The following is a 54196-nucleotide window of genomic DNA, read 5'->3' as shown; positions in this document are numbered from 1 at the left end:
AGGCCGTCGCGGTCCGGGTCCTCGCCGACGGCGAGCAGCAGCTCGCGCACCGCGCGCTCGGCACGCTCGTGGTCGTACCGGACCGCCATCGAGACGCCGTCGGCCACGACGACGTCGTCCTCGAGTCCCGCGTCGGCGGGCAGCGGCAGGTCGTCAGCCGTGTGCGTCATGCGCGCGCTGCCGTCAGCCGTCGGCCCGCGGCGTCACGCCGCCGACCTGGCCGCCCGGGGGCACCTCGCCGACCGGGTCGGCCGGGTGCTCGGGCTTCGCCGCGGCGGCCTCGTCCTGCGGGATGACCGGGTGTCCGTTCGACGCCGCCTTCTCCCGCTCCGTCTGCACCGGGGGGATGCTCGAGACCGTGCGGTCCGGGCTCGAGAGCCACACCTCGCGCGGCTCGCGCTTCGTCACGGGCGCGAAGATCTCGGCGAGCTCGGCCTGGTTGAGCGTCTCGCGCTCGAGGAGCTCGACGACGAGGGTGTCGAGGACCTCGCGGTAGTGGTTGAGGATCTCGTAGGCCTCGTCGTGCGCGAAGTCCATGAACCGGCGGACCTCGACGTCGACGACCGACGCGACGTCCTCGGAGTAGTCCCGCCCGTGGCCGACGTCGCGCCCGAGGAAGACCTCGCCGCTGTCCTGGCCGAGCTTGACCGCGCCGACGCGCTCGCTCATGCCGTACTGCGTGACCATCTTGCGGGCGATCGCGGTGGCCTTCTCGATGTCGTTCGAGGCGCCGGTCGTCGGGTCGTGGAACACGACCTCCTCGGCCACGCGCCCGCCCATGGCGTAGGCGAGCTGGTCGAGCAGCTCGTTGCGCGTCGTCGAGTACTTGTCCTCGGCCGGCATGACCATCGTGTACCCGAGGGCACGGCCGCGCGGGAGGATCGTCACCTTGGTCACCGGGTCGGTGTACCGCAGCGCCGCCGCCACCAGGGCGTGGCCGCCCTCGTGGTACGCGGTGATCTTCTTCTCCTTGTCGTTCATCAGCCTGGTCCGCCGCTGCGGGCCGGCGATGACGCGGTCGATCGCCTCGTCGAGCTCGCGGTTGCCGAGCACCTGGAGCCCGCCGCGCGCCGTGAGCAGCGCGGCCTCGTTGAGCACGTTCGCCAGGTCGGCACCGGTGAAGCCGGGCGTGCGCTTCGCGACGGCGTGCAGGTCGACGTCGGGCGCCATGGGCTTGCCCTTGGCGTGCACCGTGAGGATGCGCTCGCGGCCGCGCAGGTCGGGCGCGTCGACCGCGACCTGGCGGTCGAAGCGGCCCGGACGCAGCAGCGCGGGGTCGAGGATGTCGGGCCGGTTGGTGGCCGCGATGAGGATGACGTTCGCGTTGACGTCGAAGCCGTCCATCTCGACGAGCATCTGGTTGAGCGTCTGCTCGCGCTCGTCGTGGCCGCCGCCCAGGCCGGCGCCGCGGTGACGGCCGACGGCGTCGATCTCGTCGATGAAGATGATGGCGGGCGCGTTCTGCTTGGCCTGGTCGAAGAGGTCGCGCACGCGGGACGCGCCGACGCCGACGAACATCTCGACGAAGTCCGAGCCCGAGATCGAGTAGAACGGCACGCCCGCCTCGCCCGCGACGGCGCGTGCGAGGAGCGTCTTGCCGGTACCGGGCTGGCCGTAGAGCAGCACGCCCTTGGGGATCTTGGCGCCGACGGCCTGGAACTTGGCCGGGTCCGCGAGGAACTCCTTGATCTCCTGGAGCTCCTCGACCGCCTCGTCCACGCCCGCGACGTCGGCGAACGTCACCTGCGGCGTCTCCTTCGAGACGAGCTTCGCCCGCGACTTGCCGAACTGCATGACCCGCGAGCCGCCGCCCTGCATGCGCGACATGAGGAACCAGAACAGGCCCAGGATGATGACGAACGGCAGGAGCAGGCCGAGCAGGCTCGCCCACCAGGACGTGCGCGGGACCTCGGAGTTGAAGCCCCCCTCGGGGTCCGCGTCGACGATTGCCTCCACCACGGCCTCGCCCTGCGGCTGCACGTAGTAGAACTGCACGTTCCGGCCCTTGTCCCCGAAGTCCTCGGAGAGCGTGAGGTCCACGCGCTGCTGGCCGTCGACGATCTTGGCCTGCTCGACCGTGTCGCCCCGGAGGAGCTCGAGGCCGTCGGACGTGTCGATCCGCTGGATGCCCGTGGACATGAAGGACGACGCCCCCAGCCACAGGATGAGGACGGCCAGGAGGATCCAGATGGCGGGGCCACGGGTGAGGCGCTTGACGTTCATGGGTGACGGGGCCGGAGCCCTATCCCTCCTGGTCGCGGGGCAGGTCTGACGTGCACGTTACCCGCTGGGCCCGCGGCGCCCCCGCCGTGTTCGCGCAGGGCGCGAGCGGGAACCGTGGAGGGTTCCCGCACGTTGGGTCCCGAGGTCGCCCCCGCGTGCGCGCGGGGCTCCGGGCTCAGTCGCCGTAGACGTGCGGCGCGAGCGTGCCGACGAACGGCAGGTTCCGGTACTTCTCGGCGTAGTCGAGCCCGTACCCGACGACGAAGTCCGTCGGGATGTCGAAGCCCACGTACCGCACGTCGACCTCGACCTTGGCGGCCTCGGGCTTGCGGAGCATGGTCGCGATCTCGACCGACGCCGGACCGCGGCTGCGCAGGTTCGCGAGCAGCCAGGAGAGCGTCAGCCCCGAGTCGATGATGTCCTCGACGATGAGCACGTGACGGCCCGTGAGGTCCGCGTCCAGGTCCTTGAGGATCCGCACGACGCCCGACGACGACGTGCCCGCCCCGTAGGACGAGACGGCCATCCAGTCCATCTGCACCGCCGTGTGCAGCCGGCGCGCGAGGTCGGCCATCACCATGACCGCGCCCTTGAGGACGCCGACGAGCAGCAGCTCGCGGCCCGCGTAGTCGGCGTCGATCTGCGCCGCCATCTCGTCGAGCCGGGCCTGGAGCTGCTCCTCCGTGAGGAGCACGCGCTCGAGGTCGTCACCCATGTCCGCCGGATCCACCGCTCGCCGCTCCCTGTGCCTCAGCCGTCGTGCCCTGTGTGCTGGTCGTGCTCGTCGTGCTCGTCGCGCGCCGCGCTCGTCGGTGGAGCGGGCCGGACGCACGTCAGCCTGCCACACCGCCGGTGCACCACGCCGCCACCCGGGACGGCCGCGCCACCCTGCCCGCGCCAGTCGGTGACCAGCCGGTCGACCGCCTCGACGTGCACGCGCCCGACGTCGCCCGCGGGCGCTCCCCACGCCACGAGGGCCGCGCGCAGGGCCCGCCGCCGGACGGCCGGCGCGAGCGCCGCGAGCGCCGCGACGTCGAGCGCGGGACCCGGCCCCGCCCCGTCCCCGGCGGCCGGTCCGGGCACGGTCACGCCGCCGTCGGGCGCCACCCACGCCGCGGCGAGGGCGTCCGCCGCGAGCGCGGCGAGGGCGTCGTCGTCCTCGCGCAGCAGGTCCGCGGTCCGGGCGAGGGACGGCACGACGGCGGGGCCGAGCACGTCCGCGAGCACGGGCAGCACCTCGCCGCGTACGCGGCTGCGCACCGGCGCCGCGCCCGACGTCGCGCCGGCCGGCGCCGGCGTGTTCGTCGGGTCGTGCCACGGGTCGAGGCCCAGCGCGGCGCACGCGCGCTCGGTCGTCGCGCGGCGCTCCCCGAGGAACGGCCGCCGCAGCAGCCCGCGCCGCCGCGGCATCCCGGCGAGCGACCGCGCGCCGGACCCGCGCGCGAGCCGCAGGAGCACCGTCTCGGCCTGGTCCTCGAGGGTGTGCCCGAGCAGCACCGCGACCGCCCCGCGCTGGGCGGCGACGTGCTCGAGCGCCGCGTACCGCGCGGACCGCGCGCCCGCCTCGGGTCCCCCGTCCGCCACGTCCACCGCGACCGGCACCACGTCGACCGGGTCGAGCCCGAGCGCGCGGCACGCGCCGGCCGCGCGCACAGCGACAGCGTCGCTGCCCGCCTGCAGCCCGTGGTCCACGACGACGGCGCCCGCGCGCAGGCCGAGCCGCGGCGCGACGAACGCGGTGGCCGCCGCGAGCGCGAGCGAGTCGGGCCCGCCCGAGCACGCGACGAGGACCAGCGGCGCCGGGCCGGCGCCGCCACCGGCGACGCCGTCCAGCTCACGCCGGACGGCCGCCCGCAGCGCGGCGACGGCGGGGTCGGGCCCGGTCACGACGACCTCAGCCGTGCACGCGCCGGACCCACGCGCGCGGGTCGGCGATCTCGCGCGCGGACGGCAGCGCGTGCGGCCCGGCCCAGACCGCGTCGAGCGCCGCCGAGCCGCCCGTCGTGCGCACCGCGCGCACGAACGCGGCGCCCCGCCGGTACTGGGCCATCTTCGCCTCGAGCCCGAGCAGCCGGCGCAGCACGCGGTCCGCCGGGGACGCGCGGCGTCGGCGCTGCGCGTCGAAGCGCGCCCGCAGGCGGCGCGCGCTCGGGATGCTGCGCGCGCCGACGGAGTCCATGGCGACCTCGGCATGCCCCTCGAGCAGGGACATCGTCGCCGTGACGGCGTCGAGCCGCTCGCGCTGCGCGGGGTCGAGGACCAGCCCGAGGACGCCCAGGTCGTCGTCGGCCGGTCCGTCGGCCACCCCCGCCGGGCGGGAGGACCCACGGCGCCGCGCCGCGCTCAGCGCACGCTCGACCGCCGAGGTCAGCTCGGGCCCGCGCGCGGACAGCTCGGCGACGAGGCCGCGGACCTCCGTGCGGAGGTGGTCGGCGAGCCACGGCGCCGCGGCGAACTGGAGCGCGTGGGTCTGCTCGTGCACGCACACCCACAGCGCGAAGTCGTGCAGGTCGGCGCTCAGCCGCGCGCGCATGTGCAGCACGTTGGGCGCGACGAGGACCAGCCGGCCGCCGGCCGGGGCGTCGGTCGCGAAGGGGTCGAACTGCCCAAGGACGCGCGCTGCCAGCAGCGACAGCAGCCCGGCCGCCTGCCCGGTCGCGGGTCCGGCCCGCAGGTGGTCCACGACGCCGTCGGGCGCGCGGTCGGGCACGGGCGCGAGGCCCTGGAAGGACCGCGCCGCGGCGAGCGCCCAGCCCGGCCGGTCGAGGACCGCGACGGCGGCGCGCTGGTCCTCGCGACCGGCCGCCTTGACGGCGGTCCCGAGCCGCGACGCGCGCAGCGCGAGCGGGTAGGCACGCTCGGCGGCGTCCCGGAGCGCCGCGACGGCCTCCGCGGCCTCGTCGCGGGTCACGGCCGGACCGGGCGGGGCGAGCCGGCCGGCCCAGCGCGCCGCCCGGTCCCAGTCGACGACGAGGAGGTCGCTGACGCGGCCTCCCCCGGGCGCGCCGGGGGCCGCGTCGGACCTCACCGCGCGGGCCGGCGTCACGCGAGCCCCACGACCTGCTGGACGAAGGCGTCGACCGCCGCGCGCGGCCCGGGCTGGCCGCCGGGCGGGGTCGCGTCGGCGAGCACCGCGAAGGCGAGCAGGCGGCCGCCGGAGGTCTGGATCGTCCCCGCGAGCGACGTCACGCCCGGGAGGCTGCCCGTCTTGGCGCGCACCAGCCCCTCGGCCGGGCCCTCCTCGAACCGGTCGGCGAGCGTGCCCTGCCAGCCCGCGACCGGCAGGTCGAGCAGCACGGGCAGCAGCTGCGGGTTGGCCGGGTCGGCCGCGGCGGCGACGAGGCCGACGAGCAGCGACGGCGGGAGGGCCGACAGGGCGGAGAGGCCGCTGCAGTCGCGCAGCACGGCGCCCTGCGTGTCGAGCCCCTGCCGACCGAGCTCGGCGAGCACGGCCGCCGTCGCGCCCTCGAAGCTCGCGGGCAGACCGTGCTCGACGGCGACGAGCCGCCCGAGCACCTCGGTGATCGCGTTGTCGGACACCTGGACCGCGTACCGGACGATCTCCCGCACGGGCGCGGACTCGACCCGACCCACCTCGAGCGCCCCCGCGGGCGCCTCCTGCCGCACGGGCGCGCCCGTCACCGCGATGCCCTGGGCCGCGAGCGCGGCGGCGAACGTCTCCGCCGCCTGGAGCGCCGGGTCCGGCCAGCGCGGCGGGTACTCGCCCTCGCGCATCTTCGCGACGTCGACCGCGAGCGCGGCGACCGGCGCGACGAACCCCTGGGCGACGTCGGACGGCTTCCACTCGGGGTGCAGCAGCGGTCCGCTGAAGAGCCGGTCGTCGAGGCCGAGCGTGACCTCCGCGACGCCCGCGAGCCGCAGCGCGCGCGCCGTCTGCGCGGCGAGGTCGACGAGCCCCGCGCGCCCGCTCACCGCGTCGGGGACCCCCGCACCCGCGCCGAGCATCATGTCGCCGCCGCCGACGAGCACGAGGCGGCCCGGCTCGGGCTGGACGACGGTGGTCGGGAGGGTCCGGTCCGGCCCGAGCGCCGTCATCGCGGCGAGCCCGGTGAGCAGCTTGGCGGTCGAGGCGGGCACGCGCGGCGCCGCGCCGCCGAGGTCCGCGAGGACCTCCCCGGTGAGCACGTCCTGCACGACGACGCCCGTCGACGCGCCCATCCGGGCGTCCGCCACGAGCGCCTGCGCGAGGGCCGTGACCTCCGGCGCCGGGGGCACCGGCGCCGACGGGTCGAGCGTCGCGACGACGGGCGTGACCTCGGGCGCGGGCACCGCGCCGGGGACGGCCGGGAACGGGGCCGGCGGGGCGGGCTCGGGCTCGAGCGTCACGAGCCCCGGCACGACGTCGTACGCGTCCGCGGCGGCGTAGCCGCCCGCCCCGAGGACGAGCGTCACGACGACCGCACCCGCGACCCGCGCTGCCGTCCCCATGCCACCTCCTGGTCCCGCGGGTGCCGTGCGCGCCGCGGCTGCAGCGCTCGCGCTGCCGGTGGGCCACACTAGTCACAGCACGCCGCCGGTCCGGGCGGCCACACCCGAGGGAGCGCCCGTGGAGTTCGACGTCACCATCGAGATCCCGAAGGGGCAGCGCAACAAGTACGAGGTCGACCACGAGACGGGTCGCATCCGGCTCGACCGGATGCTCTTCACCTCGACGCGCTACCCCGACGACTACGGGTTCATCGAGGGCACGCTCGGCGAGGACGGCGACCCCCTGGACGCCCTGGTCCTGCTCGAGGAGCCGACCTTCCCCGGCTGCCTCATCCGGTGCCGCGCGCTGGGCATGTTCCGCATGCGCGACGAGGCGGGCGGCGACGACAAGGTGCTGTGCGTGCCGATGGGTGACCAGCGTGCGTCGTGGCGCCAGGACATCGACGACGTGAGCGAGTTCCACCGCCTCGAGATCCAGCACTTCTTCGAGGTCTACAAGGACCTCGAGCCCGGCAAGTCCGTCGAGGGCGCGCACTGGGTCGACAAGGCCGCGGCCGAGGCGGAGATCCAGAACTCGATCCAGCGCGCGATCGACACGGGCTACTACGAGAAGCACGGCAAGCACTGACCCGACGGGGCGCCCCGAGCGCCCGCCGACGACGAGGGCGCCCGGACCGCGGGGCGGGGGGCCCCCGGCGGGGGCGGGGGGGGTGCGCGGTGCTGGGGCCGCCGCCCCGCGGGGCGCGGCCGCCCGCGGCCGGCGGCCCCCGGCGGGCTCAGCTCACTTGACGACGACCGCGAGGATGTCGCGCGCCGAGAGGATGAGGTACTCCTCGCCGGAGTACTTGACCTCGGTGCCGCCGTACTTGCTGTAGATGACCGTGTCGCCGACAGCGACGTCCAGCGGGACGCGCTGGCCGTTGTCGTCGACCCGGCCCGGGCCCACCGCGAGGACCTCGCCCTCCTGGGGCTTTTCCTTCGCGGTGTCCGGGATGACCAGACCGGAGGCCGTCGTCTGCTCCGCCTCGAGCGTGCGGACGACGACGCGGTCCTCGAGCGGCTTGATGGAGACCGACACAGCGGACCTCCCCTTCGCATTCGTGGGAACGGATCGTGTTCATGGCCGCGGGACCTGCGGGCTGCCCGTCGTCGCGGGTGCCGGCCAACCCCTCGGGTCCCGGTGCGGCTGGCACCCTCCGAGGAGGAGTGCCACCGTGAAATCTATGCGTGTCGTTAGCACTCGGTCAACACGAGTGCCAACGGCCCGGCGCCCCGGCGCACCCGGCACGCGCGTCGGGGGCCGCGCCCGCCGACCGCCGACCGGCCTCCGTGGAAGGATCGCCGTCGTGGACGAACGCGCGCTCTCCCTGCTGCTCAGCCCTGACGGGTGGGCGCTCCTCGGCGCGCTGCCGCCCTACGACGAGCGCCTCGCGATGGTCCTCTCGGACCGCCTGCGCAAGGAGGGCGTCGAGCCGGACCTCGTCGCGGCGGCGCTCACCCAGTCGCGCCTGCGGGCGAAGGGCCGCGAGAAGTTCGGCGACTTCGCGGACGGCATGCTCTTCACACCCGCGGGCCTGGAGCAGGCGACCCGCCTCACGGTCGGCGCGCGGCACGCGCACCGGTACACCGCGGCCGGCTGCACGCGCGTCGCGGACCTCACGTGCGGCATCGGCGGCGACGCCATGGCCCTCGCGGCCCTCGGGCTCTCGGTGGTCGCGGCCGAGGTCGACGAGCTCACCGCAGCCGTCGCGACCGTCAACCTCCGCCACTTCCCCGAGACCGTCGTCCGGCACGTCGACGGCCTGACGCTCGACGTCGCCCGCGACGGCACGGAGGGGATCGACGGCGTCTTCGCGGACCCCGCCCGCCGCACCGCCGCCGGGCGACGGCGCCACGACCCGGCCGCCTACACCCCGCCGCTCGACGACGTCCTCGAGGTGCGGCGCCGCAACCCGGCCCTGGGCGTCAAGGTCGGGCCCGCCATCCCCCACACCGCCGTGCCGGACGACGCCGAGGCCCAGTGGGTCTCCGTCGACGGCGACGTCGTCGAGGCGGGGCTGTGGTTCGGCCCGCTGGCGACCGACGGGCCGGGGCGCACGGCGCTCGTGCTGCGCGGCGAGACGGCGGCGACGCTGCGCACGCCCGACGACGGCGTGCCCACCGCCGACGCCGGGCCGCCCGGTGCCTACCTCTACGAGCCGGACGGCGCGGTGATCCGCGCGGGCCTCGTGTCGCTCGTGGCCGAGCGCGTGCACGGCCGGTTGCTCGACCCCACCATTGCCTACGTGACCTCCGACCACCTCGCGCCGGGCGCCGAGCGCCCCACCGGCACCTCGTCCGCCGACGACGTCGACGTGCGGGCCCTGAGCACCGCCTACCGCGTGCTCGACGTCATGCCCTTCGGCCTCAAGCGCCTGCGCACCGCGCTGCGCGAGCGCGGTGTCGGCCGCGTGACGATCAAGAAGCGCGGGACCGCCGTCGTGCCCGAGCAGCTGCGCAAGCAGCTCGACCTGCGCGGCGACGCGGAGGCGACCGTGGTGCTGACGCGCGTCGGCGGGACGCAGCAGGTGCTCCTGGTGGAGCCCGTCTGATGCGGATCCCGTTCGCGACCTCCGAGCGCTCGACGCTCGGCGTGGAGTGGGAGCTCGCGCTCGTCGACAGCGACTCGGGCGACCTGCGGCAGGTCGCCCAGACGGTGCTCGACGCGGTCGCGCCGCCGGGTGGCGGCGAGCACCCCACGATCCGCCAGGAGCTGCTGCTCAACACGGTCGAGATCGCGACGCGCGTGTGCCGCACGGTCGCCGAGGCGGGGCGCGACCTCCAGGCGAGCATCGACGAGATCCGCGCGGTCACCGACCCGCTGCGGGTCGAGCTCATGTGCGCGGGCACGCACCCGTTCGCGCGCTGGGCCCAGCAGAAGGTCACGGACAAGGAGCGGTACGCCACGCTCATCGACCGCACCCAGTGGTGGGGCCGGCAGATGCTCATCTACGGCGTCCACGTGCACGTCGGCATCGAGGACCGCGAGAAGGTCCTGCCGATCCTGCGTGCGGTGCTCACGTACTTCCCGCACCTGCAGTCGCTGTCGGCGTCGTCGCCGTTCTGGGGCGGCAAGGACACGGGCTACGCGTCCAACCGCGCGTTGATGTTCCAGCAGCTGCCCACCGCCGGGCTGCCGTTCCAGTTCGACCGCTGGGAGCAGCTCGAGGCGTACACCGCCGACATGATGCACACGGGCGTCATCGACCAGTTCGACGAGATCCGCTGGGACATCCGCCCGTCCCCGCGGTTCGGCACGCTCGAGGTGCGCATCTGCGACGGCGCCTCGAACCTCGAGGAGGTCCTCGCCTTCACGGCCGTGACGCACTGCCTCGTGGAGCACTTCTCGACGATGCTCGACGAGGGGCGCGAGCTGCCGTCGCTGCCGCCGTGGTTCGCGCAGGAGAACAAGTGGCGCTCGGCGCGCTACGGCATGGACGCGATCATCATCCTCGACCGGGCCGGCGAGGAGGAGCTCGTCACCGACGCGGTCTCGAAGCTGCTTGTCGACCTCGAGCCCGTGGCCGAGCGCCTGGGCTGCAGCGCCGAGCTCGACGGCGTCCGGACGATCCTGCGCCGGGGCGCGGGCTACCAGCGCCAGCGCGCGGTCGCGCGGCGCCACGGCGGCGAGCTCGACGCGGTCGTCGCGTCCCTGGTCCAGGAGATGCGCGCGGGCAAGCCCCTCTGACCCCCTCCGCCGGGCGCTGCCGGGCAGGGGCCCATGCTGGTGTCGGGCAGGTAGTTGGCATTGCCAGATAGTAGGTATAGCCTTAGCGCATGACCGACGTCGCGCGTGACCCGCAGCTCCTCAAGGGGGTGCTGCCGATGCTCGTGCTCCTGCTCCTCACCGAGCGCGAGTCCTACGGGTACGAGCTCGTCACGCGCCTGCAGGCCGACGGCCTCACCGACATCGCCACGGGGACCGTCTACCCCGTGCTCACGCGTCTCGAGCGCGAGGGCCTCGTGACCTCGCAGCTCGTGGCGTCCTCGTCCGGACCCGCGCGCAAGTACTACCGCCCGACGCCGGCCGGGGCGGCCCAGCTCGCCGACGCCGTCCGCGGCTGGTCGCACCTCACCGCGACGGTCCGGACCGTCCTCGACCGCACCACCGCCGACCCCACGACCGTCTCCCGAGAGCAGGAGCAGCCATGAGCGACCCGACCGCCCCCGCCACCCCGACGAGCCGCGCGACGACGCCGGACCGCCCCGTGCGGCCCACGGCCGTCGACGTCCTGCGGCGCGAGTGGTACCTCCTGCGCCTCTCGTGGCACATGCAGGACCACCCGGGCCGCGAGGAGAAGCGCATCCGGCGCGAGCTGCGGGCAGCGCTCACCCTCGCGGCGGCCGACGTCGGCATGGCGCAGGCCGTGCGCGACCTCGGCCACCCGATGGTGCTCGCCGAGAGCTACCGCGCGGACCTCGGCCGGCCGCTGCCCCGCTGGACGGCGGGCGCGGTGAGCGCCACCCTGGCCGCCGCCTTCCTGCTCTACCTCGCGGGCGCCTACGCCGTCGGGACCCTCGACACGCTCGAGGCCCTCGGCGGCGGGACGCTCACGCGGTACCCGCTGGGCGGCGAGACGACGTTCACCGTCGCCGACGACGCGTTCTCGGTGGAGTCGACGCTCGGCGCCCCGGGCGTGCTGCTCGTGCTCGCGGTGGGCCTCGTCGCGTTCGTCCTCGGCTCGCGCCTGTGGCGCGTCCTGCCCTGACGCCGGGCCGGGGCCGCGGGGACGTCAGTCGAGGCAGAACTCGTTGCCCTCGACGTCCTGCATGACGAGGCAGGACTCGTTCTCCTCGTCCGCGAGCATGAGCCGCACGCGGGAGCCGCCGAGCGCCTCGAGACGCGCGCACTCCGCCGCCAGGACGGCCAGGCGCTCCTCGCCCACGAGCCCCGGGCCGACGCGGACGTCGAGGTGCACGCGGTTCTTCACGACCTTGCCCTCGGGGACGCGCTGGAAGTAGAGCCGCGGCCCCGCGCCCGTCGGGTCCACGCACGCCGCCCAGCCGGGCGTCCGGCCGGTGGCGACCTCGGCCGCGAGGTCGTCCTCGCCGTACGGGACCTGGTCGTACCCGAGCACCGCGGCCCAGAACCGCGCCACGCGCGCCGGCTCGGCGCAGTCGAACGTCACCTGGACCTGCCGCACCGCAGCCGCCGTCGTCGCCATCCGGCCAGCGTAGGAGAGGACGACGTCAGACGGTGACGTCAGACGGTGACCTGGGTGAGCGGCATCGAGGAGTCGACCGGCAGGTCGAGCGACGACGGCGCGACACCCGCCCGGAGCACCGCGGCGCCGAGCGCGGCGATCATCGCGCCGTTGTCGGTGCAGTAGCGGATCGGCGGGATGCGCAGGGTGATGCCGGCCTCGGCGCAGCGCTCGGCAGCCAGCTCGCGGAGCTGCGAGTTCGCGGAGAAGCCGCCCCCGATGACGAGCGTGTCGACCCCGTGCCGGTGGCACGCGGCGATGGTCTTGGCGGTGAGGACGTCGGCGACGGCGGCCGCGAACGAGGCGGCGACGTCGTTCAGGGGGATCTCCTCGCCCGCGTCCTGGCGCGCCTCGACCCAGCGGGCGACGGCCGTCTTGAGGCCCGAGAACGAGAAGTCGTCGGCATGCCGCGCCTGGTCCTTGGCCGCCGTGAGCCCGCGCGGGAAGCGGATCGCCGTCGGGTCGCCCTCGCGCGCGAGGCGGTCGATGTGGGGGCCGCCCGGGTAGGGCAGCCCGAGCAGCCGGCCGACCTTGTCGAACGCCTCGCCCGCGGCGTCGTCGAGCGTGTGCCCGAGCTCGGTGACGTCGGTCGCGACGTCGTCGACCAGCAGCAGCGAGGAGTGGCCGCCCGACACGACGAGGGCCATGACGCGGTCGGGGAAGCGCCCGTGCACGAGCTCGTCGACCGCCGCGTGGCCGATGACGTGGTTGACGCCGTAGAGCGGCACGCCGAGACCGACCGCGAGCGCCTTGGCCGCGGCCGCGCCCACGGTGAGGGGGCCGACGAGCCCGGGCCCGGCGGTCACGGCGATCGCGTCGACCTGGCCGAGGTCGACGTCGGCGCGCTCGAGCGCGGTGCCGAGCGTCGGCACCATCGCCTCGAGGTGGGCCCGCGAGGCGATCTCCGGGATGATCCCGCCGAACCGCGCGTGCTCGTCCATCGAGCTCGCGACGACGTCGGTGAGCAGCTCGCTGCCCTCGTCGCCCACGCGGACCAGGGCGACGCCCGTCTCGTCGCACGAGGTCTCGATGCCGAGGACGAGCGCGTCAGCCATGGGGACCAGGGTAGGTGGCCGCGGGGGCCGTCGCCGACGGCGGGGCGGGCTCCGCCGGGCCGAGCGTGAGGCCCATCGTGAAGGCGTCGACGTCCTCCGGCTGGTAGTAGCGCCGCCGCCGGCCGAGGACCTCGAAGCCCGCGCCGCGGTAGAGCGCGATGGCCGGGTCGTTGTCGACGCGCACCTCGAGCAGGAGCGCGTCGGCGCCGAGGAGGCCCGCGCGGGCGACGAGCGCGTCGAGCAGGAGCGCGCCGAGACCGCGGCGCTGGGCCGCGCGGGCCACGCCGAGCGTCATGACCGTCGCGGTGTCGCCGTCGAACCACAGCCCGGCGTACGCGACGAGCGTCGTCGGCCCGGACCCGTCCGCGGGCGCGTCGTCGACCCCGACGTACCAGCGGGCGGGGCCCGCGAGCTCCTCGGCGAGCATCGGGGCGCTCCACGCACCGGCGCCGAAGAGCTCGCGCTCGAGCTCGACGAGGCGCGGGACGTCGTCCGTCGTCAGCGGCCGGACGGCGGCCGCGGCCCGCGCGGTCATCCGGTCGCGCGCTTGCGCGCGGACGCGGGCACGACGTCGGGCCGGCGCAGGTAGAGCGGCTCCGTCGGCAGGGTCTCGCCGCGCGCGAGGCGGGCGAGCGCGAGGCGCGCGAGCACCGCGGCGTCGACGCCCGCGACGTCGGCGGTGGCGGGCGCGCCGAGGCGGTCGGCGTGGACGGCGAGGCCGGGCCCCACGACGACGGCGTCGCCGAGGGTGCCCGCGAGGTCCTCGGGGTGGAGCACGGCGGGGCCGTCGACGGTCTCGACGTCGTCGGGCTCGCGCGACGACGCCCCGGCGCCCGCCGCGGGCACGGCGCGGTAGCGCGCGGTGTACACCTCGCGGCGCCGCGCGTCGGTCACGACGACGACCTCGGCGTCGGCCGGGACGCCGGCCGCGTAGGCCTGGACCGCGAGCGCGTCCAGCGAGCACACGCCGTGCGCCGGGACGCCCAGCGCGAACGCCAGCGAGCGCGCGGTGACGAGGCCCGCGCGCAGCCCGGTGAAGGGCGCCGGTCCGGTCCCGGCGACGACACCCGTGAGCTCGCGGCGGTCGACGCCCGCGTCCGCGAGCGCGGCCACCACGAGCGGGGCGAGCAGCTCGGCGTGGCGGCGCTGCTCGGCCGCGCGGTGCTCGGCGAGGGGCCGGCCGTCGTCGGCGACGACGGCGACCGCGATGTCGGCGGAGGTGTCCAGGGCGAGGAGGGGCACGGGCCCATCCTCCCAGGCGCGGGGGCGCGCGGTGACCCGTCAGCCGGGGAGCGCGACCCCGGCCCAGCGCGGGCCGACCGCACGCAGCGTGATGGTGCGCTCGCCCGCCTCCGGGTCGCCGTCCGCGGCGTCCGCGGCGTCCGCGGCATCCGTGCCGGCCGCGCCGGCCGTGCCGGACGCGCCGTCTCCGGCGCCCGCACCGTGCGGACGCTCGAGCACGATCTCGAGGCGGTCCTCCGACAGCACCTCGGCGAGACCCTCGCCCCACTCGACGACCGTGACGGACTCGTCCAGCCCGGCGTCGAGGTCGAGCGCGTCGAGCTCCTCGAGCGAGCCGAGCCGGTACGCGTCGACGTGCACGAGCGCCGGGCCGCCGACCAGCGACGGGTGGACGCGCGCGATGATGAACGTGGGCGAGGCGACCTGCCCGCGCACCCCGAGGCCGGCCCCGATCCCCTGCGTGAGCGTCGTCTTGCCCGCGCCCAGCGGGCCCGTGAGCACCACGAGGTCGCCCGCACGCAGCACGCGTGCGAGGTCCTGGCCGAACGCGCGCGTCGCCTCCGCGTCCGCGAGCCTGATCTGCGTCGTCGTCACCGCGCGCCCTCCTGCGTCGTCGTCGTCCCCGTGTGGATGCGCGGCACGCGCGCGCCCAGGCGCGTGACGATCTCGTAGGAGATCGTGCCCGCCGCGACGGCCCAGTCCTCCGCGGTCGGCTCGCCGTCGGCGCCCGGGCCGAAGAGGACGACCGTGTCCCCCGCGACCTCGGTGGCGTCCGGCCCGAGGTCGAGCACGAACTGGTCCATGCACACCCGGCCCGCGATCCCCAGCCGGCGCGCGCCGACCTGCACCGGCCCGCCCCACCGGTCCGCGGATCCGGACGCGTGGCGCGGCACGCCGTCGGCGTAGCCGAGCGGCACGACGCCGAGCACCGTCTCCGTGGGCGTGACGTAGGCGTGCGCGTAGGAGACGCCGTGGCCCGCCGGGACGAGCTTGGCGAGCACGAGCTCGGCCTCGACCCGCATCGCGGGCGTGAGGCCGTAGTCGGCCGGGCCACCCAGGTGCGGCACGGGCGAGAGCCCGAACACGGCGAGCCCGGGCCGCACGAGGTCGTAGTGCATCGCCGGGTTGGTGAGCGTCGCCGCGGAGTTGGCCAGGTGGCGCACCTCGAGCCGCGCGCCGCGGCGCTCGGCGAGGGCGACCGCGTCGTCGAACACCGCGGCCTGCGCGAGGACGGTCGGGTGGTCCGGCGCGTCGGCCCACGCGAGGTGCGACCACAGCCCCACGACGTCGACCAGCCCCTCCGCCTGCGCCGCGAGCGCGGCGTCGAGCAGGGACTCGAGCTCGCGCGGCATGACGCCGCCGCGCCCGAGGCCCGTGTCGACCTTGACGTGCACGCGCGCCGTGACGCCGGTCGCCCGCGCGGCGTCGAGCACCTCGAGCAGCGCCCACCCGGCCGAGACGGACAGGTCGACGCGCGCGGTCAGGGCGCGGTCGAGCGGTGCGCCGGGCGCGTACAGCCACGCGAGCACGGGCGCGTCGACGCCCGCGTCGCGCAGCGCGAAGGCCTCCTCGAGCTGCGCGACGCCCAGCCACGTCGCGCCGCCCTCGAGCGCGGCCCGCGCCGACGGGACGAGACCGTGCCCGTAGGCGTCGGCCTTGACGACGGCGAGGACCTCCGCGGACCGCGCGGTGGCGCGCAGCGCGGCGACGTTGGCGCGCACCGCCGCGAGGTCGACGACGGCGCGGGCGGGGAAGGCGGTCATGCTCGGGCTGCTCGGTACGGTCGGGCTGCTCGGTACGGACGGCACGGCGCCAGTCTGGCACCCGACAGGGCCGGCGACGGTCAGGGGTGGACGACGACGTCGGCGCGCGCCCGTCCCGCCGCGACGAGCCGCGCGTTGCGCTCGTCGGGCCCGAGCACCCAGGCGCGTGCGGCGTCGGGCGCCTTGCCGAACGCCACGTGCCGCGCCACGAGGCGCTCGACCCGGACGGCGTCGTCCACCTCGACGAACCACGTCTCGTCGAGCAGGTCGGCGACCGCGCCCCAGTCGCCGTCGTCGTGCAGCAGGTAGTTGCCCTCGACGACGACGAGCGGCACGCCGGGCGGCACGGCGATCGCGCCCGCGACCGGCTCCTCGAGCGCGCGGTCGAACGCGGGCGCCCAGACCGTCCCCGCCTCGGTCCGCAGCCGCCGCAGCAGGGCGACGAAGCCGGCGGCGTCGAACGTGTCGGGCGCACCCTTGCGGTCCGCGCGCCCGAGCCGCTCGAGCGCCGCCTGCGCGAGGTGGAAGCCGTCCATCGGCACGAGCACCGCGCGCTCGCCGAGCGCGTCGACCACGGCCGCGGCGAGCGTCGACTTGCCCGCACCGGGCGCACCCGCGAGGCCCAGGAGGCGGCGCGGCCCGGCGGCCAGCGCGCGAGCGCGGGCGAGCAGCGCGGCGTCGGGCACCGGCCGTGCCTCGGCCGCCGGCGTCGCGGCGGGCGCCGCGCCCGGTCCGGCGGCGCTCACCGCAGCAGGTCCGCGACGACGCCCGGCACCGCGGCGGCGACCGCGCTCGCCGTGACCGGCCCGCCCGGGTTGGCCGCGTCGGCGGCGCGCCCGTGGACGAGTGCCGCCGCGGCCGCGAGCGCACTTACGAGCGCCGGGTCGGCCCGGACGTCGTCGGACCGTCCCGCGAGGACCGCCCCGAGGACGCCCGCGAGCACGTCGCCCGCGCCCGCGGTCGCGAGCCACGGCGGCGCGTCCGCCTGCGCGAGCACCCCGCCCGTGCCCACGACGACGGTCACGGCCCCCTTGAGCAGCACGGTCGCCCCCGTCGCCTCGTGCGCCGCGCGCGCCCAGCGCAGCGGCTCGGCCTCGACGTCGGCCCGCTCGAGCGGGGTGCCCGAGCGCGTGAGCAGCCGCGCGAGCTCGCCCGCGTGCGGCGTGAGCACGACGCGCGGGCCCAGCGGCGCGTCCCCCACGACGGCGAGCGCGCCCGCGTCGACGACGGCCGGGAGGTCGTCGTCGGCCGCCTGCCGGAGCGCGGCCCGCACCCGGCGCGCCTGCTCCTCGTCCGCCTCGTCCGCGGAGCCCGTGCCCGGGCCGAGGACCCACGCCTGCACGCGCCCCTGCCCGACGACGACCTCGGGGTGCGCGGCGACCACCGCGCGGCCCACGTCGTCGGGCCCGACGTAGCGGACCATCCCGCACCCCGCGCCCAGCGCGCCCGCGACCGTCAGCACCGCGGCACCGGGGTAGGCCGCCGTCCCCGCCACGACGCCGACGACGCCGCGCGCGTACTTGTGCGCCGCCCGCGCCGGCACGGGCCACAGCCGCGCGACGTCCGGCGCCTCGAGCGCCGACACGGCGGGCCGCGCGCCGCCGTCGGCGAGGCCGGGCGCCAGGCCGAGGTCGACGTGGTCCACGCGGCCCACGAGCAGCCGCGCGGGGGGCAGGAGCAGGCCGGGCTTCACGGCCCCGAACGTCACGGTGCGGTCCGCCGGCAGGACCGGCCCGGGCACCGTGCCGTCGTCCACGCCGATCCCGCTCGGCAGGTCGACCGCGACGACCACGGGCCGTCCGCCCACGGGCCCGTGCAGGTCGTCGGCCGTCGCGAGCAGCTCGGCGAGGAGCCCGGCGACCCGCGCGGCGGGCTCGCGCAGGGGCCCGGACGCACCGATGCCGACGAGCCCGTCCAGCACGACGTCGGCCGCGAACGCCTCGGCGAGCGCGTCGCCGAGCCACACGCGCTCGCCCGGCGCGCCCGCCTCGACCGCGACGACCCGCCCCCGCGCCGCGACGAGCGCGGCGAGCCCGCCCTCGTGCACCCGGGCCGCCGTCGTGACGGCGCAGACCCGGACGCCGTGCCGCGCGAGGAGCGCGAGCGCGTGGAGGGCGTCCCCGCCGTTGCTGCCGGGCCCGACGAGCGCGACCACGCTCGCCCCCGCGACGCGTCCCCGCGCGTGGCGCAGCTCGCTGCGCACTGCCGCGGCGAGCGCCGTCGCCGCGTGGTGCATGAGCCCGCCCGCGAAGCCCCGCTCGCGCGCGAGGAGCGGCTCCTCCGCCGCCCTGACGTCCGCGGCGTCGTACGCGTCGATCATGCTGCCGTCCTCCTCGCGCGCCCGTGCGTAGACTCGTCGCGCGCCCGGCACCAGCGCCGGCCCGCGGGCCCCGCGCACCCGGCCCGTGGGGGCCGGCCGCCGCCCGGCGCGGCGGGCGCCGCCGCACGGATCGGGGACGAGGTGAGGACCATGGCCACCAGCATGGACCGGACCGCCCGTCTCGTCGCCGAGGCCGGCCGGCGGATCCTCGTGCTCGACGGCGCGTGGGGCACCATGCTGCAGCGCGCGGAGCTCACCGAGGACGACTTCCGGTTCGAGGGTGCCGCGGAGGGCCGCAGCTACGCGGGCGACTTCGACCTGCTCCAGCTGACCCGCCCGGACGTCATCACCTCGATCCACCGCGCGTACCTCGACGCGGGCGCGGACATCACGAGCACCAACACGTTCAACGCGACGTCCATCTCCCAGGCCGACTACGGCGCCGAGCACCTGGTCACCGCGATGAACGAGGCGGCGGCCCGCCTCGCGCGCGCCGCCGCGGACGAGGCCGAGGCGCGCGACGGGCGTCCCCGCTGGGTCGCGGGCGCCGTCGGGCCGACCAACCGCACCGCGTCGCTGTCGCCCGACGTCGAGCGCCCGGGCTTCCGCAACGTGACCTTCGAGGACCTCGCGACCGCGTACGAGGAGCAGGTCGTCGCGCTCGTCCGGGGCGGCGCGGACCTCCTGCTCGTCGAGACCGTGTTCGACACCCTCAACGCCAAGGCCGCGCTGTTCGCCATCGAGGAGGCCTTCGCGGCCACGGGCGTGCGGCTGCCCGTGATGCTCTCGGGCACCATCACCGACCAGAGCGGGCGCACGCTCTCGGGCCAGACGCCCGAGGCCTTCGCGATCAGCACCGAGCACGCGGACCTCTTCTCGATCGGGCTCAACTGCGCGCTCGGCCCCGAGCCGCTGCACCCCTACCTGCGCGAGCTCGGCGAGGCGAGCACGGCGCTCGTCTCGACGCACCCGAACGCGGGGTTGCCGAACGCGTTCGGCGAGTACGAGGAGACGCCCGAGCAGATGGCCGAGGTCCTCGGCCGCTTCGCGCGCGAGGGCCTGCTCAACGTGGTGGGCGGCTGCTGCGGGACGACGCCCGAGCACATCCGGGCCTTCGCGGACGCGGTCGAGGGCGTGCCGCCGCGCGTCCCGCCCGCGCCGTCGCCGCACCTGCGCCTCTCGGGCCTCGAGCCGTTCGTGCTCACGCCCGAGACCAACTTCGTCAACGTCGGCGAGCGCACCAACATCACGGGGTCGCCGCGCTTCCAGAAGGCCGTTCTCGCGGGCGACGACGCCGCGATGGTCGCGATCGCCTCGCAGCAGGTCGCGGGCGGCGCCCAGCTGGTCGACGTCAACGTCGACGACGGCATGCTCGACGGCCCCGAGACGATGACGCGCTTCCTCAACCTGCTCGCCGTCGAGCCGGACATCGCGCGCGTGCCGGTGATGATCGACTCCTCGGACTGGACCGTGCTCGAGGCCGGCCTCCGCCGCATCCAGGGCAAGGGGGTGGTCAACTCCCTCTCGCTCAAGGACGGCGAGGAGGTCTTCCTCGAGCGCGCCCGCCGGGTGCGGCGCTACGGCGCGGCCGTCGTCGTCATGGCGTTCGACGAGCAGGGCCAGGCCGACACGCTCGAGCGGCGCACCGAGATCTGCGCGCGCGCCTACCGCCTGCTCACGCGCGACGCCGGCTTCGCCCCGCAGGACGTCGTCTTCGACCCGAACGTGCTCACCGTCGCCACCGGCATGGCCGAGCACGACGCCTACGCGCGCGACTTCATCGAGGCCGTGCGGTGGATCAAGCAGCACCTGCCCGGTGCCCTGACCAGCGGCGGCATCAGCAACGTGTCGTTCTCGTTCCGCGGCAACAACCACGTGCGCGAGGCCATGCACGCCGTGTTCCTGTCGCACGCGATCGCCGCGGGGCTCGACATGGGCATCGTCAACGCGGGCATGCTCACGGTCGAGACGGAGATCGACCCCGTGCTGCGCGAGGCCGTCGAGGACGTCGTCCTGGCCCGCCGCCCCGACGCCACCGAGCGCCTCCTCGCCCTCGCGGACACCTACAAGGAGGTCCGCAAGGACGCCCGCGAGCAGCAGGCGTGGCGCGAGCTGCCCGTCGCCGAGCGGCTCTCGCACGCCCTCATCAACGGCATCGTCGAGCACGTCGTCGAGGACGCCGAGGAGGCCTACCGCGAGCTGGGCTCGCCCCTGCAGGTCATCGAGGGCCCGCTCATGGCGGGCATGGACGTCGTCGGCGACCTGTTCGGCGCCGGGAAGATGTTCCTCCCGCAGGTCGTGAAGTCGGCGCGCGTCATGAAGGCCGCGGTCGCGCACCTCACGCCCTACCTCGAGGCCGAGAAGGCCGCGCGCGAGGCGGCCGGCGAGATCGAGGGACGCGGCAAGGGCACGGTCGTCATGGCGACGGTCAAGGGCGACGTCCACGACATCGGCAAGAACATCGTGGGCGTCGTGCTCGCGTGCAACGGCTACACCGTGCACGACCTGGGCGTCATGGTCCCGGCCGAGAAGATCCTCGCGGCCGCCGCGGAGCTCGACGCGGACGTCATCGGCGCGTCCGGGCTCATCACGCCGAGCCTGCACGAGATGGTCGCGCTCGCGGCCGAGATGAGCCGGCGGGGCCTCACGACGCCGCTGATGATCGGCGGCGCGACGACGAGCCGCGCGCACACCGCCGTGAAGATCGACCCGGCCTATCCGCGGACCGTCGTGCACGTCGCGGACGCGTCGCGCGCCGTCGGCGTGGTCGCCGACCTGCTCGCACGACCCGACGAGATCGCCGCCCGGGTCGCCGCCGAGTACGAGCAGCTGCGCGGGCGCCACCGGGAGAAGGACCACGCGATCGTCCCGCTCGAGGAGGCGCGGCGCCGCGCGACGCGGCTCGCCCCGCCGACGCCGCCCGCGCCGCGCGAGCCCGGCCGGCACGTCGTCCGGCCGGCGATCGCGGACCTCGTCGAGGTGATCGACTGGACGCCCCTGTTCACGAGCTGGGAGCTGCGCGGCAGCTACCCGAAGATCCTCGACGACCCGCGCCAGGGCGAGCAGGCGCGCTCGCTCTACGCCGACGCCCGGGCGCTGCTCGAGCGCGTCGTCGCCGAGGACCTGCTGCGCGCCGAGGGCGTCGTCGGGCTGTGGCCGGCGCGCCGGGTGGGCGACGACATCGAGGTGCACGACGTCCGGCCGCCCGCCGGGCCGGCCGAGCCGCGGGCCGTCCTGCACACCCTGCGCCAGCAGCGCGAGCGCGCGGGCGACCTCACGGCGCTCGCCGACTTCGTCGCGCCCGCCGGGGACCACGTCGGCGGGTTCGCGGTCGCGATCCACGGCGCCGAGGGGCTCGCGGCGGGGTACGAGGCGGCCGGCGACGACTACACCGCGATCCTCGTCAAGGCCGTGGCCGACCGGCTCGCCGAGGCGTTCGCCGAGTGGCTGCACCGCGAGGTCCGCACGCGCCTGTGGGGCTACGCGCCCGACGAGGCGCTGGACGTCGCCGACCTCGTCAAGGAGCGCTACCCGGGCATCCGGCCGGCGCCGGGCTACCCCGCGCAGCCCGACCACACGGAGAAGGCGACGCTCTTCGACCTGCTCGACGCGGCGGAGGTCGGCCTCGAGCTGACGTCGTCGTTCGCTATGACGCCGCCGTCCGCGGTCTCGGGGCTGTACCTCGGCCACCCCGACGCGAGGTACTTCGCGCTCGGGCGGATCGGCAGGGACCAGGTCGTCGACTACGCCGCGCGCAAGGGCTGGACCCTCGAGGAGGCCGAGCGCTGGCTCGCGCCGAACCTCGGCTACGACCCCGCCTGACGTCGTCCCGGGACCGGACGGCCCCGACGGGCGCCCCGGGTCGAATCGTTTAGGTTGGGCCCATGCGATTCGGACTCTTCATCCCCCAGGGCTGGCGCTTCGACCTCACCGGCATCGCGCCGGCCGACCAGTGGGGCGTGATGCGGGACCTCGTCCAGCACGCCGACGCCGGCACCGCCTGGGAGTCGGTCTGGGTCTACGACCACTTCCACACGACGCCGGAGCCGAGCGAGGAGGCCACGCACGAGGCCTGGACCCTCATGGCGGCGTTCGCGGCGGCGTCCTCGCGCGTGCGCCTGGGCCAGATGTGCACGTGCATGGCGTACCGCAACCCCGCGTACCTGGCCAAGGTCGCGGCCACCGTCGACGTCGTCTCGGGCGGCCGCGTCGAGATGGGCATCGGCGCGGGCTGGTACGAGCACGAGTGGCGCGCCTACGGCTACGGCTTCCCGCGCGCGGGCGAGCGCATCGCGATGCTCGACGAGGGCGTGCAGATCATGAAGCAGGCGTGGGAGACCGGCGAGGCGACCCTCGACGGGAAGCACTACCAGGTCGACGGCGCGCGGGTGTACCCGCAGCCGCTCCAGGCGGGCGGCATCCCGCTGTGGATCGCCGGCGGCGGCGAGCGCAAGACGCTGCGCATCGCGGCCCGGTACGCGCGGTACACGAACTTCGACGGCACGCCCGAGGGCTTCGCGCACAAGTCGGCGGTCCTCGAGGAGCACTGCCGCGAGGTCGGCACCGACTTCGGCGCGATCACACGCTCGGCCAACTACAACGTGGTCATCGGCCGCACGCAGGCCGACGTCGACGCGAGGCTCGACCGGCTCGAGGAGCACTACCGCGCCGCGCTGAGCCCCGAGAAGGCCGCCGAGTCCGACCGCTCGTTCCGCTCCGGGCCGCTCGTCGGCACGCCCGAGCAGGTCGTCGACCGCCTGCGCGAGCTCCAGGGCCTCGGCATGACGTACGCGATCACGTACTTCGCCGAGGCGGCGTACGACCGCTCGGGCATCGAGCTGTTCGAGTCCGAGGTCATCCCGGCCCTGGAGGCCTGAGCCCCCGGGGAGCCCTGTGCCGCCCGCGGAGCCCCGTGCCCGTTCCGCGGAGCCCCACGCCAACCGCGGAGCGCCGTGCCAACCGCGGAGCCCCGTGCCACCCGCGGAGCCCCGTGCCGGCCGGTGGAGCCGGGTGCCACGAGTGTGGAGCGGCGTGCCAAGACACGCCGGCGCGTCCCGGCACGGCGCTCCGCGGTCAGGGCGGGGCCGGCCACGGTCGCCCGGCGCCGTCGCCGCGCGGCCCGATAGGTGGAGCCCTGTGCCCCACCGCGGAGCCCGGTGCCCGTTCGCGGAGCCCCGTGCCCACCGAGGAGCCCCGTGCCACGACCGCGGAGCCTTGTGCCGGGACACTCCGGTGCGTTTCGGCACGGCGCTCCGCCCCGGGCGGACGGGGCCTCGTGGCGCGCCCGGTGCGAGGGTGTGCCGGCCCCGTTCGGCGGAGGTTACGCCGGGTCGCGCTCCGCGATCGCGACGGCCGACGCGATGCCCGCGTCGTGCGAGAGCGACAGGTGGAAGCGATCGATCCCGAGCTCCGTCGCGCGCGCCTGGACCGTGCCGGTGATCTCGACCTCGGGCGGACCGCCGAGCACCCGCCGGACCGTCGCGTCCTGCCAGCTCATGTTCCCGGGCGCGCCGAGCGCCTTCGCGATGGCCTCCTTGGCCGCGAACCGGGCCGCGAGCGACGACGCCGGCAGGTCGCGCTCGTCGGGCGTGAAGAGCTTCTCGCGCAGGCCGGGGGCGCGGTCGAGCGTCGCCATGAAGCGGGCGACGTCCACGACGTCGATCCCGACGCCGACGATCACGCCGGACGCCCCGGCTGCCCCCCGGTCACGCGCGCCGGCTCACTCGACCGTGACGGACTTCGCCAGGTTGCGCGGCTGGTCCACGTCGAGGCCCTTCGCCGTCGCGAGCTCGCACGCGAAGATCTGCAGCGGGACCACCGAGACCAGCGGCGCGAGCAGCACGGGCGTGCGCGGGACGTAGAACACCTCGTCCGCGAAGGGGAGCACGTCGGTGTCGCCCTCCTCGGCGATGACGAGGGTCCGGGCCCCGCGCGCGCGGATCTCCTGGATGTTGGAGATCACCTTGCTGTGCAGCGAGTCCCGGCCGCGCGGCGACGGCACGACGATGAAGACCGGCTGCCCGTCCTCGATGAGCGCGATGGGGCCGTGCTTGAGCTCGCCCGCCGCGAAGCCCTCGGCGTGGATGTACGCGAGCTCCTTGAGCTTGAGCGCGCCCTCCATCGCGACCGGGTAGCCGACGTGCCGCCCGAGGAACAGGACCGACGTCGCGTCCGCCATGGACCGCGCGACCTCGCGGACGTGGCCCGAGGCGTCGATGACCGTCTGGACCTTGTCCGGGATCTCGCGCAGGTCCTGGAGGATCTCGGCGATCTCGTCGGGGAACTTGGTGCCGCGCAGCTGCGCGAGGTAGAGGCCCAGCAGGTACGCCGCGGTGATCTGCGCGAGGAAGGCCTTGGTCGACGCGACCGCGACCTCGGGGCCGGCGTGCGTGTAGAGGACCGCGTCGGACTCGCGCGGGATCGTCGAGCCGTGCGTGTTGACGATCGCGAGCACGGTCGCGCCCTGCTCGCGCGCGTGGCGCACGGCCATGAGCGTGTCCATGGTCTCGCCCGACTGCGACACGGCCACGACGAGCGTCTTGGCGTTGACGACGGGGTCGCGATACCGGAACTCGTGCGCGAGCTCGACCTCGACGGGGATGCGGCACCAGTGCTCGATCGCGTACTTGGCGACCTGCCCCGCGTACGCGGCCGTGCCGCACGCGATGACGATGATCTTGTCGATCTGGCGGAGCACGGCCTCGTCGACCCGGACCTCGTCGAGCACGAGCCGGCCGGCGTCGTCGGTGCGGCCCAGGAGCGTGTCGGCGATCGCGTGGGGCTGGTCGTGGATCTCCTTGTCCATGAAGGAGGCGAAGCCGCCCTTCTCGGCGGCGGCAGCGTCCCAGTCGACCGTGAAGCGTCGCGGCTCGACCGTCGCACCCTCGAAGTCCACGACCGTCACCGCGTCGGGCGTGATCGACACGACCTGGTCCTGGCCCAGCTCCATCGCCTCGCGCGTGTGCGCGATGAACGCGGCGACGTCGGAGCCGAGGAAGTTCTCCCCCTCGCCGAGCCCGACGACGAGCGGCGAGTCGTGCCGCGTGCCGACCACGAGGTCCGGGGTGTCCCGCGCGACCGCGAGGAGCGTGAACGTCCCGTGCAGCCGGCGCGCGATGAGCCGCATCGCCTCCGCGAGGTCGCCCGTCGCGGCGTAGGCGGCGCCGAGCAGGTGCGCGACGACCTCGGTGTCCGTCTCGCTGGTCATCGTGATGCCGTCGGCCGCGAGCTCGGCCCGCAGGCTCGCGAAGTTCTCGACGATGCCGTTGTGGATGACCGCGACCGACCCGTCGGCGGAGACGTGCGGGTGGGCGTTGACGTCGTTGGGCGCGCCGTGCGTCGCCCAGCGCGTGTGGCCGATGCCGGCGGTGGCGGGCGGGAGCGGCCGCTCCTCGAGGAGCCCCTCGAGGTTGACGAGCTTGCCGGCCTTCTTCGCCGTCGCGAGCCCGGCGTCCTGGGTCACCAGGGCCACCCCCGCGGAGTCGTACCCGCGGTACTCGAGGCGCGCGAGCCCACCCATGACGACGTCGAGCGGCCGCCCGTTGGCGTGCTGCGACCCGACGTAACCCACGATTCCGCACATGGGCCCGAGTCTAGGTGCTCGCGCCGCTCGTCCCCGCGCGCCCGCACGGGCAGCGGGACGCGTCGCCCGGCTCGGCGCGCGGGCCGCGGGACGGGCAGAATGCGCGCGTGCCCGGAACCACCATCACGCCGTCGACGCCGTACGTCGAGCTGGACCGCGAGGCCTGGAGCCGCCTCTCCGCGTCGACCCCGCTCCCGCTCACCGACGCGGACGTCACGCGCCTGCGCGGTCTGGGCGACCCGATCGACCTCGCCGAGGTGGACGCCGTCTACCGGCCGATGTCGCGGCTCCTGGCCCTCTACGTCAACGCGACGACGGCGCTGCACGCCGCGTCGACCACGTTCCTGCGCGAGGCCCCGGCGCGCACGCCCTTCGTCATCGGCGTGGCGGGCTCGGTCGCGGTGGGCAAGTCGACGACGGCGCGCGTCCTGCGCGAGCTCATGGCCCGCTGGCCCGAGACGCCGCACGTCGAGCTCGTGACCACCGACGGCTTCCTGCACCCCAACAGCGAGCTCGAGCGCCGCGGCCTCATGGAGCGCAAGGGCTTCCCCGAGTCCTACGACCGGCGCGCGCTGCTGCGGTTCGTCGCGGCCGTCAAGGCGGGCCGGCCCGAGGTCCGCGCACCCGTCTACTCCCACCTGTCCTACGACATCGTCCCGGGCGAGCACGTCGTCGTGCGCCGCCCGGACGTGCTCATCGTCGAGGGCCTCAACGTCCTGCAGCCCGCGCGCGCGACCGCGGCGGGCGGCACGAGCATCGCGGTGAGCGACTTCTTCGACTTCTCGATCTACGTCGACGCGCGGACGAGCGACGTGCGGCAGTGGTACGTCGACCGCTTCCTGCGCCTGCGCCAGACGGCGTTCGCGCGGCCCGAGTCGTTCTTCCACCGCTTCGCGTCGCTCACGGACGAGGAGGCGGTCGCGCGCGCGGAGCAGATCTGGGACTCGATCAACGCGCCGAACCTCGAGCAGAACATCCTGCCGACGCGCGGGCGCGCGACGCTGGTGCTGCGCAAGGGCGCCGACCACTCGGTCGAGCGCGTGCGGCTGCGCAAGCTCTGACCCGCGCGCCCGCGGGCGTGGCCCCGGTGCGGCGTCAGGCGTGCTCGCCCGAGGTCACGGCGACGGCGGCGGGCTCGGCCGGCTGGTCGTCGTCCCCTCCGTCGTCGACGGCGGCACGACGCTCAGGTCGCCCCAGGCGCCGCCGGACGAACCACGAGATGACGGGGTCGATGATGAGGCCGAGCAGCAGGCCGCCGACGACGCCGACGGCGACCGCCACGAGCGTGTGCTCCTTGAGCCACACGCCGGCGCCGATCCCGAGCAGCACGGAGTAGATGGACCAGGTCACCGCGGCGATCGCCGCGAGCGCGGTGAACCGCAGGCGCGAGAAGCCGACCGCCCCGGCCGTCATGTTGACCGCGACGCGGCCGATCGGCACGTAGCGCGCCGCGATGATGAAGGCGGCGCCGCGCTCCGCGAGCGCCTTGTCGGCCCACGTCAGCGCCTGCTGCGCGCGGCGCCCGCGCATGATCCTCAGGTCCCGCACGGGGACGCGTCTGCCGATCGAGTAGGCGATCTGGTCGCCCGTGAACGCCCCCGCCGCCGCGACCGCGCCGAGCACCCAGAAGTTCGGGTGCCCCGAGGCCATCGAGGTCGCCGCGAGCGCGATGACGACCGACTCGCTCGGGATCGGGGGGAAGAAGCCGTCGATCGTCGCGAAGCAGTAGAGGGCGACGAAGACCCACGGTGTCGCCGCCATCGCGACGACCCACTCCTCGAGGCCTTCCAGCACGTCATCAGCTCCTGCGGGTCTGGGTGCGGCGCCTGGGGGGACGCCCGTGGTCAACGGTAGGGCCCGACGCGGCGCGAGGACATGGGGTGATCCCCCCACCGGACCCCGGGGCGACCCTGAGACCGGCCGCCGAGCACGCGCGTCGCACCGAGCATCGCCGACCGCGTCCCGCCGCGCGTCCCCCGAGCGGATGAGGTCGGTGCGCCGGGCGCGGGGACGACGTCCGCCTTCCGGCTGACCCGCGCGGGGCCCCGGCCCCGGCACCGTCCGGTGCGGACGGGCTCAGGCGAGCGGGAAGCCGAGGGCGGCGGCGGCGCGGTCGGGCGTGAGGTCGGCCGACCACCGCAGCGCCTCGGTCGGGGAGACGAGCGACCGCATCTCGGCGACGTCGACGTACAGCCGCCCCGCGAGGTGGTCCGTCTCGTGCTGGACGATGCGCGCGGGCCAGCCGGTGAGCACCTCGTCGACCGGGCGTCCGTGCTCGTCGAGCGCCGTCAGCCGCACCGTGCGCCACCGGGCGACGACGGCCTGCCAGCCGTGCACGCTGAGGCAGCCCTCGTAGAACGAGACCCGCTCGGTGCCGACGGGCTCGTACGCGGGGTTCACCAGCACGCGGAAGGGCACGGGCGTGCGCTCGCGCACCCGCGCGCTGTCAGGGTCGGCCTCCCACTGGTCCTCGACCACGGCGATCGCGACGGGCAGCCCCACCTGGGTCGCAGCGAGCCCCACCCCGGGCGCCGCGTGCATCGTCGTGCGCATCGCCTCGACGAGCCGCGGCAGGAGCGCGCCGTCGAGCTCGCCCGCGTAGGGTGCGGCCACCCCGCGGAGGACCGGGTCCCCGGCCTGGACGATGGGCAGCGGCAGCGGCCCGTCGAGCAGGCGCTGGACCTGCTCGCGCAGGGAGCCGCCGTCGGGCGCCGTCACAGCGCCAGACGCTCCCGCACGACGTCGGCCAGGCGGTGCGCCACGCGGTCGGCGTGGTCCTGCTCGGCGGCCTCGACCATGACCCGGACGACCGGCTCCGTGCCCGACGGGCGCAGGAGCACCCGGCCCGACCGGCCCAGCTCGTCCTCGACCGAGCGGACCGCCGCGAGGACGCCCTCGTCGGAGCCCGCGCGGGTGCGGTCGACGCCGCTGACGTTGACGAGGACCTGCGGCAGGCGCCGCACGGAGGACGCGAGGTCCGCCAGGGTGCGGCCGGTGGCGGCGACGCGTGCCGCGAGGTGGAGCGCGGTGAGCGTCCCGTCCCCCGTCGTCGCGTGCGCGGCCATGATGAGGTGCCCGGACTGCTCGCCGCCCAGCGAGTACCCGCCGCGCCGCATCTCCTCGAGCACGTAGCGGTCGCCGACGCCCGTCTGCACCGTCGTGATGCCCGCCTCGGTCATCGCGAGCTGGAGGCCGAGGTTGCTCATCACCGTGATGACGAGCGTGTCCTGCGCGAGCTCGCCACGCTCCTTCAGCGCGACGGCGAGGATGCCCATGATCTGGTCGCCGTCGACGAGCCGCCCCTCGTGGTCGACGGCGAGGCAGCGGTCCGCGTCGCCGTCGAACGCGACGCCGAGGTCGGCGCCCGCGGCCACGACGGCCGCCTGCAGCTGCTCGGGGTGCGTCGAGCCGCACTTCTCGTTGATGTTGCGCCCGTCGGGCGACGCGTTGATGACGACGACGTCGGCTCCCGCCGCGCGCAGCGCGGCCGGCCCGACCTCGCTCGCGGCGCCGTTGGCGCAGTCGACCGCGATGCGCAGCCCGGCGAGCGACTCCTCGCCGCCCGGGAGGGTCGCGACGAGGTGGTCGACGTACCGCGTGCCCGAGACGCCGTCCATGCTGATCCGGCCGACGGCGGCGCCCGTGGGCCGCTCCCAGTCCTCGCGCATGCGGCGCTCGATCGCGTCCTCGACGTCGTCGGGCAGCTTCTGGCCGCCGCGCGCGAAGAACTTGATCCCGTTGTCGGGCATCGGGTTGTGCGACGCCGAGAGCATGACGCCCAGGTCGACGCCGAGCTCGCCGGTGAGGTGCGCGACGCCGGGCGTCGGCAGCACGCCGACGTTGAGCACGTCGACGCCGGCGCTCGCGAGGCCCGCGGCGACGGCGGCCGAGAGGAACTCGCCCGACGCGCGCGGGTCACGGCCGATCACGGCCCGGGGGCGGTGCCCCTCGAAGGCCCCCGTGGAGCCGAGCACGTGCGCCGCAGCGACCGACACGTCGAGCGCGAGCTCCGCCGTGACGTCACGGTTGGCGACCCCGCGCACACCGTCGGTACCGAACAACCGACCCATCAGACCTCCTCGTCGCACCGACTGTCCCACACGCCCCCGCCGACCACCTGCACCGCGCCGCAGCGGCGGCGCGAGGGGCCCGACCTGCCCCGTCACGACCGACGGCCCCGATGGAGACCATCGGGGCCGTCGGTGGAACGGTCTGTCAGCGCTTGGAGTACTGGGGCGCCTTGCGCGCCTTCTTGAGGCCCGCCTTCTTGCGCTCGACGACCCGCGCGTCGCGCGTCAGGTAGCCGGCCTTCTTCAGCGCGGGGCGGTTGTGCTCCGCGTCGATCTCGTTGAGGGCCCGGGCGATGCCGAGACGCAGCGCGCCGGCCTGGCCGGAGACGCCGCCGCCGACGATCCGCGCGACGACGTCGAAGCGACCCTCGACGTCGACGAGCTTGAGCGGGCTGTTGACGAGCTGCTGGTGGACCTTGTTCGGGAAGTAGTCCTCGAGCGTGCGCCCGTTGATCTTCCACTGGCCGGTGCCGGGGACGAGGCGCACGCGCGCGACGGCCTCCTTGCGGCGGCCGAGGGCCTGGCCGGGAGCCGTGAGGCTCTGGCCGCGGCCGGTCGGCGCGGCGGTCTCGGAGGTGTAGCTGCTGGGCGTCTCGTCGCCCTCGAGCTCGATGTCGACGGTGGTGTCGGCCACGGGTGCGTCCTCGGTTCTGTGTGTTCTACGTCTGTGCGTCGACAGCCGGCTCAGGCCTGCTGCGCGACCTGGGTGATGTCGAAGGGCTTCGGCTGCTGCGCCGCGTGCGGGTGCTCGGGGCCGGCGTAGACCTTCAGCTTGCTCAGCTGCGCCCGGGACAGCGACGTCTTGGGGAGCATGCCGCGCACGGCCTTCTCGATGACCCGCTCGGGCTTCTTCTCGAGCAGCTCGCCGATCGCGGTCGCCCGCAGACCGCCCGGGTAGCCCGAGTGACGGTAGGCGAGCTTCTGCTCGCGCTTGTTGCCGGTCAGGGCGACCTTCTCGGCGTTGATGACGATGACGAAGTCACCGCCGTCGACGTGCGGCGCGAACGTGGCCTTGTGCTTCCCGCGGAGCAGGACGGCGACCTGGCTGGCCAGGCGGCCGAGGACGACGTCGTTCGCGTCGATGACGTGCCAGGTCCGCTCGACGTCGCCGGGCTTCGGGGTGTACGTGCGCACGGTCGTAGCCTTCGTTTCCTGTAGCTGAATGAGGTGCATCGCGCTCCCGCGGTGAGCCGGAGCGGCGATGGTGGTCGTCGTCGTCCACGGCTGCCCGACGGGCTCCCGACCGGTCCTGGACCGGTCGACTCCTCGTGCGGGCACGCCACACGGGACGCACAACGACGTCCCAGAGTACCCGTCGTGCGCCGCACGGGCAAAACTGCCCCCGGGGTGGGCTCCGTCACCCCGCCGCGCCGGTCGTGCGTCCGACCGATCATGCCCCGCCGGGGTGGAGCAGCGTCGCCGCGGCGCGCCGGACGCGCTCGGTGAGGTCGGCGAGCGCGGGCGCGTCGAGCCGCCAGTGCTGCCAGTGCAGCGGGACGTCGAGGTGCCGTCCCGGGACCAGCTCGACGAGCTCCCCCGACGCCAGGTCGTCGCGCGCCGCGACGTCGGGGACCATGCCCCAGCCGAGGCCCGCCCGGACGACGGCGAGGAAGGCGGCGTTGGACGGCACCAGGTGCTCGGGCGGGCTGGGGCGGCGTCCGGTCACCTCGCGCAGGAACCGCGCCTGCAGCGCGTCCTTGCGGTTGAAGGACACGAGCGGCGCGTCCGCGAGCCGCTCGGCGACGGCGACGTCGGTCCCGCCGAGCCGCGCGTCGACGAAGCGGGGCGCGGCGACGGCGAGGTAGCGCATCGCGCCGAGCGGGACGGAGCGGCAGCCCTGCACCGCGCGCCCGTCGGCGGTGACGGCCGCCATGACCTCGCCGTCGCGCAGGAGCCCGGCCGAGTGGTCCTGGTCCTCGCGCCGGAGGTCGAGGACGACGCCGTCGGGCAGGCCCGCGAGCGCCGCCGGGAACCACGTGGACAGGGAGTCGGCGTTGACGGCCACGGCGAGCGTCAGGGTGCCCGAGCCCGCCGGCTCGACCGCGCGCAGCGCCTCCTTCTCGAGCAGGGCCATCTGCCCGGCGAGCCGGACGAGCACCTGACCGGCCGCGGTCGGGCGGCACGGGCGCGAGCGCCGTACGAGCACCTGGCCGCTGCGCTGCTCGAGCGCCTTGACCCGCTGGCTCACCGCCGACGGCGTCACGTGCAGGGACCGCGCCGCGGCCTCGAAGGTGCCGCGCTCCACGACGGCGGCGAGCGCGGCGAGTTGCGCGGGGTCGAGTCTCATGAAGCGATGCTAAGGGTCGGTGAGGAACCTGCGCTGTGCTTCATCGCCCGCCGCGCCTACCGTCGTCCCCGTGACCGCACTCACCGGCCTGCTCACCGGCCTCTCCCTCATCGTGGCGATCGGCGCCCAGAACGCGTTCGTGCTGCGCCAGGGCATCCGTCGCGAGCACGTCCTCACGGTCGTGGCGGTGTGCGCCCTCGCCGACGCGCTCCTCGTCGGCGCGGGCGTCGCGGGGCTCGGCCTGCTCGTCGCGGAGAACCCGGTGCTCCTCGGCGTGGCCCGCTGGGGCGGCGCCGCGTTCCTGCTCGTCCTCAGCGTCCAGGCCGCCCTGCGTGCCCGCCGCCCCGAGCGCCTCGACCCCGCGACGGCCGCGCCCGCCGGCCACCGCGGCGTCCTGCTCACGACGCTCGCCCTGACCTTCCTCAACCCGCACGTCTACCTCGACACCGTGGTGCTCCTGGGCTCGATCGCGAACCAGCACGGCCCGGACGGGCGCTGGCTGTTCGCCGCGGGCGCCGCCGGGGGCAGCGTCCTGTGGTTCACGACGCTCGGCTTCGGTGCGCGCGGCCTGCGCCCGCTCTTCGCCCGCCCGCGCGCCTGGCAGGTGCTCGACGTGCTCGTCGCGGTCGTCATGGTCGCGGTCGCCGTCGGCCTGCTCCTCTGACGCCCTCGCGGCCCGCCGCGAGGCCGACGCTCAGCGGGCGCGCTGCACGCGACCGGCGTCCCAGACCGCCTCGGGCGTCTCGACGACCTCGCCGTCCGCGCCGAAGACGAGGAACCGGTCGAACCCGCGCGCGAACCACCGGTCGTGCGTCACGGCGACGACCGTCCCCTCGAACGCCGCCAGACCGCGCTCGAGCGCCTCGGCCGAGTGCAGGTCGAGGTTGTCGGTCGGCTCGTCGAGCAGCAGCAGGGTCGCGCCGCCGAGCTCGAGCAGCAGGATCTGGAAGCGCGCCTGCTGGCCGCCCGAGAGCGTGCCGTACCGCTGCTCGGCCGCGGCGACGAGCTCGTACCGGTCGAGGGCCTTGCTCGCCGGCTCGCGCCCCATCCCGGCCCGGCCGCCCTCGCCGCGGTGCAGGATCTCGAGCAGCGTGCGGTCGGCGAGCTCGGGGTGGAGGTCGGTCTGCGCGAACCAGCCCGGCCGCACGCGCGAGCCGAGCACGACGCGCCCGGTGTGGGCCACCGGCGCGGGCAGGGGAGCGCCGTCCTGCACGGGCGCGTGCTCGCGGTCCGGGTCCGTCCCGCCGGCGGCCAGCAGCCGCAGGAAGTGGGACTTGCCGGACCCGTTGGAGCCGAGGACGGCGACGCGCTCGCCGAACCACAGCTCGACGTCGAAGGGCTTCATGAGGCCCGTGAGCTCGAGCCGCTCGGCGACGACGGCGCGCTTGGCGGTCCGGCCGCCGACGAGGCGGACGCGCACGTCCTGGTCGCGCGCCAGCAGGGGCGGGGGCCCGGCGTCGTCGAACTTGCGCAGGCGCGTCTGCGCCGCCTGGTACCGCGAGGCGAGGCCGTCGTTGAACGCGGCCTTGGTCCGGAGCGTGTGCACGAGCTCGCGCAGCTTGCTGCGCTCCTCCTCCCAGCGCCGCGTGAGCTCCTCGGCGCGCGCGACGCGCTCGGCGCGCGCCTCGCCGAAGGTCGCGAAGCCGCCGCCGTGCACCCAGACCGTCGAGCCCGCGACCGACGGCTCGAGGCTCGCGACGAGCGTCGCGGTCCGCGCGAGCAGCTCGCGGTCGTGGCTGACGAACAGCACGGTCTTGCCCGACGCCGCGAGCGACGCCTCGAGCCAGCGCTTGGTCGGCACGTCGAGGTAGTTGTCGGGCTCGTCGAGCAGCAGGACCTCGTCCGGTCCGCGCAGCAGCGCCTCGAGGACGAGCCGCTTCTGCTCGCCGCCCGAGAGCGTGCGCACCTCGCGGTGCTGCGCGCGGTCGAACGGCAGCGAGAGGACGGCGTCCGTCACGCGGTCCCAGCCCACCTCGGCGTCGTACCCGCCGACGTCGGCCCAGTCGGCGAGCGCCTGCGCGTAGCGCATCTGCGAGGGGGTGTCGTCGACCTCCATCATCGCGAGCTCGGCGGCGGTGAGCTCGGCGGCCGCGTCGCGCACGGCGGCGGGCGCGAGCGACGCGAGCAGGTCGCGCACCGAGCGGTCGTCGTCGATGCGGCCCACGTGCTGACGCATGACGCCGAGGCCGCCACTCCGGGCGACGGTGCCCGCGTGCGGCGCCTCGTCGCCGGCGGCGATGCGCAGGAGCGTGGTCTTGCCGGCGCCGTTGGGCCCGACCAGAGCGACCCGCGCGCCCTCCCCGACGCGCAGATCGACGCCGGCCAGCAGCGGCCGGCCGTCCGGGAGCACGTAGCCGATGTCGCTGAGGTCGAGGTGTCCCATGGCCCCAGTGTCCCGCCACCGGGCGGGTGGGCCCGCACGCTTTCCCCTGCGCCCCCCTGCGCCCCCTGCCGGCGCCGTCGACCGGAGGCCCCGGTCCTCGGTGCCGGGACGTCCCCGGCGTGCGGATGCGCCTGCCCGGACCGGGTGGGACGGTGGGGCCCATGAGCACGTACGGAGACACCAGCGCCACCACGCCAGACCCGGAGTCGGCGGCCGAGGGCGACACCAACCAGCTCCAGCAGGACGACACGCTGCTCGACCGCGGCGTCGACAGCGTCCTCGACGAGGGCTACTCCCCGCCCGAGCGGCAGCCCCAGCACCACCGCCTCGAGACCGAGCTCGAGCAGCTCGAGGGCGAGAGCCTGGACGAGCGCCTCGCGCAGGAGGAGCCCGACGTCTGGGAGACGCAGGACGAGCCGGCGCGCACGGGTGGCGACGAGCCGGACCGCGCGGGCCGCCTGGCCGCGGCGGAGACGGAGGCGTCCGGCGCGCCCGCGGAGAGCGTGGTCGCGCACGACGTCGGCATCGCCGGCAGCGCCGCGACGGCGGAGGAGGCGGCCGTCCACGTCGTCGACGAGGACGCGGCCGACGGCACCGGCCTCGACGACGACGGCGTCCCGCCCGCGGGCCCGGTCACGGTCGAGCACATCGACGGGGACCGCTGAGGGTCGGCCCCTAGCCCTCGAGCGTCCCCGCGTCGGGGGCGGCACCGACCGCGCGGTCCGGGCCGGTCGCCGCCCGCGCCGCGGGGCCCAGGGCCGCGTCGGCGTCGGGGCGGCGCGCGCGGGTGCGCTCCGCCCGCTCGGCGAGCTCCTCGTCCGGCGGGTACGCGACCTCCTCGAGGCACAGCCCGCCAGGGGGCGCGACGACGCCCTCGCGCCGGCCGCCGTCGAGCAGCGCGGCGGGCCAGCCCGGGTCCCGCCTGCCCTCCCCCACGGCGGTGAGCGCGCCGACGAGCGAGCGGACCATGGAGTGGCAGAAGGCGTCGGCCCGGACGCCCACGACGACGAGCCCGGCGTCCTCGCCCGACGCCGGCCGCTCGACGGTGAGCACCTCGAGGGTGCGGATCGTCGTGGCGCCCGCGCGCGGCCGGCAGAACGCGGCGAAGTCGTGCCGTCCGACGAGCGGCGCCGCGGCGGCCCGCATCGCGTCCGCGTCGAGCGGCACGCGGTGCCGCACGACGAGGTGCCGGCGCAGCGGGTCCACGGCCGCCGGGTCGTCGGCGATCCGGTACGCGTAACGGCGGTGCAGGGCGGCGAAGCGCGCGTCGAAGCCGCGCGGCGCGGGACCCGCACGGTGCACCACGACGTCGGGCGGCAGCACGCCCGCCAGGCGCCGCACGAGGGCCGCCCCCGGCTCGCGGGTCATGCGTCCCCGCACCGCCGCCCAGACCGCCGGGTCGAGGTCGACGTGCGCGACCTGCCCCCGCGCGTGCACGCCGGCGTCGGTGCGACCGGCGACCGTGAGCCGCGGTTCGGGGCACCGCAGCACCGTGCCGAGCGCGGCCTCGAGCGTGCCCTGCACGGTGCGCAGGCCCGGCTGGGTCGCCCAGCCGGCGAAGTCGGTGCCGTCGTAGGCGAGGTCGAGCCGGACCCGCACGGCGGGCTCGGTGGGCGTCGCGGTCACGGCGCCACGGTAGCCGTCGGCGTCGTGCACCCGTTCCCGCGCCGCTAGGGTCGCGACGGTGAGCACCACGTCGCACCCGGGGCCGCGCACGCTCGCGGTCGACTGCGGGGGCGGCGGGATCAAGGCGTCCGTCCTCGACGCGGCGGGCACCATGCACGTGCCTCCGGTGCGCGTGCCCACGCCCTACCCGCTGCCGCCCGAGCGCCTCGTCGCGACCGTCGTCGACCTCGCCCGCGGGCTGCCCGACGCGGACCGCGCGACCGTGGGCATGCCGGGGATGATCCGGCACGGCGTCGTCATCGCCACACCCCACTACGTGACGCGGTCGGGCCCCCGCAGCCGGGTCGAGCCCGAGCTCGTGGCGGCGTGGGCCGGCCGGGACGTCGAGGCCGCGCTGGCCGAGGCGCTGGGCTACCCCGTGCTCGTGCTCAACGACGCCGAGGTGCACGGCGCGGGCGTCGTCTCGGGCAGCGGCCTCGAGCTCGTCCTCACGCTGGGCACGGGCCTGGGCTCGGCGCTGTACGACGGCGGCACGCTCGCGCCGCACCTCGAGCTGTCGCACGCCCCGGTGCGGTGGGGCGTGACGTACGACGCCTACCTGGGCGAGCACGAGCGGCGGCGGCTCGGCGACGGCGCGTGGTCGCGGCGCGTGCGCCGCGCGGTCGAGGGCCTGCGGCCCGTCGTGCTCTGGGACCGGCTCTACCTCGGCGGGGGCAACGCGCGACGGATCCGGCCGGCCGTGCTCGAGGCGCTGGGGGACGACGTCGTCGTCGTGCCGAACTCCGCCGGGATCGTCGGGGGCGTCCGCGCGTGGTCGCTGCGCTCCCCGGGCGGCGCGGGCGACGCGCCGGGCTGAGCGCCCGCCCCCGCCGCGGTCCGCAGCGTCGCGTCGACCTCGTCGGCCGCATCGAGGACGACGCGGCTGAAGGCCACCGGCCGCACGAGGCTCACCAGGTGCGTCGCGCGCGGGATCGTCACGAGGCGGGCCGTGGGGCACGCCGCGACGAACGCGCGCTCCTGGGTGCGGAAGTGGTCCCACCGGCCGTTGACCACCCACACGGGGCACCGGATGCGCGCGAGGTCCTCGAGCGGCCGCAGGCCGCGGACGGCGCCGAGGAGGTCCACCATGACGTCGAGCGCGTAGCCGCCCTCCGCGAGCGCCAGACCGGCCTCGGGCGGCAGGGCCCGGTCGACCATCGTCCGGTTGAGCCAGGCGCCCCGGTCGGGGAGCCGCGCGATGAGGCGGGCGAGCGCACGCCAGGCACCGGTGACGGGCTGGTCCGGCACCGTGCTGCAGCCCGCGGCCACGAGCCCGACGGCGGCCTGCGGGTGCCGCGCGGTCCAGGCGATGCCGAGGTAGCCGCCGAGCGAGAGGCCCACCAGGAGGGCGCGCCCGCCGAGCTCCGCGACGGCGTCGTCGATCGCCTCGAAGCTGTCCTCGACGCCGAACCGCTCGCCGCGCCGCAGGCCGTGGCCCGGCAGGTCGACCGCGAGCGCGCGACGTCCGGCGCGGTCCAGCGCCTCGAGCTGCGGGCGCCACATCGTGCGGCTCGCCCGCGCACCGTGGAGCAGCAGCACGGGGACGCGCGGGTCGTCCGCCGGCGACGCCGACGGGGGCGGGGGTGCGACGTCCACCCGTCCAACCTACGACGCCGGGGACGACGACGGGCCCGGACCGACTCGCGTCGGTCCGGGCCCGTGACGTGCGTGCTCAGGCCTTGTCGGCCTCGGGCGCCGACTCCTCGACGGCCTCGGACTCCTCGGCAGCGCCGAGGTCCTCCGCCGGGGTCTCCTCGACCGTGTCCGCCGGGGTCTCCTCGACCGTGTCCGCCGGGGTCTCCTCGACGGGCGCCGCAGCGGCCTTCGTGGAGGACTTCGGCGCGGCGGCCTTCTTCGTGGCCTTCTCGGCCTCGCGGACGGTCGCCTGCTTCGGGCTCACGGGCTCGAGGACGAGCTCGATGACCGCCATGGGGGCGTTGTCGCCCTTGCGGGGGCCGATCTTCGTGATGCGCGTGTAGCCGCCCTGACGCTCGGCCATCGCCGGCGCGATCTCGGTGAAGAGCTCGTGCACGACGCTCTTGTCCCGGACCGTGGCGAGCACGCGACGACGCGCGTGCAGGTCGCCGCGCTTGGCGAACGTGATGAGGCGCTCGGCGAGCGGGCGAAGCCGCTTCGCCTTGGCCTCGGTCGTGGTGATCCGGCGGTGCTCGAACAGGCTCGTCGCCAGGTTGGCGAGGATGAGCCGCTCGTGCGCCGGACCGCCGCCGAGCCGCGGACCCTTGGTGGGCGTAGGCATGGTCTGTACTCCTCAGTTCTCGAAGATCACGGGACCGGCCGCACGGGTGCGCCGGTCCGCCACGGCGTCAGGACAGCTCGTCCTCGGTGAAGTCGCTGTCGTCGTAGTAGGCGGCAGCGGTGGGGTCGAAGTCGATCGGGCTGTCCTTGAGCGACAGGCCGAGACCGGCGAGCTTCTCCTTGACCTCGGTGATCGACTTGGCGCCGAAGTTCCGGATGTCGAGGAGGTCGGCCTCGCTGCGCGCGACGAGCTCGCCCACCGAGTGGATGCCCTCACGCTTGAGGCAGTTGTACGAGCGGATCGTGAGCTGGAGCTCCTCGATCGGCAGCGCCAGGTCGGCGGCGAGCGCGGCGTCCGTCGGGGACGGGCCGATCTCGATGCCCTCGGCCTCGACGTTGAGCTCGCGCGCCAGGCCGAAGAGCTCGACCAGCGTCTTGCCGGCCGACGCCAGCGCGTCGCGCGGCGTGATGGCCTGCTTGGTCTCGACGTCGACGATGAGCTTGTCGAAGTCGGTGCGCTGCTCGACACGCGTGGCCTCGACCTTGTAGGTCACCTTGAGGACCGGCGAGTAGATCGAGTCGACCGGCACGCGACCGATCTCGGCGTCGTAGGCCTTGTTCTGCTGGGCGGAGACGTACCCGCGGCCGCGCTCGACCGTGAGCTCGACCTCGAGCTTGCCCTTGCCGTTGAGCGTGGCGATGTGCAGGTCGGGGTTGTGCACCTCGACGCCGGCGGGCGGCGTGATGTCCGCAGCCGTGACCGTGCCGGGACCCTGCTTGCGCAGGTACATCACGACGGGCTCGTCGTTCTCCGAGGAGACGACGAGCTCCTTGATGTTGAGGATGATCTCGGTGACGTCCTCCTTGGCACCGCTGACCGTGCTGAACTCGTGGAGCACGCCGTCGATGCGGATGGACGTCACGGCCGCGCCCGGGATGGACGAGAGCAGGGTGCGACGCAGGGAGTTGCCGAGCGTGTAGCCGAAGCCGGGCTCGAGGGGCTCGATGACGAACCGCGAGCGGTACTCGGAGATGACCTCTTCGGTCAGGGTGGGGCGCTGTGCGATGAGCACGGTGGTGTTCCTCTCGGTGTGCGTCCGCCATATGACGCATCACGTGGTGCGCCTGCCGGGTCTCGGTCCACCCGGCAGGGTCGTGCTGGTCAGGCTGGTCGTGCGGGTCCGCGGTCACGCAGACGCCGGACGCGCCGGTGGGCGGGACCGCGCGGCGCGCGACCCGCCCACCACGGCGGCGTCAGACGCGGCGGCGCTTCGGCGGACGGCAGCCGTTGTGCGCCTGCGGCGTCACGTCCTGGATCGAGCCGACCTCGAGCCCGGTCGCCTGCAGCGAGCGGATCGCGGTCTCGCGGCCCGAGCCGGGGCCCTTGACGAAGACGTCGACCTTCTTCATGCCGTGCTCCTGCGCGCGGCGGGCGGCCGCCTCGGCGGCGAGCTGCGCGGCGAACGGCGTGGACTTGCGCGAGCCCTTGAAGCCGACCTGGCCGGAGGAGGCCCAGGCGACGACGGCACCGGACGGGTCGGTGATCGACACGATGGTGTTGTTGAAGGTGCTCTTGATGTGGGCGACGCCCACGGCGATGTTCTTCTTCTCCTTGCGACGCGGCTTGCGCGCGGCGCCGGCGGTACGGGTCTTGGGAGGCATGTCGTTCCTTCTCGAGGTCTGAGGTCGTCGGACCGGGGGCCGCGGGTCGCTGAGACGTCAGCGCGCGGTGCGCCCCGGACTGCGGGCTACTTGCGCCCGGCCTTCTTCTTGCCGGCCACGGTGCGCTTCGGACCCTTGCGGGTGCGGGCGTTGGTCTTGGTCCGCTGACCGCGCACGGGCAGACCCCGGCGGTGACGGATGCCCTCGTAGCTGCCGATCTCGACCTTGCGGCGGATGTCGGCGGCGACCTCGCGGCGGAGGTCACCCTCGAGGCGGTAGTTCCCCTCGAGGTGGTCGCGCAGCGCGACGAGCTCGGCGTCGCCGAGGTCCTTCACGCGCAGGTCCGGGCTGATGCCGGTCGCGGCGAGCGTCTGCTGCGCGCGGGTACGGCCGACGCCGTAGATGTAGGTGAGCGCGACCTCGAGCCGCTTGTCGCGGGGGAGGTCGACGCCGACGAGACGTGCCACTGATGACTCCTGTACTGCCTCGGAGGTCCTCCGCACGGCCCTCCCGCTGCTGCGGGCCCCGGCCTCCGACCGGGGGTTGCGCCTGCCGGACCGAGGTCCGACGAGGAGCGCTGACCGTGCGCTGGTCCGGTCACCGCAGGTGCGGTGCCGGTGGTCGACTGGGTCGACCTGCTGCTCCCGGCTCGAGGCCGGGACGCCGGGGCGTCAGCCCTGGCGCTGCTTGTGCCGCAGGTTCTCGCAGATGACCATGACGCGACCGTGCCGGCGGATCACCTTGCACTTGTCGCAGATCTTCTTGACGCTGGGCTTGACCTTCATGCTGCGTTCCTCCGCCGCCGCACGCGCGCACGAGCGTGCGACGGGCGGCAGTGTCGATGGGGGTGATCTGTCGATCACCTGCGGACTACTTGTAGCGGTAGACGATCCGGCCGCGGGACAGGTCGTACGGGCTCAGCTCAACGACCACCCGGTCCTCGGGGAGGATCCGGATGTAGTGCTGACGCATCTTGCCCGAGATGTGGGCGAGCACCTTGTGACCGTTGGCCAGCTCCACGCGGAACATCGCGTTCGGCAGGGCCTCGACCACGCTGCCCTCGATCTCGATGACACCGTCCTTCTTTGCCATTTCCTCCGCTAACTCTGTGACGACACGACGTCCCGCTCGTCGCACCCGCCGGACGGCGGGCACTCCCCTGGCGGTCGGGACCGTCAGGGGCTGTCGAGCGGGGAGCGGGTGCCGGGACCCCGGTGACGCCTGGCTGCCACGAGGACTCGCCGGGGAACATCGGGGGCACACGCACCCAACGGGCTATCCTACGCCATCCTCGCGCGCCCGTGAACCACGGCCTCCGCGGTCCGGGTCACTCCCACGGGGCGACTGTCACGCCGAGCTCGGCGAGCCGCTGCGCGCCGCCGTCGGCCGCCGTGAGCACCCAGATGCCCTCCGGGCCGATCGCGACGGTGTGCTCCCAGTGCGCGGCGCGGGTGCCGTCCTCGGTCACGACGGTCCAGTCGTCCTCGAGCACCTGCGTCATGCGGGACCCGCGCGTGAGCATCGGCTCGATCGCCACGCAGAGGCCCGCGCGGAGCTTGGGGCTCTTGCCGCGGGCGCGGTAGTTGAGCACCTCGGGCGGCTGGTGCATCGCGCTGCCGATGCCGTGGCCGACGTACTCCTGGACGATGCCGTAGGTCACGGGCGCGGCCGCGACGACGTCCTCGACCGCGTCGCCCACGACGCCGAGCCGCTCCCCCGTCGCGAGGGCGGCGATGCCGGCCCACATGGCGCGCTCGGTCGTGTCGCTCAGCGCCACGTCGGCCGGGTCCGCGTCCGGGAGCACCACGGTGAACGCGGCGTCGCCGTGCCAGCCGTCGACGATCGCGCCGCAGTCCACCGAGACGACGTCGCCCGGCTCGAGCTGCCGGTCGCCCGGGATGCCGTGCACGATCTCGTCGTTCACCGACACGCACAGGGTGGCCGGGTACCCGTGGTAGCCGAGGAACGACGGCGTCGCTCCGGCGCCCTCGATGACGCCCGCCGCGACGGCGTCGAGGTCCGCGGTCGTCAGGCCGGGGCGGACCGCCTCGCGCACGGCGGCGTGCGCCTGCGCCACGACGAGGCCGGCGCGGCGCATGGCCTGGACCTGCTCGCGCGTCTTGTACTCGATCGCCTCGCGGCCGAACACGTCGACCTCAGACCGCGTCGGGCACGACGGCGCCGAGGGCCGCGACGAGGCGCTCGGTGACCTCGTCGATCCCGCCGATGCCGTCCACCTGGACGAGCAGGTCGCGCGCGGCGTACGCGGTCGTGAGGGGCGCCGTCTGCTCGGCGTAGATGTCGAGGCGGCGCGCGATCGACTCCGGGGTGTCGTCCTCGCGGCCCTCGATCTCGGCGCGTCGGGCGAGCCGCGCGAGGAGCTCGTCGCGGTCCGCCGTGAGCTCGACGACGGCGTCGAGCGTGACGCCGTGCTCGCCGAGGATCGCGTCGAGCTCGTCGACCTGGGCCGCGTTGCGCGGGTACCCGTCGAGGATGAAGCCGGGCTCGACGTCCGCCTGGGCGAGGCGGTCGCGCACCATGGCGTTCGTGACCTCGTCGGGCACGAGCTCGCCGCGCGCGGAGTACGACTGCGCGAGCACGCCGAGCTCGGTGCCTCCCTTGATGTTCGCCCGGAAGATGTCCCCGGTCGAGATCGCGGGCACGCCCAGGCGCTCGGCCAGACGCGCTGCCTGCGTGCCCTTGCCGGCGCCCTGCGGCCCCATGATCACCAGTCGAGCCGTCACCGCAGGAACCCCTCGTAGTGTCGCTGCTGGAGCTGCGACTCGATCTGCTTGACCGTCTCCATGCCCACGCCGACGACGATGAGGATCGAGGCGCCGCCGAACGGGATGTTCGTGCCGACGTCGAGCAGGATGAACGCGATGAGCGGGATCATCGCGACGAACGCCAGGTAGAGCGAGCCCGGCGCCGTGATCCGCGAGATCACGTAGTCCAGGTACTCGGCCGTCGGGCGCCCGGCGCGGATGCCCGGGATGAAGCCGCCGTACTTCTTCATGTTGTCCGCGACCTCGTCCGGGTTGAACGTGATCGCCGTGTAGAAGTAGGCGAAGAAGATGATGAGGACGACGTAGAGCCCGATGTTGAGCGGGGACGCCGGGTCGGCGACGTTCACCGAGATCCACTGGACCCAGCCGGCCGTCTGGTCGCCGAACTGCGCGACGAGCCCGGGGATCGCGAGCAGCGACGAGGCGAAGATCACCGGGATGACGCCCGACATGTTGATCTTGATCGGGATGTAGGTGCTCGAGCCGCCGTACATCTTCCGACCGACCATGCGCTTGGCGTACTGGACCGGGATCCGGCGCTGCGACTGCTCGACGAACACGACCAGCCCGATGACGAGGACGATCACGGCGAAGACGATGAGGAACTTCGTCACGCCGTTCTCGCCGCCGGCGATCGACCACATCGCGACCGGGAAGGTCGCCGCGATCTGCGTGAAGATCAGCAGCGACATGCCGTTGCCGATGCCGCGCTCGCTGATGAGCTCCCCGAGCCACATGATGATCGCGGTCCCCGCGGTCATCGTGATGATCATCAGGAGGATCGTGATGACGCCGTCCTCCGGGATCACCGGCACCGAGCAGTTCGCGAAGAGCAGGCCGTTGCGGGCGACCGTGATGATCGTCGTCGACTGGAGGATCGCGAGGCCGATCGTCAGGTAGCGCGTGTACTGCGTGAGGCGCGCCGTGCCGGACTGGCCCTCCTGGTGCAGCGCCTCGAAGTGCGGGATGACCACCCGCAGCAGCTGCACGATGATGCTCGCGGTGATGTAGGGCATGATCCCCAGCGCGAAGACCGCGAGCTGGAGCAGCGCACCGCCGCTGAAGAGGTTGATGAGGCCGAGCAGGTCGTTGGCGCCCTGCGTCTCCTCGACGCACTGCTGCACGTTGCCGTAGTCGACGCCCGGCGTCGGCAGGAACGAGCCGAGCCGGAAGACGGCCATCACCGCGATCGTGAACAGCAGCTTGCGCCGCAGGTCTGGCGTCCGGAACGCCCGGGCGAATGCGCTGAGCACCTGTCCTCCTGCTCCGCCCGCGGGCGGTGTGTCGTCGTGCCGGGTGACCCGGCGTGCGGCCCGCGTCCGATGTCCGACGCCGCGGTGCCGCGATTCCCGTGCGAACCCTAACCGAGGTCCGTCACCGGACGGCGCAGGGGCCGGGTCGCGATGCGGCCCGGCCCCTGCTCCAGCTCAGTCCTGGGTGATCGTGCCGCCGGCGGCGACGATCTTCTCCGCGGCCGAGGCCGAGACCTTCTGGACGGCGACCGTGAGCTTGACGCTCACGTCACCGTCGCCGAGCACCTTGACCGGCGCGCCCTTGCGGACGGCACCCTTGGCCACGAGGTCCTCGACCGTGACGTCCCCGCCCTGCGGGTACAGGGTGGCGAGCTTCTCGAGGTTGACGACCTGGTACTCCGTGCGGAACGGGTTCTTGAACCCGCGCAGCTTCGGCAGGCGCATGTGCATGGGCATCTGCCCACCCTCGAACCGCTCGGGCACCTGGTAGCGGGCCTTCGTGCCCTTGGTGCCTCGACCGGCCGTCTTGCCCTTCGACGCCTCACCACGACCGACACGGGTCTTCGCGGTGTGCGCGCCGGGGGCGGGACGCAGGTGGTGCACCTTGAGGGTGCCACCGGCGCCTTCGGGCGCGGCCTTCTTCGTGCTCGCGGACGAGCGCGTCGCGGCCTTGGCGGGCTTGTCGGCGGCGGCGGAGGTCTCCGTCGTCGCCTTCGAGGCACGCGCCGGCTTCTCGGCGGCGGCCGACGCCTCGGCCTTGGCGGCCTTGGTCGCCTTGGCCGGCTTGTCGGCCTTGGCCTCCGAGGTCGCCTTGGTCGCGGGCGCCTTCTTCGCGGCCGCCTTCTTCTCGGCGGCCGGCTTCTCGGCGGCCGCCTTGGCGGACGTCGTCGCGGTCGCCTTGGCGGCCGCGTCCTTGTCCTTCTTGGTCTCTGCCATGGTCACTCGACCTCCTCGACGGCGACCAGGTGGGTCACCGTGGCGACCATGCCGCGGATCTCAGGACGGTCCTCCTTGACGACGACGTCGCCGATGCGCTTGAGGCCGAGGGTCCGCAGCGTGTCGCGCTGGTTCTGCTTGCCGCCGATGGCGGACTTGGTCTGGGTCACCTTGAGCCGGGCCATCACGCACCCGCCTTCGCGGCGACGCCCGCGGCGCGCGCACGCAGCATCGAGGCCGGCGTCACGTGCTCGAGCGACAGCCCGCGGCGCGCAGCCACGGCCTCGGGCTCCTCGAGCCCGCGCAGCGCCGCGACCGTCGCGTGGACGATGTTGATCGCGTTGGACGAGCCCATGGACTTCGACAGGACGTCGTGGATGCCGGCGCACTCGAGCACCGCACGCACGGGACCACCGGCGATGACACCGGTACCCGGCGACGCCGGACGCAGGAAGACGACGCCCGCGGCGGCCTCACCCGTGATCGGGTGCGGGATCGTGCCCTGGATGCGCGGGACGCGGAAGAAGCTCTTCTTCGCCTCCTCGACACCCTTGGCGATCGCCGCGGGGACCTCCTTGGCCTTGCCGTAGCCGACGCCGACGGTGCCGTCACCGTCGCCCACGACGACGAGCGCCGTGAAGCTGAAGCGACGACCACCCTTGACGACCTTGGACACCCGGTTGATGGTGACCACTCGCTCGACGAAGGCACTCTTCTCGGCGGCGTCTCCGCGACGTCCGCCGTCGCGGCGACCACCGTCGCGGCGGTCACCGCCCGCGCCGCCCTGGGCGCCGGTGTTGCTGCGCTGAGGTGCAGCCATCAGTGGTTCCTCTGCTTCCGTACGGACAGGACTCGGGTGGCGGTCACAGGACCAGCCCGCCCTCGCGGGCGCCGTCGGCGACCGCCGCGACCCGCCCGTGGTACTTGTTGCCGCCGCGGTCGAACACGACGGCCTCGACGCCGGCGGCCTTGGCGCGCTCGGCCACGAGCTCACCGACGCGACGGGCCTTGGCGGTCTTGTCGCCGTCGAAGCCCCGCAGGTCGACCTCGAGGGTCGACGCGGAGGCCAGCGTGCGGCCGACGGTGTCGTCGACGACCTGGGCCACCATGTGGCGGCTCGAGCGCGAGACGACGAGACGCGGGCGCACCGGCGTGCCGGTGACCTTCTTGCGCAGGCGCAGGTGGCGACGCGCACGGGCGACGGACTTGCCCTTGCCACGGATCGTGAGTGCCATCGTCACTTACCAGCCTTTCCGGCCTTGCGGCGGACGACCTCGCCCGCGTAGCGCACACCCTTGCCCTTGTACGGCTCGGGCTTGCGGATCTTGCGGATGTTCGCGGCGACCTCGCCGACCTGCTGCTTGTCGATCCCGCTCACGGAGAAGCGCGTGGGCGCCTCGACCGCGAAGGAGATGCCCTCGGGCGCGCTGACGACGACCGGGTGGCTGAAGCCGAGGGCGAACTCGAGGTCCGAGCCCTTGGCGGTCACGCGGTAGCCCGTGCCGACGATCTCGAGGCGCTTGGTGTAGCCCTCGGTGACGCCCACGACGAGGTTCGACAGCAGCGTGCGGGTCAGGCCGTGCAGCGAGCGCGACGCGCGCTCGTCGTCCGGGCGCGTCACCACGAGGGTGCCGTCCTCCTGGGCGACCTGGATGGGCGCGGGGACGGTGTGCGTCAGGGTGCCCTTGGGGCCCTTGACCGTCACCTCGGCGCCGTCGATGCTCACGTCCACGCCGGCCGGGACCGGGACGGGGACCTTGCCGATTCGAGACATGGTCTTCTCCTCTCGGTTCTCGGGTTACCAGACGTAGGCGAGGACTTCCCCACCCACGCCCTTCTTGGCGGCCTGCTTGTCGGTGAGCAGGCCGGAGGACGTGGAGAGGATCGCCACGCCGAGGCCGCCCAGCACGCGGGGCAGGTTGGTCGACTTGGCGTACACGCGCAGGCCCGGCTTGGACACGCGGCGGACGCCGGCGAGCGAGCGCTCGCGGTTGGGGCCGAACTTCAGCTGGATCGTGAGGCTCTTGCCCACGAGGGCGTCCTCGACGGACCAGCCGGCGATGTAGCCCTCGGCCTTGAGGATGTCGGCGATGTTCCCCTTGAGCTTGCTGTAGGGCATCGTGACGGAGTCGTGGTACGCGGAGTTCGCGTTCCGCAGACGGGTGAGCATGTCTGCGATCGGGTCAGTCATCATCGGGCTGTCGCCCTTCCTCGCCGCGGTATCGCGGCGGTGCGGAGTGCACCGCCGGACCTACGGCGTCGTCGTTACCAGCTGCTCTTGGTGACACCGGGAAGCTCGCCGCGGTGCGCCATCTGGCGCACGCAGATACGGCAGAGGCCGAACTTGCGGTAGACCGAGTGCGGACGGCCGCACCGCTGGCACCGGCTGTAGGCACGGACGCCGAACTTCGGCTTGCGCGCCGCCTTCTGGATCAGGGCAGTCTTCGCCATGTCAGTTCTCCTTGAAGGGGAAGCCCAGACGGCGGAGCAGCGAGCGGCCCTCGTCGTCGGTGGTCGCGGTCGTCACGACGGTGATGTCCATGCCGCGCTGCCGGTCGGTGCGGTCGGGGTCGATCTCGTGGAACATCACCTGCTCGGTCAGGCCGAAGGTGTAGTTGCCGTGCCCGTCGAACTGCTTCGGCGACAGGCCACGGAAGTCGCGGATGCGCGGGAGGGCGAGCGAGACCAGCCGGTCCGCGAACTCCCACATCCGGTCGCCGCGCAGCGTCACGTGGGCGCCGATCGGCATGCCCTCGCGCAGCTTGAACTGGGCGATCGACTTGCGCGCCTTGGTCACCTGCGGCTTCTGCCCGGTGATCGCGGTGAGGTCCTTGATCGCGCCCTCGATGAGCTTCGAGTCGCGCGCGGCCTCACCGACGCCCATGTTGACGACGATCTTCACCAGGCGCGCGACCTGGTTGACGTTCTCGTGCGCGAACTCCTCGCGGAGCGCCGGGAGGATCTCCTCGGCGTAGCGCGCCTTGAGCCGCGGGACCTCACGGGTCTCGGTGGTCGCGGCCTCGGTCTGGGTGCTCATCAGATGTCCTTACCGGAGCGCTTGGCCACGCGGACCCGGACGGTGCGGGTACGCCCGTCGCGCTCGATCTCCTCGGTGCGGTACCCGACCCGGGTGCCCTTCTTGGTCTCCGGGTCGACCAGCATCACATTGCTGACGTGGATGGGGGCCTCGACGGTCTCGATGCCACCCGTGCGCGTGCCGCGGTTCGACTGGCCGGCCTTGACGTGCTTGGTCACACGCTGGACGCCCTCGACGATGACGCGGTCCGAGTCCTTGACGACCTCGAGCACGCGCCCCTGCTTGCCGCGGTCGCGGCCCGAGATGACGACGACGAGGTCGCCCTTCTTGATCTTGGCCATGGTCAGAGCACCTCCGGCGCCAGCGAGATGATCTTCATGAACTTCTTGTCGCGCAGCTCACGACCCACCGGGCCGAAGATGCGGGTGCCGCGAGGCTCGCCGTCACCCTTGAGGATCACGGCGGCGTTCTCGTCGAACTTGATGTACGAACCGTCCGGGCGACGGCGCTCCTTGGTGGTGCGCACGATCACGGCCTTGACGACGTCGCCCTTCTTGACGTTGCCGCCGGGGATGGCGTCCTTGACGGTCGCGACGATGACGTCGCCGATTCCGGCGTAGCGACGGCCAGAGCCACCGAGAACCCGGATGCAGAGGATCTGCTTCGCACCCGTGTTGTCGGCGACCTTGAGTCGCGACTCCTGCTGGATCATCTTTCCCTACTCCTGTCGTCTGCTGGTTCTCGCTGCGCTGCTCGCGAGCGAGCCTTGCCGAACGGATGTGTGTGGTCGGGCGTCCGGTCGGTGACCTGCTGGCTGGCGCCCCGGGGTGCGGGGCGCCCGACCGGCTGGACTACTTCGCCTTCTCGAGGATCTCCACGACGCGCCACCGCTTGGTCGCGGACAGCGGGCGGGTCTCCATGATCAGGACCAGGTCGCCCGTGCCGGCCGCGTTGGCCTCGTCGTGCGCCTTGACCTTGCTCGTGCGCCGCATGACCTTGCCGTAGAGCGGGTGCTTGACCCGGTCCTCGACCTCGACCACCACGGTCTTGTCCATCTTGTCGCTGAGGACGTAGCCCCGCCGCGTCTTGCGGTACGGCCGGTGCTCGGCGCCCGTCGACTCGGCGGCCGTCGCCGCGCTTGCGTTCTCGCTGCTCATGTCAGACCTCTCGCTCACTCAGCGCTGGAGCTGGGTGCGGTACGGATGCCGAGCTCGCGCTCGCGCAGGATCGTGTAGATCCGCGCGATGTCGCGACGCACGGCCTTGAGCCGACCGTGGCTCTCGAGCTGGCCGGTGGCGGACTGGAAGCGGAGGTTGAACAGCTCCTCCTTGGCCTTCTTCAGCTCGGCGACGAGCGCGTCGTCGTCCATGCCGTCCAGCTCGGTCGGAGCAAGCTCCTTCGACCCGATAGCCATCAGTTGCCACCACCCTCGCGCACCACGAAACGGCACTTCATCGGGAGCTTGTGCATCGCACGCCGCATCGCCTCACGGGCGAGGGGCTCCGGGACGCCGGCGAGCTCGAAGAGCACGCGGCCCGGCTTGACGTTCGCGATCCACCACTCGGGGGAACCCTTACCGGAACCCATGCGGGTCTCCGCCGGCTTCTTGGTCAGCGGACGGTCGGGGTAGATGTTGATCCAGACCTTGCCACCACGCTTGATGTGGCGGGTCATGGCGATACGAGCAGCCTCGATCTGCCGGTTCGTGACGTAGGCGGGCTCGAGAGCCTGGATGCCGTACTCGCCGAACGAGATCGCGGTGCCACCCGTGGCCGCGCCGGAGCGCGACGGGTGGTGCTGCTTGCGGTGCTTGAGCCTGCGCGGGATCAGCATGCTCAGGCCTCCGTTCCGGTCGAAGCCTCGCCGGCGGGAGCGGCCTCGGCGGCCGGCTGGGCCGGTGCCTCGGACGTGCCCTCGGCACGGTCACGGCGCGGACCACGAGCCGGACGGTCGCCACGGTCGCCGCGCGGACCACCGCGGGGCGCGCGCGGGCCGGCCGTGGCCTGCTCGCGGGCGAACTCCTTCTCGGTCATGTCGCCCTTGTAGATCCAGACCTTGACGCCGATCTGGCCGAACGTCGTCTTCGCCTCGAAGAGACCGAAGTCGATGTTCGCGCGGAGCGTGTGCAGGGGCACGCGGCCCTCGCGGTAGAACTCCGACCGGCTCATCTCGGCGCCGCCGAGGCGACCCGAGCACTGGACCCGGATGCCCTTGGCACCCGCGCGCTGGGCGGACTGCATGCCCTTGCGCATGGCGCGGCGGAACGAGACACGGCTCGCGAGCTGCTCGGCGATGCCCTGCGCGACCAGCTGCGCCTCGATCTCGGCGTTCTTGACCTCGAGGATGTTGAGCTGGACCTGCTTGCCCGTGAGCTTCTCGAGCTCGCCGCGGATGCGGTCGGCCTCGGCGCCACGGCGGCCGATGACGATGCCGGGACGCGCCGTGTGGATGTCCACGCGGACGCGGTCACGCGTGCGCTCGATCTCGACCTTGGCGATGCCGGCGCGCTCGAGGCCCGTCGACATGAGCTTGCGGATCTGGACGTCCTCGCGGACGTAGTCGCGGTAGCGCTGCCCGGGCTTGGTGCTGTCGGCGAACCAGCGCGACCGGTGGTCGGTGGTGATGCCGAGGCGGTACCCGTGCGGGTTGACCTTCTGTCCCACTATCGGGTCCTCTCCTTCTTCTCGACCGGCGCGACGACCACGGTGATGTGGCTCGTGCGCTTGAGGATCTGGCTCGCGCGACCCTGGGCCCGCGGGCGGAAACGCTTGAGGGTCGGGCCCTCGTCCACGTACGCCTCGGAGACCACGAGCGTCGAGGCGTCGAACGCGACGTTCGCGCGGTCCGCCTTGACGCGGGCGTTGGCGATCGCGCTCTCGACGACCTTGAGGACCGTCTCCCCCGCGGCCTGCGGCGCGAACTTCAGCGTCGCGACGGCCTGCTCGGCCTGCTTGCCACGGATGAGGTCCACGACGCGCCGGGCCTTCTGGGGCGTGACACGGACGAACCGCGCCTGCGCCTTGGCTTCCATTGCTGTCCTGCCTTCTTCTGTCAGTGGATGACGTACCGCCGGGTTGTCGTCGGTGACCGTGAGGTCAGCGACGACGGCCCTTGCGGTCGTCCTTCTCGTGGCCGCGGAAGGTCCGCGTGGGGGCGAACTCGCCGAGCTTGTGGCCGACCATCGACTCGGTCACGAAGACCGGGACGTGCTTGCGGCCGTCGTGCACGGCGAACGTGTGGCCGAGGAAGTCCGGCGTGATCATCGAGCGCCGGGACCAGGTCTTGATGACCGTCTTGGTCCCCTTCTCGTTCTGCACGTCCACCTTCTTCTGGAGGTGGCCGTCGACGAAGGGGCCCTTCTTCAGGCTGCGAGGCATCTGTCAGGCTCCTTTTCAGCGCTTCTTGTTCTTGCCGGACCGGCGGCGACGGACGATGAGCTTGTCGCTCGGCTTGTTCGGACGGCGCGTGCGGCCCTCCGGCTGGCCCCAGGGGCTCACCGGGTGACGACCACCGGACGTCTTGCCCTCACCACCACCGTGCGGGTGGTCGATCGGGTTCATCGCGACACCACGGACCGACGGGCGCTTGCCCTTCCAGCGCATGCGGCCGGCCTTGCCCCAGTTGATGTTCGACTGCTCGGCGTTGCCGACCTCGCCGACCGTGGCGCGGCAGCGCAGGTCGACGTTGCGGATCTCGCCCGAGGGCAGACGCAGCTGGGCGTAGGGACCGTCCTTGGCGACGAGCTGCACCGAGGCGCCCGCCGAGCGGGCCATCTTCGCGCCGCCACCGGGCTTGAGCTCGATGGCGTGGATGACGGTACCGGTCGGGATGTTGCGCAGCGGGAGGTTGTTGCCCGGCTTGATGTCGGCCGAGGCGCCGTTCTCCACCACGTCACCCTGCGACAGCTTGTTCGGCGCGATGATGTAGCGCTTCTCGCCGTCCGCGTAGTGCAGCAGCGCGATGCGCGCGGTGCGGTTGGGGTCGTACTCGATGTGCGCGACCTTGGCCGGCACGCCGTCCTTGTCGTGACGACGGAAGTCGATCACGCGGTAGGCGCGCTTGTGCCCGCCGCCCTGGTGGCGCGTCGTCACACGACCGGTGCTGTTGCGGCCACCGGTCTTGTGCAGCGGCCGGACGAGCGACTTCTCGGGCTCGGAGCGCGTGATCTCGACGAAGTCGGCGACGCTCGAGCCACGACGGCCGGGCGTCGTCGGCTTGTACTTGCGGATTCCCATGGAGGTCAGTCCCTTGTGTCTCGTCGGTCCGGCGTCAGCCGACCGGTCCGCCGAAGATGTCGATGGTGCCCGAGCGCAGCGTGACGATCGCGCGCTTGGTGTCCTTGCGCTTGCCCAGGCCGAACTTCGTCCGCCGCGACTTGCCCTTGCGGTTGATCGTGTTGACCGAGGCGACCTCGACGTCGAACACCTGCTCGACGGCGATCTTGATCTCCGTCTTGTTGGCGCGCGGGTCGACCACGAAGGTGTACTTGCCCTCGTCGAGCAGGCCGTAGCTCTTCTCGGAGACGACCGGCGAGATGAGGATGTCGCGCGGGTCCTTGTTCAGCGTGGTCACTTCGTCTCCTCAGCGTCCTGCTCGGCCTCGGTCGACGTCGCGACGGCCTTGGCCGCCTTGCCCGTGGGGCGCGTGAGGAAGGCCTCGAGCGCACCGCGGGTGAAGACGACGTCGTCGGAGACGAGCACGTCGTAGGTGTTGAGCTGGTCGGCCTGGAGCAGGTGGACCTGCTCGGCGTTGCGCAGCGACTTCCAGCTGGCCTCGTCGCCCCGCTCGAGCACCACGAGGACGTGGCGACGCTGCGAGATCGACGCGAGGGTCGCGACGGCCGTGCGCGTCGAGGGCACGGAGCCCTCGGCGGCGAAGCTCTCCACGACGTGCACGCGGCCGGCCCGGGCCCGGTCGGACAGGGCGCCGCGCAGGGCGGCCGCCTTCATCTTCTTGGGCGTGCGCTGGCTGTAGTCACGCGGCGTGGGGCCGTGGACGACGCCACCGCCGGCGAACTGCGGCGCACGCGTCGAGCCCTGGCGCGCGCGGCCGGTGCCCTTCTGCTTGTACGGCTTCTTGCCACCACCGGACACCTCGCCACGGCTCTTCGTGGAGTGGGTGCCCTGGCGGGCGGCGGCGAGCTGGGCCACCACGACCTGGTGGATCAGCGGAACGTTCGTCTGGACGTCGAACACCTCGGCAGGGAGCTCGGCGGTGCCGGCCTTCTTGCCCGTGGCGTCCAGCACGTCGACGGTCAGCGCGGACATGGTCACGCCCCCTTCGCGGCACTACGCACGAGGACGACGCCGCCCTTGGGGCCGGGAACGGCGCCCTTGACGAGCAGGAGGCCCCGCTCGGCGTCGACCGCGTGAACGGTCAGGTTCTGGGTGGTCTGGCGCACGTGGCCCATGCGACCGGCCATGCGCAGGCCCTTGAAGACGCGCGACGGCGTCGAGGCGCCGCCGATCGAGCCGGGCTTGCGGTGGTTGCGGTGCGCACCGTGGGAGGCGCCGACGCCGGAGAAGCCGTGACGCTTCATGACACCGGCCGTGCCCTTGCCCTTGGTGGTGCCGACGACGTCGACCACCTGGCCGGCCGTGAAGGCCTCGGCGGTGATCTCCTGGCCGAGCGTGAACTCGGCTGCGTCGGACGTGCGGATCTCGGCGACGTGACGGCGCGGCGTGACGCCGGCCTTCTCGAAGTGGCCCTTGAGGGGCTGCGTCACCTTGCGCGGGTCGATGGGCCCGTAGGCGAGCTGGACCGCGGCGTAGCCGTCGGCGTCCGTGCTGCGCACCTGCGTCACCACGTTGGTGCCGACCTGCACGACCGTGACCGGCACGAGGCGCCCGGCCTCGTCCCACAGCTGGGTCATGCCCAGCTTGGTCCCGAGCAGTGCCGTGATCGGCTTGGCGTTCTGGGGAAGCGTGGTCATCGTGATCTCCTGACCGGCCTCAGAGCTTGATCTCGATGTTCACGTCCGCGGG

The 54196-nt window shown here is 74.2% G+C and carries 66 protein-coding genes and 1 pseudogene (2 of these 67 running past the window's edge); 11 read left to right on the top strand and 56 right to left on the bottom strand.

What is annotated here, in order from left to right; translation table 11 throughout:
* The 6 genes from folE to dacB form a co-directional block, all read right to left on the bottom strand.
* Positions 1-170, bottom strand: partial view of a GTP cyclohydrolase I FolE gene (gene folE / locus JIG38_RS05375; RefSeq protein ID WP_199422736.1) — the 5' portion only. 484 nt of this gene lie to the left of the window's left edge; only the first 170 of its 654 coding nucleotides appear in the window; its start codon is at positions 168-170; its stop codon lies beyond the left edge, outside the window.
* A 13-nt stretch (positions 171-183) separates the two neighbouring features.
* On the bottom strand, positions 184-2223 hold the full coding sequence (gene ftsH, locus JIG38_RS05370; RefSeq protein ID WP_199422735.1) for an ATP-dependent zinc metalloprotease FtsH: 2040 nt from the start codon (positions 2221-2223) through the stop codon (positions 184-186).
* A 175-nt stretch (positions 2224-2398) separates the two neighbouring features.
* The gene (gene hpt / locus JIG38_RS05365; RefSeq protein ID WP_199422734.1) at positions 2399-2953 is read right to left on the bottom strand and encodes a hypoxanthine phosphoribosyltransferase; all 555 of its coding nucleotides are present in this window, start codon (positions 2951-2953) and stop codon (positions 2399-2401) included.
* Between the two features lie 20 nt (positions 2954-2973).
* The gene (tilS, locus tag JIG38_RS05360) at positions 2974-4110 is read right to left on the bottom strand and encodes a tRNA lysidine(34) synthetase TilS (protein ID WP_199422733.1); all 1137 of its coding nucleotides are present in this window, start codon (positions 4108-4110) and stop codon (positions 2974-2976) included.
* A 7-nt stretch (positions 4111-4117) separates the two neighbouring features.
* Positions 4118-5251 carry an Rv3626c family coenzyme F420 biosynthesis-associated protein gene (locus JIG38_RS05355; protein ID WP_199422732.1) on the bottom strand — a complete coding sequence of 378 codons (1134 nt, stop codon included), beginning with the start codon at positions 5249-5251 and terminating at the stop codon, positions 4118-4120.
* Positions 5252-5265: 14 nt separating this feature from the next.
* Complete coding sequence (dacB, locus tag JIG38_RS05350) at positions 5266-6672, bottom strand: D-alanyl-D-alanine carboxypeptidase/D-alanyl-D-alanine endopeptidase (protein WP_199422731.1); 1407 nt, start codon at positions 6670-6672, stop codon at positions 5266-5268.
* Positions 6673-6790: 118 nt separating this feature from the next.
* Here dacB and JIG38_RS05345 point away from each other — a divergent pair, with 118 nt between their 5' ends.
* A complete protein-coding gene (locus JIG38_RS05345; RefSeq protein WP_199422730.1) occupies positions 6791-7300 on the top strand; it encodes an inorganic diphosphatase in 510 nt (169 codons plus the stop codon).
* Between the two features lie 153 nt (positions 7301-7453).
* Here JIG38_RS05345 and groES read toward each other — a convergent pair whose 3' ends face one another.
* On the bottom strand, positions 7454-7750 hold the full coding sequence (groES, locus tag JIG38_RS05340; RefSeq protein ID WP_199422729.1) for a co-chaperone GroES: 297 nt from the start codon (positions 7748-7750) through the stop codon (positions 7454-7456).
* Between the two features lie 268 nt (positions 7751-8018).
* Between groES and JIG38_RS05335 the strand changes: the two genes are divergently transcribed.
* From JIG38_RS05335 to JIG38_RS05320, 4 genes are all read left to right on the top strand, one after another.
* Entirely contained in the window at positions 8019-9263 is a 1245-nt protein-coding gene (locus tag JIG38_RS05335; RefSeq protein WP_199422728.1) for a THUMP-like domain-containing protein, read from the top strand.
* A complete protein-coding gene (locus JIG38_RS05330) occupies positions 9263-10399 on the top strand; it encodes a glutamate--cysteine ligase (protein ID WP_199422727.1) in 1137 nt (378 codons plus the stop codon). The genes JIG38_RS05335 and JIG38_RS05330 overlap by 1 nt, the downstream gene beginning before the upstream one ends.
* 89 nt (positions 10400-10488) lie before the next feature.
* Positions 10489-10863 (top strand): PadR family transcriptional regulator, encoded by a 375-nt coding sequence (locus JIG38_RS05325; protein ID WP_199422726.1) that lies wholly within the window; start codon positions 10489-10491, stop codon positions 10861-10863.
* On the top strand, positions 10860-11420 hold the full coding sequence (locus JIG38_RS05320) for a hypothetical protein (protein ID WP_199422725.1): 561 nt from the start codon (positions 10860-10862) through the stop codon (positions 11418-11420). The genes JIG38_RS05325 and JIG38_RS05320 overlap by 4 nt, the downstream gene beginning before the upstream one ends.
* A gap of 24 nt (positions 11421-11444) precedes the next feature.
* On the opposite strand, the gene JIG38_RS05315 is transcribed toward JIG38_RS05320, so the two are convergent.
* From JIG38_RS05315 to JIG38_RS05280, 8 genes are all read right to left on the bottom strand, one after another.
* The gene (locus tag JIG38_RS05315; protein ID WP_199422724.1) at positions 11445-11876 is read right to left on the bottom strand and encodes a VOC family protein; all 432 of its coding nucleotides are present in this window, start codon (positions 11874-11876) and stop codon (positions 11445-11447) included.
* Between the two features lie 38 nt (positions 11877-11914).
* Positions 11915-12970: a tRNA (adenosine(37)-N6)-threonylcarbamoyltransferase complex transferase subunit TsaD gene (gene tsaD, locus JIG38_RS05310; RefSeq protein WP_199422723.1), complete on the bottom strand. Its 1056-nt coding sequence runs from the start codon at positions 12968-12970 to the stop codon at positions 11915-11917.
* Complete coding sequence (gene rimI, locus JIG38_RS05305; protein WP_199422722.1) at positions 12963-13505, bottom strand: ribosomal protein S18-alanine N-acetyltransferase; 543 nt, start codon at positions 13503-13505, stop codon at positions 12963-12965. Before rimI ends, tsaD begins: the two co-directional genes overlap by 8 nt.
* Positions 13502-14212, bottom strand: coding sequence for a tRNA (adenosine(37)-N6)-threonylcarbamoyltransferase complex dimerization subunit type 1 TsaB (gene tsaB, locus JIG38_RS05300; protein WP_199422721.1), 711 nt, complete (start codon positions 14210-14212; stop codon positions 13502-13504). The genes rimI and tsaB overlap by 4 nt, the downstream gene beginning before the upstream one ends.
* A gap of 39 nt (positions 14213-14251) precedes the next feature.
* The gene (gene tsaE / locus JIG38_RS05295) at positions 14252-14806 is read right to left on the bottom strand and encodes a tRNA (adenosine(37)-N6)-threonylcarbamoyltransferase complex ATPase subunit type 1 TsaE (RefSeq protein WP_199422720.1); all 555 of its coding nucleotides are present in this window, start codon (positions 14804-14806) and stop codon (positions 14252-14254) included.
* Positions 14803-15975 (bottom strand): alanine racemase, encoded by a 1173-nt coding sequence (alr, locus tag JIG38_RS05290; RefSeq protein ID WP_199422719.1) that lies wholly within the window; start codon positions 15973-15975, stop codon positions 14803-14805. The genes tsaE and alr overlap by 4 nt, the downstream gene beginning before the upstream one ends.
* A gap of 80 nt (positions 15976-16055) precedes the next feature.
* Entirely contained in the window at positions 16056-16721 is a 666-nt protein-coding gene (locus JIG38_RS05285; protein WP_199422718.1) for a nucleoside/nucleotide kinase family protein, read from the bottom strand.
* Positions 16718-18295: a bifunctional ADP-dependent NAD(P)H-hydrate dehydratase/NAD(P)H-hydrate epimerase gene (locus JIG38_RS05280; protein WP_199422717.1), complete on the bottom strand. Its 1578-nt coding sequence runs from the start codon at positions 18293-18295 to the stop codon at positions 16718-16720. The genes JIG38_RS05285 and JIG38_RS05280 overlap by 4 nt, the downstream gene beginning before the upstream one ends.
* Positions 18296-18445: 150 nt before the next feature.
* Here JIG38_RS05280 and metH point away from each other — a divergent pair, with 150 nt between their 5' ends.
* Together metH and JIG38_RS05270 are read left to right on the top strand one after the other, a co-directional pair.
* Positions 18446-22117 (top strand): methionine synthase, encoded by a 3672-nt coding sequence (metH, locus tag JIG38_RS05275; RefSeq protein WP_199422716.1) that lies wholly within the window; start codon positions 18446-18448, stop codon positions 22115-22117.
* Positions 22118-22179: 62 nt separating this feature from the next.
* On the top strand, positions 22180-23172 hold the full coding sequence (locus tag JIG38_RS05270) for an LLM class F420-dependent oxidoreductase (RefSeq protein ID WP_199422715.1): 993 nt from the start codon (positions 22180-22182) through the stop codon (positions 23170-23172).
* A 443-nt stretch (positions 23173-23615) separates the two neighbouring features.
* On the opposite strand, the gene JIG38_RS05265 is transcribed toward JIG38_RS05270, so the two are convergent.
* Complete coding sequence (locus JIG38_RS05265; RefSeq protein WP_199422714.1) at positions 23616-23975, bottom strand: holo-ACP synthase; 360 nt, start codon at positions 23973-23975, stop codon at positions 23616-23618.
* Positions 23976-24014: 39 nt separating this feature from the next.
* Entirely contained in the window at positions 24015-25877 is a 1863-nt protein-coding gene (gene glmS, locus JIG38_RS05260) for a glutamine--fructose-6-phosphate transaminase (isomerizing) (RefSeq protein ID WP_199422713.1), read from the bottom strand.
* 107 nt (positions 25878-25984) lie between these two features.
* Here glmS and coaA point away from each other — a divergent pair, with 107 nt between their 5' ends.
* The gene (coaA, locus tag JIG38_RS05255; RefSeq protein ID WP_199422712.1) at positions 25985-26938 is read left to right on the top strand and encodes a type I pantothenate kinase; all 954 of its coding nucleotides are present in this window, start codon (positions 25985-25987) and stop codon (positions 26936-26938) included.
* Positions 26939-26972: 34 nt separating this feature from the next.
* Here the strand turns inward: coaA and JIG38_RS05250 are convergent, their stop codons facing one another.
* The 6 genes from JIG38_RS05250 to JIG38_RS05225 all read right to left on the bottom strand — a co-directional run bounded on the left by JIG38_RS05250 (position 26973) and on the right by JIG38_RS05225 (position 32234).
* Positions 26973-27671 carry a DedA family protein gene (locus JIG38_RS05250; protein WP_307844599.1) on the bottom strand — a complete coding sequence of 233 codons (699 nt, stop codon included), beginning with the start codon at positions 27669-27671 and terminating at the stop codon, positions 26973-26975.
* 282 nt (positions 27672-27953) lie between these two features.
* Positions 27954-28595: a peptide deformylase gene (locus tag JIG38_RS05245; protein WP_199422711.1), complete on the bottom strand. Its 642-nt coding sequence runs from the start codon at positions 28593-28595 to the stop codon at positions 27954-27956.
* Positions 28592-29947, bottom strand: a complete 1356-nt coding sequence (glmM, locus tag JIG38_RS05240; RefSeq protein ID WP_199422710.1) for a phosphoglucosamine mutase — start codon at positions 29945-29947, stop codon at positions 28592-28594. The genes JIG38_RS05245 and glmM overlap by 4 nt, the downstream gene beginning before the upstream one ends.
* 145 nt (positions 29948-30092) lie before the next feature.
* A complete protein-coding gene (rpsI, locus tag JIG38_RS05235) occupies positions 30093-30581 on the bottom strand; it encodes a 30S ribosomal protein S9 (RefSeq protein WP_199422709.1) in 489 nt (162 codons plus the stop codon).
* Between the two features lie 50 nt (positions 30582-30631).
* Entirely contained in the window at positions 30632-31081 is a 450-nt protein-coding gene (rplM, locus tag JIG38_RS05230; protein WP_199422708.1) for a 50S ribosomal protein L13, read from the bottom strand.
* Between the two features lie 256 nt (positions 31082-31337).
* A complete protein-coding gene (locus JIG38_RS05225) occupies positions 31338-32234 on the bottom strand; it encodes a LysR family transcriptional regulator ArgP (protein WP_199422707.1) in 897 nt (298 codons plus the stop codon).
* A 70-nt stretch (positions 32235-32304) separates the two neighbouring features.
* On the opposite strand from JIG38_RS05225, the gene JIG38_RS05220 reads away from it, so the two are divergent.
* Positions 32305-32898: a LysE/ArgO family amino acid transporter gene (locus tag JIG38_RS05220; protein ID WP_307844597.1), complete on the top strand. Its 594-nt coding sequence runs from the start codon at positions 32305-32307 to the stop codon at positions 32896-32898.
* A gap of 30 nt (positions 32899-32928) precedes the next feature.
* Here JIG38_RS05220 and JIG38_RS05215 read toward each other — a convergent pair whose 3' ends face one another.
* Positions 32929-34617, bottom strand: coding sequence for an ABC-F family ATP-binding cassette domain-containing protein (locus tag JIG38_RS05215; RefSeq protein WP_199422705.1), 1689 nt, complete (start codon positions 34615-34617; stop codon positions 32929-32931).
* A 161-nt stretch (positions 34618-34778) separates the two neighbouring features.
* Here JIG38_RS05215 and JIG38_RS05210 point away from each other — a divergent pair, with 161 nt between their 5' ends.
* Positions 34779-35282: a DUF5709 domain-containing protein gene (locus tag JIG38_RS05210; RefSeq protein ID WP_233404484.1), complete on the top strand. Its 504-nt coding sequence runs from the start codon at positions 34779-34781 to the stop codon at positions 35280-35282.
* 10 nt (positions 35283-35292) lie between these two features.
* Here JIG38_RS05210 and truA read toward each other — a convergent pair whose 3' ends face one another.
* A complete protein-coding gene (truA, locus tag JIG38_RS05205) occupies positions 35293-36243 on the bottom strand; it encodes a tRNA pseudouridine(38-40) synthase TruA (RefSeq protein WP_307844595.1) in 951 nt (316 codons plus the stop codon).
* Between the two features lie 58 nt (positions 36244-36301).
* Here truA and JIG38_RS19995 point away from each other — a divergent pair, with 58 nt between their 5' ends.
* Entirely contained in the window at positions 36302-37099 is a 798-nt protein-coding gene (locus tag JIG38_RS19995; protein WP_307844593.1) for an ROK family protein, read from the top strand.
* 77 nt (positions 37100-37176) lie between these two features.
* On the opposite strand, the pseudogene JIG38_RS19990 reads toward JIG38_RS19995, so the two are convergent.
* The 31 genes and pseudogenes from JIG38_RS19990 to rpsJ form a co-directional block, all read right to left on the bottom strand.
* Positions 37177-37878 (bottom strand): annotated as a pseudogene (locus JIG38_RS19990) (alpha/beta fold hydrolase); the annotation flags it as partial.
* 76 nt (positions 37879-37954) lie between these two features.
* Positions 37955-38539 (bottom strand): 50S ribosomal protein L17, encoded by a 585-nt coding sequence (gene rplQ, locus JIG38_RS05195; RefSeq protein ID WP_199422702.1) that lies wholly within the window; start codon positions 38537-38539, stop codon positions 37955-37957.
* Positions 38540-38606: 67 nt separating this feature from the next.
* A complete protein-coding gene (locus JIG38_RS05190) occupies positions 38607-39611 on the bottom strand; it encodes a DNA-directed RNA polymerase subunit alpha (protein WP_199422701.1) in 1005 nt (334 codons plus the stop codon).
* 181 nt (positions 39612-39792) lie between these two features.
* Positions 39793-40200 (bottom strand): 30S ribosomal protein S11, encoded by a 408-nt coding sequence (rpsK, locus tag JIG38_RS05185; protein WP_199422700.1) that lies wholly within the window; start codon positions 40198-40200, stop codon positions 39793-39795.
* Between the two features lie 86 nt (positions 40201-40286).
* A complete protein-coding gene (gene rpsM / locus JIG38_RS05180) occupies positions 40287-40667 on the bottom strand; it encodes a 30S ribosomal protein S13 (protein ID WP_199422699.1) in 381 nt (126 codons plus the stop codon).
* Between the two features lie 204 nt (positions 40668-40871).
* Positions 40872-40985, bottom strand: coding sequence for a 50S ribosomal protein L36 (rpmJ, locus tag JIG38_RS05175; RefSeq protein WP_009740505.1), 114 nt, complete (start codon positions 40983-40985; stop codon positions 40872-40874).
* An 85-nt stretch (positions 40986-41070) separates the two neighbouring features.
* Complete coding sequence (infA, locus tag JIG38_RS05170) at positions 41071-41292, bottom strand: translation initiation factor IF-1 (protein WP_012867920.1); 222 nt, start codon at positions 41290-41292, stop codon at positions 41071-41073.
* Positions 41293-41527: 235 nt separating this feature from the next.
* On the bottom strand, positions 41528-42349 hold the full coding sequence (gene map / locus JIG38_RS05165) for a type I methionyl aminopeptidase (RefSeq protein ID WP_199422698.1): 822 nt from the start codon (positions 42347-42349) through the stop codon (positions 41528-41530).
* A gap of 7 nt (positions 42350-42356) precedes the next feature.
* Positions 42357-42944: an adenylate kinase gene (locus tag JIG38_RS05160; protein ID WP_199422697.1), complete on the bottom strand. Its 588-nt coding sequence runs from the start codon at positions 42942-42944 to the stop codon at positions 42357-42359.
* Positions 42941-44239 carry a preprotein translocase subunit SecY gene (gene secY, locus JIG38_RS05155; RefSeq protein ID WP_199422696.1) on the bottom strand — a complete coding sequence of 433 codons (1299 nt, stop codon included), beginning with the start codon at positions 44237-44239 and terminating at the stop codon, positions 42941-42943. Before secY ends, JIG38_RS05160 begins: the two co-directional genes overlap by 4 nt.
* A 174-nt stretch (positions 44240-44413) precedes the next feature.
* The gene (rplO, locus tag JIG38_RS05150; protein ID WP_199422752.1) at positions 44414-45175 is read right to left on the bottom strand and encodes a 50S ribosomal protein L15; all 762 of its coding nucleotides are present in this window, start codon (positions 45173-45175) and stop codon (positions 44414-44416) included.
* 2 nt (positions 45176-45177) lie between these two features.
* The gene (gene rpmD / locus JIG38_RS05145; RefSeq protein ID WP_149204222.1) at positions 45178-45360 is read right to left on the bottom strand and encodes a 50S ribosomal protein L30; all 183 of its coding nucleotides are present in this window, start codon (positions 45358-45360) and stop codon (positions 45178-45180) included.
* Positions 45360-45995 (bottom strand): 30S ribosomal protein S5, encoded by a 636-nt coding sequence (rpsE, locus tag JIG38_RS05140; RefSeq protein ID WP_199422695.1) that lies wholly within the window; start codon positions 45993-45995, stop codon positions 45360-45362. The genes rpmD and rpsE overlap by 1 nt, the downstream gene beginning before the upstream one ends.
* 43 nt (positions 45996-46038) lie before the next feature.
* Positions 46039-46410 carry a 50S ribosomal protein L18 gene (gene rplR, locus JIG38_RS05135; RefSeq protein WP_199422751.1) on the bottom strand — a complete coding sequence of 124 codons (372 nt, stop codon included), beginning with the start codon at positions 46408-46410 and terminating at the stop codon, positions 46039-46041.
* 2 nt (positions 46411-46412) lie between these two features.
* On the bottom strand, positions 46413-46949 hold the full coding sequence (gene rplF / locus JIG38_RS05130) for a 50S ribosomal protein L6 (RefSeq protein WP_199422694.1): 537 nt from the start codon (positions 46947-46949) through the stop codon (positions 46413-46415).
* A gap of 24 nt (positions 46950-46973) precedes the next feature.
* Positions 46974-47366: a 30S ribosomal protein S8 gene (rpsH, locus tag JIG38_RS05125; protein WP_199422693.1), complete on the bottom strand. Its 393-nt coding sequence runs from the start codon at positions 47364-47366 to the stop codon at positions 46974-46976.
* 74 nt (positions 47367-47440) lie between these two features.
* Positions 47441-47626, bottom strand: a complete 186-nt coding sequence (locus tag JIG38_RS05120; RefSeq protein WP_199422692.1) for a type Z 30S ribosomal protein S14 — start codon at positions 47624-47626, stop codon at positions 47441-47443.
* A 1-nt stretch (position 47627) separates the two neighbouring features.
* Positions 47628-48212: a 50S ribosomal protein L5 gene (gene rplE, locus JIG38_RS05115; RefSeq protein WP_199422691.1), complete on the bottom strand. Its 585-nt coding sequence runs from the start codon at positions 48210-48212 to the stop codon at positions 47628-47630.
* A complete protein-coding gene (rplX, locus tag JIG38_RS05110) occupies positions 48212-48553 on the bottom strand; it encodes a 50S ribosomal protein L24 (protein ID WP_199422690.1) in 342 nt (113 codons plus the stop codon). The genes rplE and rplX overlap by 1 nt, the downstream gene beginning before the upstream one ends.
* A gap of 2 nt (positions 48554-48555) precedes the next feature.
* Positions 48556-48924 carry a 50S ribosomal protein L14 gene (gene rplN / locus JIG38_RS05105; protein WP_182112032.1) on the bottom strand — a complete coding sequence of 123 codons (369 nt, stop codon included), beginning with the start codon at positions 48922-48924 and terminating at the stop codon, positions 48556-48558.
* Positions 48925-49063: 139 nt separating this feature from the next.
* Positions 49064-49369: a 30S ribosomal protein S17 gene (gene rpsQ, locus JIG38_RS05100; protein ID WP_199422689.1), complete on the bottom strand. Its 306-nt coding sequence runs from the start codon at positions 49367-49369 to the stop codon at positions 49064-49066.
* 14 nt (positions 49370-49383) lie between these two features.
* Entirely contained in the window at positions 49384-49626 is a 243-nt protein-coding gene (gene rpmC, locus JIG38_RS05095) for a 50S ribosomal protein L29 (protein WP_199422688.1), read from the bottom strand.
* Complete coding sequence (rplP, locus tag JIG38_RS05090) at positions 49626-50045, bottom strand: 50S ribosomal protein L16 (RefSeq protein ID WP_149204211.1); 420 nt, start codon at positions 50043-50045, stop codon at positions 49626-49628. Before rplP ends, rpmC begins: the two co-directional genes overlap by 1 nt.
* Positions 50046-50047: 2 nt before the next feature.
* Positions 50048-50875 (bottom strand): 30S ribosomal protein S3, encoded by an 828-nt coding sequence (gene rpsC / locus JIG38_RS05085; protein WP_199422687.1) that lies wholly within the window; start codon positions 50873-50875, stop codon positions 50048-50050.
* Entirely contained in the window at positions 50875-51243 is a 369-nt protein-coding gene (rplV, locus tag JIG38_RS05080) for a 50S ribosomal protein L22 (RefSeq protein ID WP_199422686.1), read from the bottom strand. The genes rpsC and rplV overlap by 1 nt, the downstream gene beginning before the upstream one ends.
* Before the next feature lie 64 nt (positions 51244-51307).
* Positions 51308-51589: a 30S ribosomal protein S19 gene (gene rpsS / locus JIG38_RS05075; protein WP_182112038.1), complete on the bottom strand. Its 282-nt coding sequence runs from the start codon at positions 51587-51589 to the stop codon at positions 51308-51310.
* Positions 51590-51604: 15 nt separating this feature from the next.
* Positions 51605-52447 (bottom strand): 50S ribosomal protein L2, encoded by an 843-nt coding sequence (rplB, locus tag JIG38_RS05070; protein WP_199422685.1) that lies wholly within the window; start codon positions 52445-52447, stop codon positions 51605-51607.
* A gap of 34 nt (positions 52448-52481) precedes the next feature.
* Positions 52482-52784, bottom strand: a complete 303-nt coding sequence (gene rplW / locus JIG38_RS05065; RefSeq protein ID WP_199422684.1) for a 50S ribosomal protein L23 — start codon at positions 52782-52784, stop codon at positions 52482-52484.
* Entirely contained in the window at positions 52781-53479 is a 699-nt protein-coding gene (rplD, locus tag JIG38_RS05060; RefSeq protein ID WP_199422683.1) for a 50S ribosomal protein L4, read from the bottom strand. The genes rplW and rplD overlap by 4 nt, the downstream gene beginning before the upstream one ends.
* A gap of 2 nt (positions 53480-53481) precedes the next feature.
* A complete protein-coding gene (rplC, locus tag JIG38_RS05055) occupies positions 53482-54144 on the bottom strand; it encodes a 50S ribosomal protein L3 (protein WP_199422682.1) in 663 nt (220 codons plus the stop codon).
* 19 nt (positions 54145-54163) lie between these two features.
* Positions 54164-54196 carry the final stretch of a 30S ribosomal protein S10 gene (gene rpsJ / locus JIG38_RS05050; RefSeq protein WP_012867945.1) on the bottom strand. The gene runs 276 nt beyond the window's last position, so the window shows 33 of its 309 coding nt (coding positions 277-309); its start codon lies off the right edge, out of view; its stop codon occupies positions 54164-54166.

Origin of the sequence: Actinotalea solisilvae (genome assembly GCF_016464425.1) — a bacterium.
Taxonomy (GTDB): domain Bacteria; phylum Actinomycetota; class Actinomycetes; order Actinomycetales; family Cellulomonadaceae; genus Actinotalea; species Actinotalea solisilvae.
This window is presented reverse-complemented; position numbering and strand designations above follow the sequence as displayed.

What these genes read in the sequence shown, in the direction of transcription:
- ftsH (WP_199422735.1), bottom strand. Translation starts at nt 2,223, where the DNA reads ATGAACGTCAAGCGCCTCACCCGTGGCCCCGCCATCTGGATCCTCCTG.
- dacB (WP_199422731.1), bottom strand. Translation starts at nt 6,672, where the DNA reads ATGGGGACGGCAGCGCGGGTCGCGGGTGCGGTCGTCGTGACGCTCGTC.
- JIG38_RS05330 (WP_199422727.1), top strand. Translation starts at nt 9,263, where the DNA reads ATGCGGATCCCGTTCGCGACCTCCGAGCGCTCGACGCTCGGCGTGGAG.
- JIG38_RS05325 (WP_199422726.1), top strand. Translation starts at nt 10,489, where the DNA reads ATGACCGACGTCGCGCGTGACCCGCAGCTCCTCAAGGGGGTGCTGCCG.
- JIG38_RS05320 (WP_199422725.1), top strand. Translation starts at nt 10,860, where the DNA reads ATGAGCGACCCGACCGCCCCCGCCACCCCGACGAGCCGCGCGACGACG.
- JIG38_RS05315 (WP_199422724.1), bottom strand. Translation starts at nt 11,876, where the DNA reads ATGGCGACGACGGCGGCTGCGGTGCGGCAGGTCCAGGTGACGTTCGAC.
- tsaD (WP_199422723.1), bottom strand. Translation starts at nt 12,970, where the DNA reads ATGGCTGACGCGCTCGTCCTCGGCATCGAGACCTCGTGCGACGAGACG.
- rimI (WP_199422722.1), bottom strand. Translation starts at nt 13,505, where the DNA reads ATGACCGCGCGGGCCGCGGCCGCCGTCCGGCCGCTGACGACGGACGAC.
- alr (WP_199422719.1), bottom strand. Translation starts at nt 15,975, where the DNA reads ATGACCGCCTTCCCCGCCCGCGCCGTCGTCGACCTCGCGGCGGTGCGC.
- JIG38_RS05280 (WP_199422717.1), bottom strand. Translation starts at nt 18,295, where the DNA reads ATGATCGACGCGTACGACGCCGCGGACGTCAGGGCGGCGGAGGAGCCG.
- metH (WP_199422716.1), top strand. Translation starts at nt 18,446, where the DNA reads ATGGCCACCAGCATGGACCGGACCGCCCGTCTCGTCGCCGAGGCCGGC.
- JIG38_RS05270 (WP_199422715.1), top strand. Translation starts at nt 22,180, where the DNA reads ATGCGATTCGGACTCTTCATCCCCCAGGGCTGGCGCTTCGACCTCACC.
- glmS (WP_199422713.1), bottom strand. Translation starts at nt 25,877, where the DNA reads ATGTGCGGAATCGTGGGTTACGTCGGGTCGCAGCACGCCAACGGGCGG.
- glmM (WP_199422710.1), bottom strand. Translation starts at nt 29,947, where the DNA reads ATGGGTCGGTTGTTCGGTACCGACGGTGTGCGCGGGGTCGCCAACCGT.
- JIG38_RS05225 (WP_199422707.1), bottom strand. Translation starts at nt 32,234, where the DNA reads ATGAGACTCGACCCCGCGCAACTCGCCGCGCTCGCCGCCGTCGTGGAG.
- JIG38_RS05215 (WP_199422705.1), bottom strand. Translation starts at nt 34,617, where the DNA reads ATGGGACACCTCGACCTCAGCGACATCGGCTACGTGCTCCCGGACGGC.
- JIG38_RS05210 (WP_233404484.1), top strand. Translation starts at nt 34,779, where the DNA reads ATGAGCACGTACGGAGACACCAGCGCCACCACGCCAGACCCGGAGTCG.
- rplQ (WP_199422702.1), bottom strand. Translation starts at nt 38,539, where the DNA reads ATGCCTACGCCCACCAAGGGTCCGCGGCTCGGCGGCGGTCCGGCGCAC.
- rpsK (WP_199422700.1), bottom strand. Translation starts at nt 40,200, where the DNA reads ATGCCTCCCAAGACCCGTACCGCCGGCGCCGCGCGCAAGCCGCGTCGC.
- rpmJ (WP_009740505.1), bottom strand. Translation starts at nt 40,985, where the DNA reads ATGAAGGTCAAGCCCAGCGTCAAGAAGATCTGCGACAAGTGCAAGGTG.
- infA (WP_012867920.1), bottom strand. Translation starts at nt 41,292, where the DNA reads ATGGCAAAGAAGGACGGTGTCATCGAGATCGAGGGCAGCGTGGTCGAG.
- rplO (WP_199422752.1), bottom strand. Translation starts at nt 45,175, where the DNA reads ATGGCAGAGACCAAGAAGGACAAGGACGCGGCCGCCAAGGCGACCGCG.
- rpmD (WP_149204222.1), bottom strand. Translation starts at nt 45,360, where the DNA reads ATGGCCCGGCTCAAGGTGACCCAGACCAAGTCCGCCATCGGCGGCAAG.
- rpsE (WP_199422695.1), bottom strand. Translation starts at nt 45,995, where the DNA reads ATGGCTGCACCTCAGCGCAGCAACACCGGCGCCCAGGGCGGCGCGGGC.
- rplR (WP_199422751.1), bottom strand. Translation starts at nt 46,410, where the DNA reads ATGGCACTCACGATCCGTGGCAAGGGCAAGTCCGTCGCCCGTGCGCGT.
- rplF (WP_199422694.1), bottom strand. Translation starts at nt 46,949, where the DNA reads ATGTCTCGAATCGGCAAGGTCCCCGTCCCGGTCCCGGCCGGCGTGGAC.
- rpsH (WP_199422693.1), bottom strand. Translation starts at nt 47,366, where the DNA reads ATGACTGACCCGATCGCAGACATGCTCACCCGTCTGCGGAACGCGAAC.
- JIG38_RS05120 (WP_199422692.1), bottom strand. Translation starts at nt 47,626, where the DNA reads ATGGCGAAGACTGCCCTGATCCAGAAGGCGGCGCGCAAGCCGAAGTTC.
- rplE (WP_199422691.1), bottom strand. Translation starts at nt 48,212, where the DNA reads ATGAGCACCCAGACCGAGGCCGCGACCACCGAGACCCGTGAGGTCCCG.
- rplX (WP_199422690.1), bottom strand. Translation starts at nt 48,553, where the DNA reads ATGGCCAAGATCAAGAAGGGCGACCTCGTCGTCGTCATCTCGGGCCGC.
- rplN (WP_182112032.1), bottom strand. Translation starts at nt 48,924, where the DNA reads ATGATCCAGCAGGAGTCGCGACTCAAGGTCGCCGACAACACGGGTGCG.
- rpsQ (WP_199422689.1), bottom strand. Translation starts at nt 49,369, where the DNA reads ATGAGCAGCGAGAACGCAAGCGCGGCGACGGCCGCCGAGTCGACGGGC.
- rpmC (WP_199422688.1), bottom strand. Translation starts at nt 49,626, where the DNA reads ATGGCTATCGGGTCGAAGGAGCTTGCTCCGACCGAGCTGGACGGCATG.
- rplP (WP_149204211.1), bottom strand. Translation starts at nt 50,045, where the DNA reads ATGCTGATCCCGCGCAGGCTCAAGCACCGCAAGCAGCACCACCCGTCG.
- rplV (WP_199422686.1), bottom strand. Translation starts at nt 51,243, where the DNA reads ATGGAAGCCAAGGCGCAGGCGCGGTTCGTCCGTGTCACGCCCCAGAAG.
- rpsS (WP_182112038.1), bottom strand. Translation starts at nt 51,589, where the DNA reads ATGCCTCGCAGCCTGAAGAAGGGCCCCTTCGTCGACGGCCACCTCCAG.
- rplB (WP_199422685.1), bottom strand. Translation starts at nt 52,447, where the DNA reads ATGGGAATCCGCAAGTACAAGCCGACGACGCCCGGCCGTCGTGGCTCG.
- rplD (WP_199422683.1), bottom strand. Translation starts at nt 53,479, where the DNA reads ATGTCCGCGCTGACCGTCGACGTGCTGGACGCCACGGGCAAGAAGGCC.
- rplC (WP_199422682.1), bottom strand. Translation starts at nt 54,144, where the DNA reads ATGACCACGCTTCCCCAGAACGCCAAGCCGATCACGGCACTGCTCGGG.